This window comes from Micromonospora sp. BL1, from assembly GCF_003667485.1.
In the GTDB taxonomy this organism is placed as follows: Bacteria; Actinomycetota; Actinomycetes; order Mycobacteriales; family Micromonosporaceae; genus Micromonospora; species Micromonospora tulbaghiae.
This window is the reverse complement of the sequence record NZ_RCVK01000248.1, coordinates 1-41,258: the sequence shown is the minus strand read 5'-3', so window position 1 is coordinate 41,258 and position 41,258 is coordinate 1. Positions and strand designations below refer to the sequence as shown.

General features: G+C 73.6%; 39 protein-coding genes and 1 riboswitch. Of the genes, 24 read left to right on the top strand and 15 right to left on the bottom strand.

Features of this window, described 5'->3' with window-relative positions; translation table 11 throughout:
* Positions 1-194: 194 nt before the first annotated feature.
* Genes EAD96_RS17105 through EAD96_RS17090 form a run of 4 tightly spaced genes read left to right on the top strand, consistent with a single transcriptional unit; the run spans position 195 to position 4,297 of the window.
* Entirely contained in the window at positions 195-800 is a 606-nt protein-coding gene (locus tag EAD96_RS17105) for a class I SAM-dependent methyltransferase (protein WP_121685025.1), read from the top strand.
* A 41-nt stretch (positions 801-841) separates the two neighbouring features.
* On the top strand, positions 842-2,521 hold the full coding sequence (locus EAD96_RS17100; RefSeq protein ID WP_120573095.1) for an ABC-F family ATP-binding cassette domain-containing protein: 1,680 nt from the start codon (positions 842-844) through the stop codon (positions 2,519-2,521).
* Positions 2,518-3,333, top strand: coding sequence for a nucleotidyltransferase family protein (locus EAD96_RS17095; RefSeq protein ID WP_121685024.1), 816 nt, complete (start codon positions 2,518-2,520; stop codon positions 3,331-3,333). The genes EAD96_RS17100 and EAD96_RS17095 overlap by 4 nt, the downstream gene beginning before the upstream one ends.
* 1 nt (position 3,334) lies before the next feature.
* Positions 3,335-4,297 (top strand): aldo/keto reductase, encoded by a 963-nt coding sequence (locus EAD96_RS17090; RefSeq protein WP_199733204.1) that lies wholly within the window; start codon positions 3,335-3,337, stop codon positions 4,295-4,297.
* 412 nt (positions 4,298-4,709) lie between these two features.
* On the opposite strand, the gene EAD96_RS17085 is transcribed toward EAD96_RS17090, so the two are convergent.
* Positions 4,710-5,621: a DUF559 domain-containing protein gene (locus EAD96_RS17085; protein WP_121685022.1), complete on the bottom strand. Its 912-nt coding sequence runs from the start codon at positions 5,619-5,621 to the stop codon at positions 4,710-4,712.
* A 118-nt stretch (positions 5,622-5,739) separates the two neighbouring features.
* Positions 5,740-5,851: riboswitch (TPP riboswitch) on the top strand.
* Between EAD96_RS17085 and thiE the strand changes: the two genes are divergently transcribed.
* The 7 genes from thiE (at position 5,846) to thiC (ending at position 11,743) form a co-directional block, all read left to right on the top strand.
* A complete protein-coding gene (thiE, locus tag EAD96_RS17080) occupies positions 5,846-6,475 on the top strand; it encodes a thiamine phosphate synthase (RefSeq protein ID WP_121685021.1) in 630 nt (209 codons plus the stop codon). (Overlaps the previous riboswitch by 6 nt.)
* On the top strand, positions 6,472-7,557 hold the full coding sequence (gene thiO, locus EAD96_RS17075; protein WP_121685020.1) for a glycine oxidase ThiO: 1,086 nt from the start codon (positions 6,472-6,474) through the stop codon (positions 7,555-7,557). Before thiE ends, thiO begins: the two co-directional genes overlap by 4 nt.
* Complete coding sequence (gene thiS, locus EAD96_RS17070; RefSeq protein WP_013288601.1) at positions 7,548-7,748, top strand: sulfur carrier protein ThiS; 201 nt, start codon at positions 7,548-7,550, stop codon at positions 7,746-7,748. The genes thiO and thiS overlap by 10 nt, the downstream gene beginning before the upstream one ends.
* Before the next feature lie 5 nt (positions 7,749-7,753).
* On the top strand, positions 7,754-8,527 hold the full coding sequence (locus EAD96_RS17065) for a thiazole synthase (RefSeq protein ID WP_121685019.1): 774 nt from the start codon (positions 7,754-7,756) through the stop codon (positions 8,525-8,527).
* Between the two features lie 71 nt (positions 8,528-8,598).
* Positions 8,599-9,348 (top strand): thiamine phosphate synthase, encoded by a 750-nt coding sequence (locus tag EAD96_RS17060; protein ID WP_121685026.1) that lies wholly within the window; start codon positions 8,599-8,601, stop codon positions 9,346-9,348.
* Positions 9,345-10,133, top strand: coding sequence for a bifunctional hydroxymethylpyrimidine kinase/phosphomethylpyrimidine kinase (gene thiD, locus EAD96_RS17055; RefSeq protein ID WP_121685018.1), 789 nt, complete (start codon positions 9,345-9,347; stop codon positions 10,131-10,133). Before EAD96_RS17060 ends, thiD begins: the two co-directional genes overlap by 4 nt.
* A 17-nt stretch (positions 10,134-10,150) precedes the next feature.
* Positions 10,151-11,743 carry a phosphomethylpyrimidine synthase ThiC gene (gene thiC, locus EAD96_RS17050; protein ID WP_121685017.1) on the top strand — a complete coding sequence of 531 codons (1,593 nt, stop codon included), beginning with the start codon at positions 10,151-10,153 and terminating at the stop codon, positions 11,741-11,743.
* A gap of 46 nt (positions 11,744-11,789) precedes the next feature.
* Here the strand turns inward: thiC and EAD96_RS17045 are convergent, their stop codons facing one another.
* The 4 genes from EAD96_RS17045 to EAD96_RS17030 all read right to left on the bottom strand — a co-directional run bounded on the left by EAD96_RS17045 (position 11,790) and on the right by EAD96_RS17030 (position 16,583).
* On the bottom strand, positions 11,790-14,468 hold the full coding sequence (locus EAD96_RS17045) for a hypothetical protein (protein ID WP_121685016.1): 2,679 nt from the start codon (positions 14,466-14,468) through the stop codon (positions 11,790-11,792).
* A gap of 74 nt (positions 14,469-14,542) precedes the next feature.
* Positions 14,543-14,851, bottom strand: coding sequence for a cupin (locus EAD96_RS17040; RefSeq protein WP_013288595.1), 309 nt, complete (start codon positions 14,849-14,851; stop codon positions 14,543-14,545).
* Complete coding sequence (locus tag EAD96_RS17035; RefSeq protein ID WP_120573104.1) at positions 14,848-15,798, bottom strand: LLM class F420-dependent oxidoreductase; 951 nt, start codon at positions 15,796-15,798, stop codon at positions 14,848-14,850. The genes EAD96_RS17040 and EAD96_RS17035 overlap by 4 nt, the downstream gene beginning before the upstream one ends.
* A 2-nt stretch (positions 15,799-15,800) precedes the next feature.
* A complete protein-coding gene (locus EAD96_RS17030; protein ID WP_121685015.1) occupies positions 15,801-16,583 on the bottom strand; it encodes an ABC transporter ATP-binding protein in 783 nt (260 codons plus the stop codon).
* Between the two features lie 285 nt (positions 16,584-16,868).
* Between EAD96_RS17030 and EAD96_RS17025 the strand changes: the two genes are divergently transcribed.
* Together EAD96_RS17025 and EAD96_RS17020 are read left to right on the top strand one after the other, a co-directional pair.
* Positions 16,869-17,897 (top strand): ABC transporter substrate-binding protein, encoded by a 1,029-nt coding sequence (locus EAD96_RS17025; protein WP_120573106.1) that lies wholly within the window; start codon positions 16,869-16,871, stop codon positions 17,895-17,897.
* 164 nt (positions 17,898-18,061) lie between these two features.
* Positions 18,062-18,832 carry an ABC transporter permease gene (locus tag EAD96_RS17020; RefSeq protein WP_233585908.1) on the top strand — a complete coding sequence of 257 codons (771 nt, stop codon included), beginning with the start codon at positions 18,062-18,064 and terminating at the stop codon, positions 18,830-18,832.
* A gap of 167 nt (positions 18,833-18,999) precedes the next feature.
* Here EAD96_RS17020 and EAD96_RS17015 read toward each other — a convergent pair whose 3' ends face one another.
* Positions 19,000-20,181 carry an ABC transporter substrate-binding protein gene (locus tag EAD96_RS17015; protein WP_121685014.1) on the bottom strand — a complete coding sequence of 394 codons (1,182 nt, stop codon included), beginning with the start codon at positions 20,179-20,181 and terminating at the stop codon, positions 19,000-19,002.
* A gap of 447 nt (positions 20,182-20,628) precedes the next feature.
* On the opposite strand from EAD96_RS17015, the gene EAD96_RS17010 reads away from it, so the two are divergent.
* The 4 genes from EAD96_RS17010 (at position 20,629) to EAD96_RS16995 (ending at position 25,121) form a co-directional block, all read left to right on the top strand.
* Positions 20,629-23,694 (top strand): sensor histidine kinase, encoded by a 3,066-nt coding sequence (locus EAD96_RS17010; RefSeq protein WP_121685013.1) that lies wholly within the window; start codon positions 20,629-20,631, stop codon positions 23,692-23,694.
* The gene (locus tag EAD96_RS17005; protein WP_013288588.1) at positions 23,691-24,098 is read left to right on the top strand and encodes a roadblock/LC7 domain-containing protein; all 408 of its coding nucleotides are present in this window, start codon (positions 23,691-23,693) and stop codon (positions 24,096-24,098) included. Before EAD96_RS17010 ends, EAD96_RS17005 begins: the two co-directional genes overlap by 4 nt.
* A gap of 62 nt (positions 24,099-24,160) precedes the next feature.
* A complete protein-coding gene (locus tag EAD96_RS17000; RefSeq protein WP_013288587.1) occupies positions 24,161-24,523 on the top strand; it encodes a DUF742 domain-containing protein in 363 nt (120 codons plus the stop codon).
* A complete protein-coding gene (locus tag EAD96_RS16995; protein ID WP_013288586.1) occupies positions 24,504-25,121 on the top strand; it encodes an ATP/GTP-binding protein in 618 nt (205 codons plus the stop codon). Before EAD96_RS17000 ends, EAD96_RS16995 begins: the two co-directional genes overlap by 20 nt.
* Before the next feature lie 11 nt (positions 25,122-25,132).
* Here the strand turns inward: EAD96_RS16995 and EAD96_RS16990 are convergent, their stop codons facing one another.
* The 5 genes from EAD96_RS16990 to EAD96_RS16970 are packed head-to-tail and all read right to left on the bottom strand — an operon-like array spanning position 25,133 to position 32,673.
* Positions 25,133-26,221, bottom strand: coding sequence for a uroporphyrinogen-III synthase (locus tag EAD96_RS16990; RefSeq protein ID WP_120573110.1), 1,089 nt, complete (start codon positions 26,219-26,221; stop codon positions 25,133-25,135).
* Positions 26,221-26,568, bottom strand: a complete 348-nt coding sequence (gene nirD / locus EAD96_RS16985; protein WP_120573111.1) for a nitrite reductase small subunit NirD — start codon at positions 26,566-26,568, stop codon at positions 26,221-26,223. The genes EAD96_RS16990 and nirD overlap by 1 nt, the downstream gene beginning before the upstream one ends.
* The gene (gene nirB, locus EAD96_RS16980; protein WP_121685012.1) at positions 26,565-29,096 is read right to left on the bottom strand and encodes a nitrite reductase large subunit NirB; all 2,532 of its coding nucleotides are present in this window, start codon (positions 29,094-29,096) and stop codon (positions 26,565-26,567) included. Before nirB ends, nirD begins: the two co-directional genes overlap by 4 nt.
* The gene (locus tag EAD96_RS16975; protein WP_121685011.1) at positions 29,093-30,565 is read right to left on the bottom strand and encodes an FAD-dependent oxidoreductase; all 1,473 of its coding nucleotides are present in this window, start codon (positions 30,563-30,565) and stop codon (positions 29,093-29,095) included. Before EAD96_RS16975 ends, nirB begins: the two co-directional genes overlap by 4 nt.
* Positions 30,562-32,673: a molybdopterin oxidoreductase family protein gene (locus tag EAD96_RS16970; protein ID WP_121685010.1), complete on the bottom strand. Its 2,112-nt coding sequence runs from the start codon at positions 32,671-32,673 to the stop codon at positions 30,562-30,564. Before EAD96_RS16970 ends, EAD96_RS16975 begins: the two co-directional genes overlap by 4 nt.
* Before the next feature lie 147 nt (positions 32,674-32,820).
* Between EAD96_RS16970 and EAD96_RS16965 the strand changes: the two genes are divergently transcribed.
* Positions 32,821-33,531: a class I SAM-dependent methyltransferase gene (locus tag EAD96_RS16965; RefSeq protein WP_121685009.1), complete on the top strand. Its 711-nt coding sequence runs from the start codon at positions 32,821-32,823 to the stop codon at positions 33,529-33,531.
* Here the strand turns inward: EAD96_RS16965 and EAD96_RS16960 are convergent.
* Both EAD96_RS16960 and EAD96_RS16955 read right to left on the bottom strand, forming a co-directional pair.
* Positions 33,504-34,103, bottom strand: coding sequence for a PIN domain-containing protein (locus tag EAD96_RS16960; protein WP_121685008.1), 600 nt, complete (start codon positions 34,101-34,103; stop codon positions 33,504-33,506). The two genes, EAD96_RS16965 and EAD96_RS16960, sit on opposite strands and share 28 nt — an antisense overlap.
* 40 nt (positions 34,104-34,143) lie before the next feature.
* Complete coding sequence (locus EAD96_RS16955; protein ID WP_121685007.1) at positions 34,144-34,611, bottom strand: helix-turn-helix domain-containing protein; 468 nt, start codon at positions 34,609-34,611, stop codon at positions 34,144-34,146.
* A 175-nt stretch (positions 34,612-34,786) separates the two neighbouring features.
* Between EAD96_RS16955 and EAD96_RS16950 the strand changes: the two genes are divergently transcribed.
* The 6 genes from EAD96_RS16950 to glmM all read left to right on the top strand — a co-directional run bounded on the left by EAD96_RS16950 (position 34,787) and on the right by glmM (position 39,430).
* Entirely contained in the window at positions 34,787-35,044 is a 258-nt protein-coding gene (locus EAD96_RS16950) for a DUF6364 family protein (RefSeq protein ID WP_181726592.1), read from the top strand.
* Positions 35,034-35,327, top strand: a complete 294-nt coding sequence (locus EAD96_RS16945) for a type II toxin-antitoxin system PemK/MazF family toxin (protein WP_120573117.1) — start codon at positions 35,034-35,036, stop codon at positions 35,325-35,327. The genes EAD96_RS16950 and EAD96_RS16945 overlap by 11 nt, the downstream gene beginning before the upstream one ends.
* A 124-nt stretch (positions 35,328-35,451) precedes the next feature.
* Positions 35,452-36,819 (top strand): MFS transporter, encoded by a 1,368-nt coding sequence (locus EAD96_RS16940; RefSeq protein ID WP_121685006.1) that lies wholly within the window; start codon positions 35,452-35,454, stop codon positions 36,817-36,819.
* 209 nt (positions 36,820-37,028) lie between these two features.
* The gene (gene rplM / locus EAD96_RS16935; RefSeq protein ID WP_013288574.1) at positions 37,029-37,472 is read left to right on the top strand and encodes a 50S ribosomal protein L13; all 444 of its coding nucleotides are present in this window, start codon (positions 37,029-37,031) and stop codon (positions 37,470-37,472) included.
* Between the two features lie 20 nt (positions 37,473-37,492).
* Complete coding sequence (gene rpsI / locus EAD96_RS16930) at positions 37,493-37,957, top strand: 30S ribosomal protein S9 (RefSeq protein WP_018784602.1); 465 nt, start codon at positions 37,493-37,495, stop codon at positions 37,955-37,957.
* 117 nt (positions 37,958-38,074) lie between these two features.
* Positions 38,075-39,430: a phosphoglucosamine mutase gene (gene glmM / locus EAD96_RS16925; RefSeq protein WP_120573119.1), complete on the top strand. Its 1,356-nt coding sequence runs from the start codon at positions 38,075-38,077 to the stop codon at positions 39,428-39,430.
* A gap of 56 nt (positions 39,431-39,486) precedes the next feature.
* Here the strand turns inward: glmM and EAD96_RS16920 are convergent, their stop codons facing one another.
* Together EAD96_RS16920 and EAD96_RS16915 are read right to left on the bottom strand one after the other, a co-directional pair.
* Positions 39,487-40,671, bottom strand: a complete 1,185-nt coding sequence (locus EAD96_RS16920; RefSeq protein ID WP_121685005.1) for a pyridoxal phosphate-dependent aminotransferase — start codon at positions 40,669-40,671, stop codon at positions 39,487-39,489.
* A gap of 31 nt (positions 40,672-40,702) precedes the next feature.
* A partial coding sequence (locus EAD96_RS16915) for an MmpS family transport accessory protein (RefSeq protein ID WP_233585906.1) occupies positions 40,703-41,258 on the bottom strand: 556 nt, incomplete at its 5' end.

The following is a 41,258-nucleotide window of genomic DNA, read 5'->3' as shown; positions in this document are numbered from 1 at the left end:
GTTCGGGGCCGACCCGGGCTTCGGGTACTCCAGGAAGGCGTCCTCATCGGACTCGTACCGGTACACCATGTGGCATAGAGTAGGACTGATTGTCCCTTTCAGGGGTAATATCGGGAAAATCTGGCGGAGTGGCGTGCGACCCCGCCCGTGACACCGTCGCCGGAACCGCTCCGCCCCGGTGCGAGAATGCGGGCGTGACCGGCGACCACTACTTCACCGCTGAACCCTCGACCCCGGCCCGCCCGCGCGAGGTCGAGTTCACAGTCGCCGGGCGCGACTACACGCTCGCCTCGGCCGGCGGCGTCTTCTCCGCCGACCGGCTCGACCCGGGCACCGCCGTGCTGCTGCGCAAGGCCGACCTGCCGGCCGCCGACGTCACCGGCGCGCTGCTCGACATCGGCTGCGGCTTCGGCCCGATCACCTGCGTCCTGGCCACCACCGCGCCGAAGGCGACCGTCTGGGCGGTGGACGTCAACGAGCGCGCCCGCGCCCTCACCACCGCCAACGCGGCCCGGGTCGGCGCCGCCGACCGGGTACGCGCCGTCGCGCCCGACGAGCTGCCCGACGACGTCACCTTCACCCAGATCTGGTCCAACCCGCCGATCCACATCGGCAAGGCGGAGCTGCACGGCCTGCTGCTGCGCTGGCTGCCCCGGCTCGCCCCGGACGGCGTGGCCTGGCTCGTCGTCGCCCGGCACCTCGGCGGCGACTCGCTGCACCGCTGGCTCGTCGAGCAGGGCTGGTCCGTCGAGCGGCACGCCAGCCAGAAGGGCTACCGGGTGCTGCGGGTCACCCGGTAATCCGGTGTCGTCCACCGCCCCGGCTCGGGCAGGATGCCCGCGTGGGATACGTGGACGTGGCAGGAGCCGGGCACATCCTCCCGGACGGGCGTGAGCTGTTCAGCGACGTCTCGTTCCGGGTCGGTGAGGGTGCCAAGGTGGCGCTGGTCGGCCCGAACGGCGCCGGCAAGACCACGCTGCTGCGGATGGTCGCCGGTGACCTGCCGGTGAAGACCGGCGCGATCGCCCGCTCCGGCGGGCTCGGCGTCATGCGGCAGTTCATCGGCATGATCGGCGACGAGTCCACGCTCGCCGACCTGGCCCTGTCGCTCGCGCCGCCGGCGCTGCGCGACGCCGGCCGGCGGCTCGCCGAGACCGAGGCGGCCATGCGGGCGGCCGAGGTCCGCGGCAAGTACAGCTCCGCCGCCGCCAAGACCCAGCTCGCGTACGCCGAGGCGCTCGCCGCCTGGGGCGAGACCGGCGGGTACGACGCGGAGGTGCTCTTCGACACCGTCGCCACCATCGTGCTCGACCTGCCCTGGGACAGCGCCCGGGAACGGCCGGTCCGCACGCTCTCCGGCGGCCAGCAGAAGCGCTTCGCGCTGGAGCTGCTGCTGCGCGGCCCGGACGAGGTGCTGCTGCTCGACGAGCCGGACAACTTCCTCGACGTACCCGGCAAACGCTGGCTGGAGGCGCGGCTGCGCGAGTCGGGCAAGTCCGTGCTCTACGTCTCGCACGACCGGGAACTGCTGGCGCAGACCGCCGACCGGGTCGTCGCGGTGGAGGGCGGCAGCGCCTGGGTGCACCCGGGCGGATTCGCGAGCTGGCACGACGCCCGGGTGGCCCGGCACGCCCGCCTCGACGAGCTGCGCAAACGCTGGGACGAGGAACACCAGAAGCTGCGCGAGCTGATGCTGATGTACAAGCAGAAGGCCGCGTACAACGACGGGATGGCCTCCCGCTACCAGGCCGCGCAGACCCGGTTGCGCAAGTTCGAGGAGGCCGGGCCGCCGCCCGTACCCCCGAAGGACCAGGACATCCGGATGCGCCTGACCGGCGGGCGGACCGGCAAACGCGCGGTGATCGCCGAGCAGCTGGAGCTGGACGGCCTGACGTACCCGTTCGACCTGGAACTCTGGTACGGCGACCGGGTCGCGGTGCTGGGCGCGAACGGCACCGGCAAGTCGCACTTCCTGCGCCTGCTGGCCCGGGGCGGCACCGATCCGGAGCCGGGCAACACCCCCGTCGACGGCGCCGCCGCGCTCGCGCCCGTCGCGCACGGCGGCATGGTCCGGCTCGGCGCCCGGGTCCGGCCCGGGCACTTCTCGCAGACCCACGACCGGCCCGAGCTGACGGCCAGGACGCTCGTCGAGGTGCTGTGGCGCGGCGACGACCACCGCGCCGGCATGGACCGGCACGCGGCCATGGCGGCGCTGTCCCGGTACGAGCTGGCCGGTCAGGGCGACCAGCGGTTCGGCACGCTCTCCGGCGGGCAGCAGGCCCGGTTCCTGGTGCTGCTGCTGGAGCTGTCCGGGGCGACGCTGCTGCTGCTCGACGAGCCCACCGACAACCTCGACCTGGCCTCGGCCGAGGCGCTGGAGGCCGGACTGACCGCGTTCGAGGGGACGGTGGTCGCTGTCACCCACGACCGGTGGTTCACCCGTACCTTCGACCGGTTCGTGCTGTTCCGCGGCGACGGCGACGTGGTCGAGACGCCGGAGCCGGTCTGGGACGTGGGGTGATCGACCAGGACGTGGTCGACCGGCTGTGCGCGGTCGACGGGGTGGTCGCGGTGGCGCTCGGCGGCAGCCGCGCCCGCGGCGATCACCGGCCCGACTCCGACTGGGACCTGGGCCTCTACTACCGGGGTACGCCCGACCTGGCCGGGCTGCGCGCGGTGGCCGCCTCCATCGCCGACGGGCCGGTGGACCTCACCGCCCCGGGCGGCTGGGGACCGTGGGTCGACGGTGGCGGCTGGCTGCGCGTCGGCGGGGTCGCCGTGGACTGGATCTACCGGGACCTGGACCGGGTGCACCGGGTCTGGGCGGACTGCCGGGCCGGCCGCTACACGGTCGAGGCGCAGGCCGGGCACCCGCTCGGCTTCTACTCCCACGCGTACGCCGGGGAGGTGGCGCTCGGACGGGTGCTCGGCGACCCGACCGGCGAGTTGACCGCGCTGCGCGCCGAGACCGTCGACTACCCGCCCGCGCTCGGCGCCGCGCTGGTCGGCGGTGGCTGGGAGACCGGACTGTTGCTCGACGGCGCGGCCAAGGGCGCGGCCGCGGGCGACGCCGGCTACGTGGCGGGCTGCCTGTTCCGGGTGGTCGGGGTGCTGGTCCACGCGCTGCACGGCCGGGCCGGACGGTGGCTGGTGAACGAGAAGGGCATGATCGCCTCCGCCGGGCGCCTGCCGGGTGCGCCGCCGGACTTCGCCGAGCGGGCGCAGGCGCTGCTGGGCGCGGTGGGGCGTACCCCCGAGGAGTTGGCGGCGACCATCGGTGACGCCCGGGTGCTGGCCGCCGCTCTCCGGGTGACACCCGGGGAGCGGGCATAGGGTGGATCTCGTGAGTGAGATGACCTATCGCCGGCTGGGCGACTCCGGGCTCGTGGTGTCAGTGGTCGGTATCGGCTGCAACAACTTCGGCCGCAAACTCGACCTCGACGGCACCCGCGCGGTGGTGGACGCAGCGCTCGACGCCGGGATCAACTTCTTCGACACCGCCGACATCTACGGCGAGCCGCAGGGCGCCTCCGAGGAACTGCTCGGCCAGGCGCTCAAGGGCCGCCGCGACGACGTGGTGGTGGCCACCAAGTTCGGCATGGACATGAACGGCGCGAACGGGCCCGACCACGGCGCCCGGGGCGCCCGCCGCTACATCGCCCGCGCCGTCGAGGCGTCGCTGCGCCGGCTCGGCACCGACCACATCGACCTGTACCAGATGCACGAGCCCGACCCGGGCACCCCGATCGACGAGACGCTCGCCGCGCTGGACGACCTGGTGACCGCCGGCAAGGTGCGCTACCTGGGCAACTCCAACTTCGCCGGCTGGCAGATCGCCGACGCCGACTGGACCGCGTCGTCGCAGGGGCGTACCCGGTTCATCTCCGCGCAGAACCACTACTCGCTGGTGGAACGCGGGGTGGAGGACGAGGTGATCCCGGCCTGCGAGCGGTTCGGCCTCGGCATGCTGCCGTTCTTCCCGCTCGCCAACGGGCTGCTCACCGGCAAGTACAAGCGGGGCGAGGCACCCCCGGCGGGCAGCCGCCTGGCCGGTGGCGGCCGGTACGCCGAGCGGCTGGCCGCCGCGCGCTGGGACGTCATCGAGGCGATCGAGGCGTACGCGGCCGAGCGCGGGATCAGCATGCTCCAGGTGGCCATCGGTGGACTGGCGGCCCGTCCCGCGGTGACCTCGGTGATCGCCGGGGCGACCACTCCCGAGCAGGTGAAGGCCAACGCCGACGCCGGTACATGGCAGCCCAGCGACGAGGACCTGGACGCCCTGGACGCCATCCTCTGACGTCCCCGCCGGTGCCGACGCACCCTCCCGCGCGTCGGGCGTCCGCTCGCGCCTCGCAGGTGCGCCCGCTCGTCGGCGTGTGAGCGTCAGGGCTCGCCCCGCGCGGCGGGCGTGCGCCCACCGTGGCCCGCCCGCGCGGAGGCACCCATGGCGGTCCACTCAGAGGCAGCGCTCACGATGGGTGGAACGGTATGGGTGTCAAAAGGGCCTTGAGACACCTATGGCGTTCCACTCCTCGCCAGATTCAGCCGCGAGTGGAACGCCATAGGTGTCTGCGGCGGCCTCCTGACGCCCGTGGTGTCTCGGGCGACCCGGCCCGGCCCGGACCGACCGGCCAGGCACCGGGTGGCGGTGGCCGGGCCGGGGGTGCAGCGGGGCGAGCGGGCTGCGGGCGGCGGGCGGCGGGCACGGGTCAGTGGTGCGCCTCGGCGGCGCGACGTTCCGCCAGGGCCTGGCGTACCAGGGCCACTGTGGCGTCAGGACGGCGGAGCACGTCGTCGGCGGTGAACCGCAGCACGACCCACCCGGCGGCGCGGAGCGCGTTCAGGCGTGCCACGTCCCGCCGGAAGTGAGCCCGTTCGCGGTGGTGGTCGCCGTCGTACTCGACCGCGAGGCGCAGAGCGGGCCAGGCCAGGTCCACCCGGGCCACGAAGCGCCCGCCGGCGCGTACCTCGTGCTGGGCGGTGAGCGGGCCGAGGCCGGCGTCGAGCAGGAGCAGCCGCAGCCGCGTCTCCATCGGGGACTCGCTCAGCGGCTCGGCCAGCGCCAGCACCTCGCGCAGCAGTGGAGCGCCCGGCCAGCCCGGCCGGTCGGCGGCGTAGGCCCGCAGGACGGGCAGCTCCACGACCCGGCGGCGCAGCAGCGCGTCGACGGCGACCAGCGCCTCGGTGAGTGGGCCCTGCCGACCCAGGTCGAACGCGGTACGCAGCGGGGTGGTGACCGGCAGTCCGCCGGCGAGGGTGCGGTCCCGATCGGGCAGCGGTGACCGGACCACCCGCATCCGTGGGTGCGGTCGCAGTCGCGCGGCCGCCGGCAGCAGCACCGTCACCGGTGCGTCGCGGGTGAGCACGTCCGCACCGGACAACCAGGCGGCGCTGCGTCCCGCCAGCACGGCACCCGGCGGCAGGCGCAACGCTACCGCCTCGCACCACATCCGGTGGTCGTCGGCGCGGTGTCCGTCCCGGTGCACGTACACGTCCGGGAGCAGGCGGATCCACGTCGGCCCGCGCAGCATCGTCCAGGTGAGCAGCCCTTCGGAGACGGCACGGCCGCCCCGGAACGGCACTGTCGCCAGGCGGCGCGGGACACGGGCGGGAACGGACATCCCGGCAGCGTGTCGTGACGGGACGGTCACCCGCTGCCCCGATCCGGCGGACGGCTGGTTCCTGGGAAAAACCTCACCCGGGCTTCCGTCCGGGCGGGAGGCGTCGTACGGTAGGCCGCAAGTGACCCACGGGAGCCCGGTGCGGACCGGGCTGAGAGGGGGGCTGGGAGCCCCCGACCGTCGAACCTGATCCGGGTAATGCCGGCGCAGGGAGGAGCGTTGCCGTGCTGTCCCTGGGACGACTGCATCTCATCACCGACACCCGGCCGGGGCGTGACCCGCTCGCCGTGCTGCGTGCCGTGCTGCCCGTGGCGGGCGCCGACCTCGTCGTGCAGGTGCGAGTGGAGGACGACGCCACCGACCGGGAGGCGTACGAGCTGGCGTGCCGCGTGACCGAGGCGTGCCGGCCGTACGGGGCACGGTGCCTGGTCAACGACCGGCTGCACGTGGCGCTCGCGGTGGACGCCGCCGGTGGGCACGTCGGCGCGGACGACCTGCCGGTGGCCGCCGCGCGCCGGGTGCTCGGCCCGGACGCCGTGCTCGGCGCGACCGCCCGCGAACCGGTAAGCGCCGGCGCGGCGGTGGACGCGGGCGCGAGCTACCTGGGCGTGGGCCCGTGCCACGCCACCACCACCACCAAGCCCGGCCTGCCGGATCCGATCGGCCCCGAGGGGATACGCGCGGTCGCCGAGGCGGTGAGCGTGCCGGTGATCGCGATCGGCGGGGTGACCGCCGCGACCGTGCCGGCGCTGCGGGCCGCCGGGGCGTACGGGGTGGCGGTGGTCGGGGCGCTCAGCCTGGCCGCCGATCCCGCGCACGCCACCGCCGAGCTGCTGCGGGCGCTGACGCGATGAGCCCGGCCGACGTGGCGGTGGTGGGCGCCGGGCCGGTGGGACTCGCGATCGCGTGGCGGTGCGCGCAACGTGGACTGCGCGTGGTGGTGCACGACGACCGGCCGGGGTCGGGCGCGTCCTCGGTGGCCGCCGGGATGCTGTCGCCGGTCGCCGAGGCGTACTTCGGTGAGCACGAGCTGACCGCGCTGCTCGTCGAGTCGGCCGCCCGCTGGCCCGGCTTCGCCGCCGAACTGGCCGGGGCGAGCGGCGTCGACGTCGGCCACCGCACCGAGGGCACGCTCGTCGTCGGGCTCACCGCCGACGACCTGGCCGAGGCGGGGCGGCTGTGGTCGTACCAACGGGGGTTGGGACTGCCGATCACGCCGTTGCGTCCCTCGGAGCTGCGCGACCGCGAGCCGGCGTTGGCGCCGCGCGTGCGCGGCGGCGCTGTCGCGCCCGGTGACCACCAGGTCGACCCGCGGCGGCTGGTCGCCGCGTTGCGCACGGCCGCCGAGCGCGCCGGCGTGGAGCTGCGCCCGGCCCGCGTCGGCGCGTTGTCCGAGGTGGACGCGCGGGTCACTGTGGTCGCGGCGGGCTGCGGCGCGGCGGCGCTGACCGGCCTGCCGGTCCGGCCGGTGAAGGGCCAGGTGCTGCGGCTGCGCGCGCCCGGTGGCGGTCCGCCGGGCTTCCGGCACGTGATCCGGGGGTACGCGGACAGCGAGTCGGTCTACCTGGTGCCCCGGGACAGCGGCGAGGTCGTGGTCGGGGCGACGGTCGAGGAGCGCGCGGACACCGCTGTCACCGCCGGTGGCGTGCTGACACTGCTGCGCGCCGCCGCCGAGCTGGTGCCGGAACTGGTCGAGTACGAGCTGGTGGAGGCCGTCGCAGGGCTGCGCCCCGGTACGCCGGACAACGCGCCGATCATCGGGCCGCTGCCCGGGCAGGCGGACGTGCTCGCCGCGACCGGGCACCACCGGCACGGCATCGTGCTCACCCCGGTCACCGCCGACCTGGTCACCGAGCTGATCGTCAGCGGCGAGCCGGACCCCGCGCTCGCCCCCTTCACCCCGGACCGCTTCGGGAAGGAGCGCACGTGGAACTGATCGTCAACGGCACCGGCCGGACGCTGCCCGAGGGCGTCACAGTCGCCGAGGTGGTCCGCACCGTCACCGACCGGGAGCGCGGGCTCGCGGTCGCGGTGAACGGCGAGGTGGTGCCGCGCGGCGGCTGGTCGGCGAGCGTGCTGCGCGACGGCGACCGCGTCGAGGTGCTCAGCGCCACCCAGGGCGGGTGAGCGTCATGTCCACGTTGGAGATCGGCGGGGTCACGTTCGGCTCCCGGCTCGTCCTCGGCACCGGCGGCGCGGCCAACCTGCACGTGCTGGAGCAGGCGATCCGCGCCTCCGGCACCGAGCTGGTGACGCTGGCGCTGCGCCGGGTGGACACCACGCCCGGCGGGTCGGGCGGCCTGCTCGACCTGGTGGAGCGGTGCGGCGTACGGCTGCTGCCGAACACGGCCGGCTGCCGGACCGCCGTCGAGGCGGTGAAGACGGCGCACCTGGCCCGGGAGGCGTTCGACACCGACTGGGTGAAGCTGGAGGTGATCGGCGACGAGCGCACGCTCCTGCCCGACGGGGTGGAGCTGCTGCGCGCCGCCGAGGAGCTGGTGGCGGACGGGTTCACGGTGCTGCCGTACACCTCGGACGATCCGGTGCTGGCCCGGCGGCTGGCCGACGTGGGGTGTGCGGCGGTGATGCCGGCCGGGTCGCCGATCGGCTCCGGGCTGGGCATCGGCAACCCGCACCACATCCGGCTGATCCGGCAGGCCGTCGACGTGCCGGTGGTGCTCGACGCGGGCATCGGCACCGCCTCCGACGCCGCGCTCGCGATGGAGCTGGGCTGCGACGCGGTGCTGCTGGCGAGCGCCGTGACCAGGGCCGCCGACCCGGTGGCGATGGCCACCGCGATGCGGTACGCGGTCGAGGCGGGCCGCCTGGCGTACGGCGCGGGCCGCATCGCCCGCCGCTTCCACGCCCTGGCGTCCACCCCGGACGACGGCCGGCCCGACCTGTGACCGCTTCACGCGTCACCGTTCCCGGCGATCTTGGTACGCGCGCGCCCCTGGACAGGCGGCCGGGTACCAAGATCGACGCTGGCCCGACCGGGGTCGTCGTGCTGACCGATCGGCGGGTGGCTCGGGGGGCGCTCGTCGACGTGGTGGCGGGTGCCGTCGATGGGGGAGTGCGGTGGGTGGTGCTGCGGGAGAAGGACCTGCCCCGCGCCGACCGCCTCGCGCTCGCCGCCGACCTGCGCGCGATCCTCGCCGAGGCAGGCGGCACGCTCGTCGTCGCCGGACCCGATCCGCTCGACGGGGACGCGGTGCACCTGCCCGCCGCCGGCCCGTACCCGCCGCCCGCCGTCGGACTGGTCGGCCGTTCCTGCCACGACACCGCCGAGCTGGCCCGGCTCACCACCGAGCACTACGCGACGCTGTCCCCGGTCTACGAGACGAGGACGAAGCCCGGCTACGGCCCGGCGCTGCGGCCGGCCGGACTCGCCGCGCTGGTGACAGCCAGCCCGGTCCCGGTGCTCGCCCTCGGCGGCATCGAAACCCCGGCCCAGGTTCACGCATGCGTAGCGGCGGGCGCCACAGGAGTAGCAGTGCTCGGCGCGATCATGCGCGCGAACGACCCCACCGAAACCGCCACCACGCTGGGCAGAGCCTTCCAGGAGGCGGCCACCCGTATGGCGCGCACCCACCCCGCGCGATCCGACGAAGGCCCGCACGCGACAGGGCTGCGGCCGACCGTGCCCACGGAGGGATCAAGCCTGACCGCCCGGAGTGGGCACGGTCGGCCGCAGCCCTCCACCGCAACTACCGGAGAACACCAGTGACGCCGAAAACAGTCCTCAGCATCGCCGGCTCCGACTCCGGAGCGGGAGCGGGCATCCAGGCCGACCTCAAGACGTTCGCCGCGCTCGGGGCGTACGGCACGAGCGTGCTCACCGCCGTCACCGCGCAGAGCACCCGGGGCGTGGACGCCGTCCTGCCGCTGCCCCCGCAGACCGTGCGCGACCAGATGGACAGCGTGCTCGGCGACTTCGACGTGCGGGCCGTGAAGAGCGGCATGCTCGGCACCCCGGCCGTCGCCGACGCGGTCGCCGAGGCGGCCCGCGCCGGGCGGCTGCCGCACCTGGTCGTCGATCCGGTGCTGGTCGCCACGAGCGGGCACCGGCTCGGCGTGGTGGAGGCGGTCGAGCGGCTGCTGCCGTACGCGGAGGTAGCGACGCCGAACTGCGCGGAGGCCGCGGCCCTCACCGGAGGCCCGGTGGGCACCGTGGAGGAGATGGTCGCGGCGGCCGAGGCGCTGGCGGCGCGCGGCCCGGCGTTCGTGGTGGTGACCGGCGGCGACGTGGACGCCGACGGCGAGTCGGTCGACGTCCTCGCGGGCGGCGGGACCACGCGGCTGCTGCGCGCACCCCGGGTGGACACCCGGCACAACCACGGCACCGGCTGTTCGTTCTCGGCCGCCGTCGCGGTCCGGCTCGCCGCGGGCGACGCGGTGCCGGTCGCGGTGGCCGCCGCCAAGGAGTACGTCACCCGCGCGCTGACCGGCGCGCGGACCTGGGAGTTGGGCGCGGGACGCGGCCCGCTGGACCACTTCGGCTGGTCCGCATGAGCGACAGGGAGGCTGTCATGCAGGCACGTCGCAAGGTGTACGTGGAAGGGTCACGCCCGGACATCCGGGTGCCGTTCGCCGAGGTGCCGCTGACCGGGGACAACCCGCCGGTACGGCTCTACGACACCTCCGGTCCCGGCTCCGACCCGGAGGTGGGGCTGCCGGCGCTGCGCGGGCCGTGGATCGCCGAGCGCGGCGACGTCGCCCCGGTACGCGGCGCCGGCACGCCGCTGGCGGGTGTGGACGGGAAGCGGCCGACGCAGCTCGCGTACGCCCGGGCCGGGGTCGTCACGCCGGAGATGGAGTTCGTGGCGGTCCGGGAGTCGGTGTCGCCGGAGTTCGTCCGGGACGAGATCGCGGCCGGGCGGGCCGTGCTGCCGCTGAACGTCAACCACCCGGAGTGCGAGCCGGCCGTCATCGGCAAGGCGTTCCTGGTGAAGGTCAACGCCAACATCGGCACCTCGGCGGTCACCTCGTCGGTGGCCGAGGAGGTGGAGAAGCTGACCTGGGCGACCCGGTGGGGCGCGGACACCGTGATGGACCTGTCCACCGGCAAGCGCATCCACGAGACCCGCGAGGCGATCGTGCGGAACGCGCCGGTGCCGATCGGCACGGTGCCGATCTACCAGGCGCTGGAGAAGGTCGGCGGCGACCCGGTGAAGCTGAGCTGGGAGGTGTTCCGCGAGACCGTCATCGAGCAGGCGGAGCAGGGCGTCGACTACATGACCGTGCACGCCGGGGTGCTGCTGCCGTACGTGCCGCTGGCGGTGGACCGGGTGACGGGCATCGTGTCCCGGGGTGGCTCGATCATGGCGGCCTGGTGCCTGGCGCACCACGAGGAGAACTTCCTCTACACGAACTTCCGGGAGCTGTGTTCGCTGCTCGCGAAGTACGACGTGACCTTCTCCCTCGGCGACGGCCTGCGCCCCGGCTCCATCGCCGACGCCAACGACGAGGCGCAGTTCGCCGAGTTGCGCACGCTCGGTGAGCTGACGAAGGTCGCCTGGGAGTACGACGTGCAGGTGATGATCGAGGGTCCCGGGCACGTGCCGATGCACAAGATCAAGGAGAACGTGGACCTCCAGCAGGAGTGGTGCCACGAGGCGCCGTTCTACACGCTCGGTCCGCTGACCACCGACGTCGCGCCCGCGTACGACCACATCACCTCCGCGATCGGCGCGGCGATGATCGGCATGTTCGGCACCGCGATGCTCTGCTACGTCACCCCGAAGGAGCACCTTGGGCTGCCCGACCGCGACGACGTGAAGGCGGGGGTGATCGCGTACAAGATCGCGGCGCACGCGGCCGACCTGGCCAAGGGGCACCCCGGCGCGCAGGCGTGGGACGACGCGCTGTCGAAGGCCCGGTTCGAGTTCCGCTGGGAGGACCAGTTCAACCTGGCGCTCGACCCGGAGACCGCGCGGGCCTACCACGACGCGACGCTGCCCGCCGAGCCGGCGAAGACCGCGCACTTCTGCTCGATGTGCGGGCCGAAGTTCTGCTCCATGAAGATCACGCAGGAGCTGAAGGACTACGCGGCGCGGGGCATGCGCGGCAAGTCGGAGGAGTTCGTCGCCTCCGGATCGAAGGTCTACCTGCCGCTGGCGTGAGCGGGGCCGGGGCGGGCCGTGCGATCCGGTCCGCCCCGGTGCTCGTTCAGTCGCGGTGGTGCCGTCCGGTGCGCAGCGAGCGGGCGTCGTCGGCGTTGTCGTCCGAGGCGAGACCGGCGACCCAGTCCACGTACTCGTCGTCGGCAGCGGTGGTCGGCTCGGCCGTACGGTCGGCCGGCTCCGGGTCGCCCTTGGCCCCGCGGTTGCGGCGGAACAGACCACGCAGAGGCTTCGACTTGCCGGCGGGCGCGTCGGCGTCGTCCGGTTCGGCGTGCCGGCCGCGCCGGGAGTCCGTCTCGCTCGTCTCCGGCGCGGTGGCTTCCGGAAGCGCCGTGACGGCCTCGGCCGGTACGGCGGTCACCGCCTCGGGACGGGCGACCGGCCCTGCCTCCGGCCGGGCGACCGGTCCGGCGGGACGGGCGTTCGTGGCCAGCGCGTCCCATCCGGTGCTCGCGCCCGGCTCGGGCAGGCCCCGGTGGCGGGGACGCGGCGCCGGCTCGGCCGGGACGCTCGCCTCCGCGCCGTCGCGGGTCGGTGCGTCCGGTTCGGTGGTGGCGCGGTGCGGACGGGTAGCCGGGGTGATCGGCCAGGCCGGGCGTACCTCGCCGGGCGCGCCGGTGACGTCCTCGAACATCGGGAACCGGGGCCGGGACGACGGGGCCGGCGCCGGGTCGTCGAAGAAGAAACTGCGTCCGGTACGCCCGGACGATGCGCCATCCCCGGTGGGGGCGCCGGTGTGGGAAGCCGGGCCGCCCTGCGTGCCGGGGTCCGTATGGCCCGGTGCCGAGGTGGTGCCCGCGTCGTCCCGGACTGCGTTCGCGGCCGGTGGGATCGCGGCGGCGTCGGCCCGCCCGCTCGGCGTCGACGGAGCGGCGTCGGCCGGGCTGCTCGGCGTCGTCGGCGCGATGTCGGCCGGGGCGGACTCGGGGGAGGCCGGGACGCCGGCACGCGGTCCGGCCTTCGGGGTGCGGGGGCGACGGGAACGGGTGGAACGGCCGGTTCCGGCAGTGGACTCGGCCGGTGGCGCGGCGGGGGTGTCGCCGTCCGCGTCGGCCGGGACCGGTCCGGCGAGGGCGCCGCTGTCCGTACGCGGGCCGGGAACGTGGCTCTCGGTGGTGCCGCCGGTGGCCGGTGACGCGTCCTTCGAGGTGGCGTCCCCGGTGCGGGATGCTGCTGTGGTCTCGTCGGCGGGTGACGCCGGTCCGTCGGTCGTCCCGCCGGACCGGCCGGCGCGGGTACGGCGCGGCCGGGTCACCCGTGGCGCGGTCGCCGCCGCTTCCTGAGCCGGTTCCGGTGCGGCATCGCCAGGTGCGGAGTCGTAAACGTTGGCCGTCGCGGCTGCGGAGGTGCCCTCGCTGTCCGCCGGGGTGACCGCGGAGGTGTCAGAGGCGCGGTCGCCGGTGGCCGAGGTGGTGGCGGGTCCGGAACCGGCGACGGCCCGGTCGGCGGTGGCGGTGCGGTCCGTGGTGACCGCCTCGCCGGCACTGTCCGTGTGGGCAGTGCCCGCCCCCGGGACCGTGCCCGCACCTGGGACCGGGTCGGGGCGGCTCGCGGCGAGGACGTCGATGGCCGACGTCCGGCGCCCCGGGGGCAGCAGGCCCGGCATGGGCTGGCCGTGGCCCGTGTCGACGACGGCCGGACGGTCGCCCACCGGCTGTCCCGTGACGGCCGGCTGATCGGCGGCGGGAAGATCGGTACCGGCCGGTGCCGACACCGTGGCCGAGCCGCCGGCCTCCGGCCAGTTCCAGTGCGCCGGCGCGGCGGCGCCGCTGGTCACCGGAGGCGCGGGCGGGGCGGCCGGGACGCCCGGAGTGGACGAGTGCGGCAGCGGCGCGAGGATGTCGGTGGCCTCGACGGCGTCGGGATCACCTGTGGTGACCGGCCGGGGCAGCACAGTGGTGGCGGTCGAGCCGAGCGCGCCGGCGATCACGGCGATCAGCGCGCCGTAGTAGGGCGCGACCTGGTAGCGGTCGGTCGCCGAGCCGGGACCGGCGGTCAGGTAGGCGAACGCGACGAGCACCGGGCCGGCCGCCCCGGCAGCGCCGCCGACGAGCGGCGGCCATTCGGCCCGGCGGGCGAGTACGCCGACCGCCCCGCCGGCCAGCAGCGCGAGCACCGGCAGCAGCAGCATGGACAGGCGTTGCGCCGCCTCCGGGTCGAGCCAGGAGGGTTCGAGGACGCCGAGCCGTACCGTGGCCAGCGGGCGGCTGGAGACGATCGTGGGCGCGACGGAGAGCAGCGCCATCAGCCAGACGATCCCGGCGGTGATCGCCACGCCCCAGCCGAACGGCGGCTTGAGCAGGACGGCGATCGCGGCGCCCGCCCCGACCACCGCGCCGAGGGCGGCGCAGATGCCGGCGGCCCACACCGGGTCGACGGATCCGCCCAGCTCGGCCGCGCGGGCCGGTTGCATGCACAGCGGGGCGACCACCATCGCGCCGAGCGCGCTCACGCCGGCGATGGAGAGCAGTTCGGTGGTGCCGCCCTGTTCGTCGTCGCGGCGGGCGAAGCGCTCGGTGAGGACGGCTCCGGCGACCGTGGCGACCGCGGCGAACCAGCCCACCCAGACGAGCTGGGCGGGCCACCGGTTGACCGAGACGTCCACGAACGCGCCGTCGAGGCGTACGACTCCGAAGCCGTACGCGATGCCCAACTGGCCGGCCCCGGCCAGTACGCTCACGCCGAGCGCCGTGAGCAGCAGCCTGCCCCACGTCCGAAAGGCCATGTCGGGCACGTTACGGCCCGGTGCCCCCGATCGCCACCTTGCCGCCGCGCGGCGCGGCGAACCTGCCGGTGCGGCTACTTCAGCTCGACCAGGCGCGCGAGGTAGGTGGTGTCGCCGACGTTGGTGAGCATGTGCACCGCGCCCGGGTCGCGGTAGACCACGCCGCCGGTCGGCTCGTCGGCGTCGATGGTGGTGCCGTCGATCGTCTGCACCACGTTCTTGGCGCCCTGGATCGCCACCACCAGGTACGGGTGGTCGTGGCGGTGCAGCGGCTGCCGCTCACCCGGCTCCAGCCGGATGTGCCAGACGCGTACGCGGTCGTTCTCGTACACGATCTCCTGGCCCACCGGGCCGAGTTCGAGGTCGGCGGAGAGTTCGGTCATCGTGGTCCGTCCAGTCGGGGGAGCACCTCGGCGGCGATGAGCTCCACGTGGTCGAGGTCGTCGAAGTCGATCAGGCGCAGGTGCACCCGGGTGGCCCCGATCGCGGCGAACTCGCCGATCCGCTCGACGAGCTGGGCGGGGGAGCCGACCACCGGGTCCTCCGGCGGCAGCGCGCTCGTGACGTGCAGCGGCGCGGCCCGGCGCTGCGCCTCGGCGTCGGTGCGTCCGATCGCCACCACGATGCCGGCGGAGAGCGTCAGCGGCGCGCGGCCGGAGGCGTCCCGTCCGGCGCGGTCGCACGCCTCCCGCACCCGCTCGTACGCGGCGGCGGTCTCGGCCACGCTCTTGAACGGCATGTTGAACTCGTCGGCGTAGCGGGCGGCCAGGTCGGGCGTGCGCTTCGGTCCCCGTCCGCCGACGATCACCGGCGGGCCGGGCTGCTGCACCGGCTTGGGCAGCGCGGGCGCGTCGACCAGGCGGTAGTGCTCACCGGTGAAGCTGTACGTCTCGTCGGGCGGGGTGCGCCACAGCCCGGTGACGATCTCCAGTTGCTCGGCGAGCCGGTCGAAGCGCTCGCTGACCGGCGGGAACGGGATGCCGTACGCGGTGTGCTCGCGCTCGTACCATCCGGCGCCGATGCCCAGCTCGACCCGGCCGCCGCTCATCCGGTCGACTTGGGCGACCATGACCGCCAGCGGCCCGGGGAGCCGGAACGTGGCGGACGTGACCAGCGTGCCGAGCCGGATCCGGGAGGTCTCCCGGGCCAGCGCGGCGAGCGTCAGCCAGGCGTCGGTGGGGCCGGGCAGCGCCGGCTCGTCCCCCATGGCCCGGTAGTGATCGGCCCGGAAGAAGCCCTCGAAGCCGGTCTCCTCGACCAGCCGGGCGAACCGGAGCTGGTCGTCGTAGTCCGCACCGCGGTGCGGCTCGGTGAACACCGAGACCCGCATGGTCAGTGGCCTCCCACGGGTACGCCCGGCGTGTCCCGTTCCATCAGCAGCTCGTGCAGCTCGGCGCTGATCCGCGCGACGTCGGCGAGGTGTTCGTGGCGGCCGAGCGTGCGGGGCCGGGGGACGTTCACCTCGACCACCTGACGGATCCGGCCGGGACGCGGGCTGAGCACGACGACCCGGTCGGCGAGCAGCACCGCCTCGTCGATCGAGTGGGTGACGAAGACGATCGTCGCCTTCGTCTCCATGTGCACCCGCTGGAGTTCGCCGGAGAGTTCCTCGCGGGTGAGCGCGTCGAGCGCGGAGAACGGCTCGTCCATGAGCATCACCCGGGGCGAGCCGATCAGCGACCGGCACAGCGAGACACGCTGCTGCATGCCGCCGGACAGCTCGTGCGGGAGGCGCTTCTCGAAGCCGCCCAGCCCGGCCATCTCCAGCAGCTTGCGGGCCCGGTCGCGGTGCTCGGCGCGGCGCCAGCCGAAGATCTCCACCGGCAGCAGCACGTTGTCCAGCACCGAGCGCCAGGGCAGCAGCGCCGGCCGCTGGAACAGCATCGCCACGTCGCGGCGGGGCTTCGTGATCGGCGTACCGCCCACGGTGATCTCACCGCCGGTGACCGGCAGCAGCCCGGCGATCATGCGCAGCAGCGTGGACTTGCCGCAGCCGGACCGGCCGAGGACGGCGACGAACTCGCCTTCGGCGACGTCGAGGTCGATGCCACGCAACGCCTCCACCCGCCCCGAACGGCCGTCGAAGGTGCGGGACACCCCGGACAGTCGGATCATCTCCGCCGGCTCCCTTCCACGTCGTCCCCAAATGCGAGCCGGGCTAGCGTAGCGGACGGTGCTTATAGCACTGTCCGGGGTGGACGTCAGTCCGCTTTCCGTCACGCAACTTCGTTTCCGTTCCGCAACCGGGACGGCGGCGGCAGGTCATCTGCCTTCTCGTACGCTGTTGCGCGCGAAGAGTCCCCTCACGACGGTCCAGTCGGCCGAACCCACATGCCGACCCCGTCGGACCCACGACCCGACCGGCGAAGAAGTCCTGGTCGGAAAGGACATGGTGCACTGATGAGAAGGCTGACCCGTACGGTCGCCGCCGCGGCTCTGGCCACCGCCCTCGCCCTGGTGGGCGGCTGCAGCAGCGACTCGGAGAAGTCCGAGAGCGGCGGCGGCAACGGCGCGGCGCTGGAGAAGGTGACGTACCTCACCTCGTTCGGCAACTTCGGGCGTGACTCCTACGCCTGGGTGGCGAAGGACAAGGGCTTCTTCAAGGAGGCCGGTTTCGACGTCGACATCAAGCCCGGTCAGGGCACCGGCTCCGTGATCCAGACCATCACCGGTGGCCAGGCCGACTTCGGCCCGATCGACCTGACCGGTGGCATCCTCCAGCTCGGCAACGGCCAGGCGAAGGACTTCGTGGCGGTGGCCGCGATCCAGCAGCGCACCATGGCCGCGATCGTCACGGTCGAGGGCAAGAACATCGCCACCCCGAAGGACCTCGAGGGCAAGAAGCTCGCCGACACCCCGACGTCCGTCGTGCGCAACCTCTTCCCGACGTACGCGCGGCTCGCCGGCATCGACGGCAGCAAGGTGACCTGGGTCAACGGTGAGGCGCAGGGCCTCATCGGCATGCTCGGCTCGGGCTCGGTGGACGGCATCGGCCAGTTCGTCGTCGGCCAGCCGACGGTGGAGACGGTGACCAAGAAGAAGCCGGTCATCCTGCCGTACAGCAACGTGATGCAGGACCTCTACGGCAACGCGCTGATCACGTCCTCGAAGATCGCCAAGGAGAAGCCGGAGATGGTGAAGAAGTTCACCGCCGCGCTGCTCAAGGGCCTGGAGTACTCGCTGGCCAACCCGGACGAGGCCGCCGAGATCCTGAAGAAGAACGTGCCGGCCGCCGTCCCGGCCGCGGCCTCCGCCGAGCTTCAGCTGATGGCCGCGTACGTCCGGTCGAGCAACTCCGGCACCGCGATCGGCACGCTGGACAGCGGCCGGGTGGCCAAGAGCATCGCGCTGCTCCAGGGCGCCGGTGCGCTCAAGCAGAACCTGACCCCGGACCAGATCATCGACTTCAACCTCGCGCCGAAGGCCTGACCGGTCCGCTCGGGCCAAACGGGGGTGCGACCCGCCGGACACCCCGGTGGGGCGCACCCCCTTCGCGTGCCGGTCACACCGACCGGTGCAGAGAGGAGGACACGTTGACACAGTCGACCGAGGCCCGGCCGGAGGCGCCGCCGCGCCCGGCGGTCCGGCGCGGGATCGCCGTACGCCCGGCGGCGGTCGGGTTGCCGGCGCTGGGCCTGGTGATCGCGGTGGCGGCCTGGTGGCTGGTCACCTCGGGCCTGAACCTGGTGCACCCGGCCGCGCTGCCCCCGCCGCAGGCGGTGGGGAAGTCCCTCACGAGCACCACCGAGGTGCTGCTGCCCGCGCTGGGCATCACCACCTGGATGACCCTGTTCGGCTTCCTGCTCTCGTCGGTGGCCGGGGTGCTGATCGGGATGGCGCTGGCCGCCTCCCGGCGGGTGGAGCGGATGTTCGCGCCGCTGCTGGTGGCGGTGAACGCGGTCCCGAAGATCGCGTTCGGGCCGTTGCTGGTGGTGGCGGTGGGCTGGGGGCAGAAACCCATCCTGACCATGGTGTTCCTGCTCTGCTTCTTCCCGATCGTGCTCTCCACCGCGACCGGGCTGACCACCACCCCGGCGGATCTGGCGGAGCTGGGCCGGTCGCTCAACGCCTCGTGGTGGCAGTCGTTCCGCAAGGTGCGCTTCCCGGCGGCGCTGCCGCAGATCTTCGTCGGGCTCAAGGTGGCCATGCCGCTGGCCGCGATCGGCGCGGTGATCGGGGAGTTCTACTCCGACCGCCCGGGCCTGGGTTACCAGATCCTGCAGTACAACGGCGTCGGCGACACCGCGACCGCCTGGGCGGCGATCGTGCTGGTGGCGCTCATGAGCATCGTGCTCTACGCCGTCCTGAGCCTGGTCGAGCGCCTGGCCCTGCCCTGGGTGCGGGCCACCACCTCAGCCCGCTAGCCACTGACCCGAAGACCCGGCGTCGACCGGACACCCGGAAGGAAACCTCAACCCGCGGGTGCCGGCCGCCCACGACAGGTGTGGCCCCACCGCAACCGGCGCAGGGATCAAGCTTGACCGCCCGGAGCCGGTTGCGGTGGGGCCACACCCCCACCGCAACCAAGCAATCAGCCAGCGAGACGCCAACGACCACCACGAGCCACCAGCGTCGTCAACGCCTGCGGCATCAACCCGGAGTGGTTGTCCGGCGTCATCCGGATCGGGCCGGACAGCCCGTCGAGCTGCGAGGTCTCCAGCACGTCGCGCAGCGCCTCCCGGTCGACCCTGCCCGGCTCGCCGCCCGCCCGCTGCTCGGCGTCGGCGATCAACTGGACCGCGTCCGCCGCGAACGAGGAGAAGCCGTTGTAGCCGCCGAACCGGGCGGTGTAGTCCTGGAACCACTGCCGCCGCGCGGCCTTGGCCGGGGTGGTGGCGATGACGTCGTCGATCACCATGGTCTGGGTGAAGATCAGCGTCGCCTCGTCCGTGGAGCGGGCCGACGGGCCGAGGAAGAGGTCCCCGGCGGCCGTGGCGTCGAAGAACAGCGACCCGCGGAACTTGCTCTGCCGGGCGGTGGTGGCGGCGAGCATCGCCTGCTCCGGCGTGGTCCACAGGACCAGTGCCTGCGGCTTGCCGGCGATCAGCTCGTTGATCTGCGTGCCGACCTCGGTGTCGGTGACCCGCACCGACTCGTTGCCGACCAGCTTGACCGGGGTCTTGCTCAGTTCGCGGCGCAGGGCGGCGAGCCCTTCCTGGCCGTAACCCTCGGCGCTGTGCAGCAACGCCACCTTGCGGATGTTGCGCCGGTCCAGTTCGCCGGCGAGGGCGGCGGCGCTGTCGGTGGCGTTCGGGGCGAGCTTGAAGACATATCGACGCTCGGCCACGGGCTCGGTGATGGCGCTCGACGAACCCAGTGCGATCGTCGGAATGCGCTTCTCACCGATCGTGCGGGCCGCGCCGACGGCGCATTCGTTGCAACCGCCCATGATGACGGCGCTCACGCGTGAGTCACCGCTGAAATCATTGATGTTCCGCAAGGATTCCGCGGCGTCCGAGCGGTTGTCCTTGACCCGCAGATCGATCTTCCGGCCGCCCAGTGCGCCGGAGGCGTTCAACTGCTCGACCTTCAGTTGCAGAGCCCGTTGGTAGACCTTGCCGACGGGCGCCGAGGCGCCGGAGAGTTCCAGGTCGGCGGCGATCACGATCGGGCTGGTGTCCTGCGGTTCCCCGCCGATCCCGCAGCCGGTGAGCGTGGTGGCCAGCACGGCCGATGCGAGCGCCGCGATGCTCGCGGAGCGGATGGGGCTCAACTCAGTCCTCCAGGTGCGGCGCGGGCCGACGCCCGATCACCGCCGCTCGTCCGTCCTCAGTGGAGGAACGGGATTGGTTTGCCGTACGGTGTGCGCGAAGCCTGCAAAACCTTGCCAATGCCGAGGCCTGTGGTCAAGCCGGGCTGACGAGCGCTGTTTCGGGACAGCCATCCCACATGCTGGGGACACGGAACATTAACTGACAATTACTGCACAGAAGCGTGTGACCACTCTGGAGTGACATCCCCTGATCAGGGGGTTGGAGAAAAGAAGGTATTAGGTGATCGGATCCCGGGATGCGTCGGCCGCGACCGTTTCCTGCCTCACTGCGGCTTCCCAAACAGGATCTCGTCTGATGAAATCGCGGCCGTGCCGCGCGTGGCGGTGGCCGCTGCACCAGGCACGGGTCAGCGGGTCGCGCGTGGAAGAAACGACGGAGGCGATGTCGTGAGCACCGGACCTACGACCCTGCCCGGGAGCCCCAACGCCGAACAGCCCAACCGGCGCCGGCGCCTGCCCAGGCTGCGCGACGCGCGGATCCGCTCCAAGCTCGCCCTCATCCTGGTCGTTCCGGTCGCGGCTGTCATCGCGCTGGCAACTATCCGACTCATCTCGGTCGGTCAGGGCGCGTACGAGGCGGACCGGGTCCGGTCGCTGAGCGCGGTGTCGGTCGACGTCTCGGCGCTGACCCAGGACCTGCACAAGGAGCGGATGGCGGCGGCGGTCTTCCTGGCCGACCCGAACCAGAAGCCGGACGCGTACAACCTGCGGGTGCGCCAGACCGACGAGCGCATCGCGGCGTACCAGGAGGAGCGGAGCAAGCTCGGCGAGGTGCCGGGCGCGATCAGCAACCAGCTCAAGGTGATCGACGCCCACCTGTCCACGTTGAACGGCACCCGCCAGGAGGTGCTGGACCGGCTGCAGATGCCGGTGGCCGAGGCGACCCTGCGCTACGGCATCGTGCTGGACGACCTGGTCGCGTACGGCGACGCGCTGGCGCAGCAGCCGGGCGCGGAGAGCCTGGCCGACGCCCGCCGCGCGGTGGCCGCGTTCGCCCACGCGAAGTCCGAGGTGGCCGAGGAGCAGGCGGTGGCCTTCACCGCCCTGGAGGGCGGCCAGATCGACGAGGAGCAGTTCTCGTCCTTCGTGGCCACGCTCACCGGTCAGCAGGAGGCGCTGCTCACCTTCTCCCGGACCGCGACGCCGAGCCAGCGGGCGCTGGTGGACCGCACCGTCTCCGGTGACGCCGTCCAGCTCGCCGACCGGGTCGCCAACGACATCTCCCGGTCGATCGAGCGTCCCTCGCTGGTCACCCGCGACGAGGCGTCCGCCGCCATCGGCGCGGTCGACGACCTGATGCGGTGGGCCGAGATCCAGCTCCTGGACGAGATGCTGGCCGACGCCGACGAGGTACGCGCCGACGTGATCCGGCAGGCGATCGTGGAGAGCCTGCTCGTGCTGCTCACGCTCGCGGTCGCGGTGACGCTCGCCGTGGTGCTCGCCCGCTCGCTCAACGACTCGCTGCGTCGGCTGCGCGAGGGCGCGCTCGCGGTGGCGAACCACGACCTGCCGGACGCGGTGAGCCGGCTGCAGAACGTCAACGCCATCGGTGACGGCGGCGTGGACGAGATCGTCCAGCAGGTGCGGGACCCGATCAAGCTGAGCAACCGCGACGAGGTCGGTCAGGTGGCGGTGGCCTTCAACGTGGTCCACCGGGAGGCGGTCCGGGTCGCGGCCGAGCAGGCCGCGCTGCGGACGAGCGTCTCGGCGATGTTCCTCAACCTGGCCCGCCGCTCGCAGAGCCTGGTCGACCGCATGATCGGTGAGCTGGACGCGATCGAGCGGTCCGAGGAGGACCCGAAGCGGCTGGCGCAGCTGTTCGAGCTGGACCACCTGGCCACCCGGATGCGCCGCAACGACGAGAACCTGCTGGTGCTCGCCGGCGCCGACTCGGCCGTGCCGCGCCGCGACGACGCGCTCCTGGTCGACGTGCTGCGCGCCGCGCAGTCCGAGGTCGAGCTCTACAACCGGATCGAGTTCGGCACCGTCGACACCGACATCTCGGTCGCCGCGCACGCCGTCAACGACGTCGTCCGGCTGGTCGCCGAGCTGCTCGACAACGCCACCCGGTTCTCGCCGCCGAACACCACGGTGGTGGCCGACGGCCGCCGGATCCGCGACTACGTGCTGATCCAGATCGAGGACCGCGGTCTGGGTCTCAGCGACGACCAGCTCGACTCGCTCAACCGGCGCCTGGCCGCGCCGCCGACGGTCGACGTGGCCGCGTTCCGGCTGATGGGTCTGGCCGTGGTGAGCCGGCTCGCCTCCCGCTACGGGATCCGCGTCGAGCTGCGCCGCAACGTCGAGGGCGGCACCGTCGCCCAGGTCACGCTGCCGAACTCGACTGTGGTGCTGCCGGCCAACCGGGGCCAGGCCCCGCTGACCCGGCCGCGTCAGCCGCTCGCCGTCGAGCAGTCCCCGCTCAGCCAGGTCGGCGCCGGCGACGCGCTGGCCGGCGCCGGGCGGGGCGCGGCCACCGCGACGCTCGCCGACGGGTGGCGCGGGGCGACCACCGCCCCGCCGTCCCGGTGGCAGACGCCCGGCGAGACGCGCGACACCACTCCAGCCGTACAGCTGGGTGGGGCGACCGGCGCGCTGCCCACCGTGGCGGCGCCCGCCCCGGTGGCCGCGGCGCCCGCCACCGCCGCGCCGGCTCCGGTCTCCGGAGCGGGCTGGTCGGCCGGTGGGCCGACGGTGGCGTACCCCGCTCTGGACCCGCTGCCCAAGCGGACGCCGGGTGTCGAGGCGGCGCAACCCGCGACCCAGGCCGCACCTCCGGCCTACCAGCCGCTCGCCGCGGCGTCGGCGGTGGAGAGCACCCCGGCGACGCCGGTGGTGGCCCGGCCCGAGCAGCGGGCCGAGGCGCCGATATTCCGCGAGATGGAGGCGGTCTGGTTCCGTTCGCACGGAGAGGACGAGACCACCATCTTCACCCGTCCCACGTTCGACGAGCCGCCCGCGCCGGCGCAGCCGGCCGTGGCGCCCCCCGCGGCGTCGGCTCGTCCGAAGCTGCCCACCCGTACCCCCGGGGCCCAGGCGTCGGGGCTGACCACGTCGACCACGCCGCCCGCGTACAGCCCGCCGGAGGTTCCGTCCACGCCGCCGGCGGCCGCGACGCCGCCCCCGGTGCCGCCCGCCGCCGAGCCCGCACCCGCGCCCACGGCACCGATCGACCCGGAGGCCTGGCGTACGGCGGCCGACGAGGGCTGGTCGCGGGCCAGCCGTGCCGCGGAGCCCACCACCGGCGGCACCACCCGCTCCGGCCTGCCCAAGCGGGTGCCGCAGGCCCAGCTCGTGCCCGGCGGGATAGAGCCGAAGAGCGGCCGGGACCGCAGCCGGCGCACGCCGGACGAGGTACGCGGTCTGCTCTCCGCCTACCACCGTGGCGTCCAGCGGGGCCGTACGGCCGGCGCCGACCTGAACAGCACCTCGACCAAGGAGACGAACCGATGAACAGGCCGGCGGCCATGCAGGACATGGGGTGGCTTCTCACCAACTTCGCCGACAGCGTTGCGGGCATCGCGCACGTGGTGGCGGTGTCCGCGGACGGGCTGCTGCTCGCCTCCTCCCGGGACCTGCCCGGCGACCGGGCCGACCAGCTCGCCGCGATCACCTCCGGCGTGGTGAGCCTGACCGAGGGCGCGGCGCGGATGTTCAGCGCCGGCGGGGTGTTGCAGACCGTCATCGAGATGGACAGCGGCTACCTGTTCCTGATGTCCATCAGCGACGGTTCGTCGATGGCCGTGCTCGCGGCGCGCAGCTGCGACGTCGGCCAGGTGGGTTACGAGATGGCGCTGCTGGTCGAGCGGGTCGGCCAGGCACTGGTCCCGCTGCCGAGAGACGCGGTCCGGTCCTGATCGGGCCGGGGAGCTGACGACCGGAGCCGGTGCGGCTCCGAACGAGGGGAGGTGATCGCGAGATGGACCCGCGACGTGATCCACGTGGCGCGCTGGTGCGGCCGTACGCGGTCACCCGGGGCCGCACCGAGCCGTTGCAGAACATCGCGCTCGAAGCGGTGCTGTCGAGCACGCCTACGCAGTCTGCCGAGGCGCGCTTCGCCGGGCACGACAAGTACCGCATCTCCTCGGTCTGTGAGGGCCGGGCGCAGTCGCTTGCGGAAATCGCCGCTTACACCCGGATGCCGCTGGGCGTCACCCGGGTGCTGGTCGCCGACATGGTGGCCGAGGGCCTGCTGACGCTACACACTGCCGCTCCCGCGACGGGTTTCGCGGCGCGGATGAACCTGCTTGGAAGGGTGCTAAGTGGACTTCGCGAACTATGACCCCGACGGGGTGAACCGCGGCCGGGAGATCATCTCCGCGAAGATCGTGATCGCGGGTGGCTTCGGCGTGGGCAAGACGACACTTGTCGGGGCGATCTCCGAGATCCAGCCGCTGACCACCGAGGCGCTGATGACCGCGGCGGGCGTGGGCATCGACGACGCGTCGAAGGTGCCGGGCAAGGAGACCACCACGGTCGCCATGGACTTCGGCCGTATCACCATGGCCGAGGACCTGATCCTCTACCTGTTCGGCACGCCGGGCCAGACCCGCTTCTGGTTCATGTGGGACGAGATCATCCGGGGCGCGGTGGGCGCCGCGGTGCTGGTGGACACCCGCCGCATCACCGACGCGTTCGCGCCGCTGGACTACTTCGAGAACCGCAAGCTGCCGTACGTCGTGGCGTTGAACCGCTTCGGCGACGCGCCGCACTACGAGCTGGAGGAGGTCCGGGAGGCGCTCGCCATCTCCCCGGACGTGCCGATGGTCCTGTGCGACGCCCGTCAGCGGGACTCGGTCAAGCAGGTGCTGGTCACTGTGGTCGAGCACGCGATGCTCCGCCTCCAGGCCGAGCACGGCTACCCGGCCTCGGTCGGCTGACCGCCTGCGGGTCAGTCGACCCGCAGGCGGTACCCCCGCTTGACCACCGTCTGCACCACGCGGGGCGCCTTCAGCCCGGCCCGCAGGCGGGCGACAGCCATCTCCACCGCGTGCTCGTCGGCGCCGCGCGGCAGCGTACGCAGCAGCGCGGTGCGGGAGAGCACCTTCCCGGGGGACGCGGCCAGCGCCCGCAGCACGGCCATCGGCGCCGGCGCGAGCTGACGCAGTTCCCCGTCCACCACCGCGGCGTGCCCGCGCAGCGTCAGCACGTGCCCGGCCGCCTTCACCGAGACCGTGCGCCGGGGCAGTTCCTCGACGATGGTGCGGACCAGCGCGCCCAGCCGGGCCCGGCTCGGCGCGCTCACCGGCACCCCGCGCCGGACCAGCGGCTCGGCGGTGACGGTGCCCACGCACCCGGCCAGCACGTCGCCGCGCAGCGCCTCCAGCACCGTCTCGGTACGGTCACCGGCCGCCCGCAGCAGAGCCTCGGCCGCCGGTGCCGAGGTGAACGTGACCGCGTCGACGAGACGCCCGGCGACCAGGTCGATGAGCCGGTGCAGCGGCGCCGGGTCGGCCGGCGGCGCCCACCGGTACACCGGCACCTCGATCACCGTGGCGCCGGCCGCCACCAGCGCGTCGGCGCACTCGGGCTGCCGCTCGCCGTGCAGCTGCATCGCCACCACCTGGCCGGCCACCCCGCGCCGGACCAGGTGCTCGACCACCTCGTCGCAGCTCTCCGACTCCGGGGACCAGTGCTCGCGCAGCCCGGCGGCCCGGATCGCACCGGTCGCCTTCGGACCGCGGGACACCACGTACGTGTGGGCGAGCGTGGTGCGCAGCGGCTCGGCCAGCCCCCAGCCCTCGGCCGCCTCCAGCCAGCCGCGCATGCCGATGCCGGTGTTGGCCATCAGCACGTCCGGCGGGTGTTCCAGGCAGGCCCGGGTGGCCTCACGCAGGTCGGTGTCGTCGGCCAGCGGGACGATCCGCAGCGCCGGGGCGAGCACCACCCGCGCCCCGCGCCGCTGGAGCAGCGCGGCCAGTTCGTCGCGCCGCCGGTCGGCGGTGACGCCGATGGTGAAGCCGGCCAGCTCGTCCCGCATCATTCCTCCTGCCGTAACCGCACCTCGACCAGGCCGTCCCGGCAGCGCACCGGGTGCCGGCGCAGCGTCACGCCCGGTAGGTCCAGGCACCGCCCGGTGGTGAGGTCGTAGACCTGCTTGTGCAGCGGCGAGGCGAGCGTGGGCACCCCGCCCCGGCTGCCGACCAGACCCCGGGACATGACGTACGCGCCGCCGACCGGGTCGAGGTTGTCCACCGCGTACAGGCCGTGCGCGGTGCGGAAGACCGCGACCTGCACGCCGTCGACGAGGGCGGCCACGCCCCGGTCGGGGTCGAGCCGGTCCAGCGGGCAGACCGGGGTCCAGTCCAGCGTGACGACGGGGCTCATCGGCGTACCTCCGGCAGGCCCAGCACGACGGGCTGGCGGCGGTGTCCGCCGTCCGGGGGCGCGCCCCGGGCCGGCACCGGCTGGCCCCGTTCCTGGGTGAACGTGATGGACGGGTCGGGCACGTCGGGCGCGTTGACGAAGGAGGTGAAGCGGCGCAGCCGGTCCGGGTCCTCCAGCACGTCGCGCCACTCGTCGGAGTAGCTCGCGACGTGCCGGGCCATCGCCGCGTCGAGGTCGGCGCAGAGCCCGAGCGAGTCGTCCACGAGCACCGACCGGAGGTGGTCCAGGCCGCCGTCCATGGCCTCGACCCAGGCGGCGGTGCGCTGCAACCGGTCGGCGGTGCGGATGTAGTACATGAGGAACCGGTCGATCAGCGTGACCAGCTCGGTGGTGCTCAGGTCGGTGGCGAACAGGTCGGCGTGCCGGGGCCGGAAGCCGCCGTTGCCGCCGACGTACAGGTTCCAGCCGCTTTCGGTGGCGATGATCCCGAAGTCCTTGCTCCGGGCCTCGGCGCACTCCCGGGCGCAGCCGGAGACCGCCGACTTGAGCTTGTGCGGTGCCCGCAGGCCCCGGTACCGCAGCTCCAGCGCGACCGCCAGCCCCACCGAGTCCTGTACGCCGTAGCGGCACCAGGTGTCGCCCACGCAGGACTTCACCGTGCGCAGCGCCTTGCCGTACGCGTGGCCGGACTCGAAGCCCGCGTCGACGAGCCGGCGCCAGATCTGCGGCAACTGGTCGACCCGCGCGCCGAACAGGTCGATCCGCTGCCCGCCGGTGATCTTCGTGTACAGCCGGAAGTCGCGCGCCACCTCGCCGATCGCGATCAGCTTCTCCGGGGTGATCTCCCCGCCGGGAATCCGCGGCACCACCGAGTAGCTGCCGTCGCGTTGCAGGTTCGCCAGGAAGTGGTCGTTGGTGTCCTGGAGCGACGCCTGCTCGCCGTCGAGCACGTGCCCGGTGCCCAGCGAGGCCAGGATCGAGGCCACCACCGGCTTGCAGATGTCGCATCCGCTCCCGCGCCCGTGCTCGGCGACGAGCCGGGAGAACGTGCGGATGCCCCGCACCCGGATCAGGTCGAACAGCTCCTGCCGGCTGTGGTCGAAGTGCTCGCACAACGCCGTCGACTGGCGTACCCCGGCGGCGTCCAGCAGCTGCTTGAGCATCGGCACGCAGGAGCCGCAGCTCGTACCGGCCCGGGTGCACGCCTTCAGCGCCGGCACGTCGGCCGCGCCGCCGGCGATGGCCGCGTCCAGGTCGGCCCGGGTCACCGCGTTGCAGGAGCAGACCTGCGCGCCGGCGGGCAACGCGCCCGCACCGGCGCCCGCGCCGCCGGCCGGCGCCAGCAGGGCCAGCGGGGGAGCGGGCAGCGGCCCGCCGACACTGGCCCGCAACGCCGGGTACGCGCTCGCGTCGCCGACCAGCACGCCGCCGAGCAGCGTCCGCGCGTCGTCGGAGAGGACCAGCTTCGCGTACGAGCGGGTGGCCGGGTCGGTGTACGTCACGTCGAGGCAGCCCGGGGTGACGCCGTGCGCGTCACCGAACGAGGCCACGTCCACACCGAGCAGCTTGAGTTTCGTCGCGGTGTCCGCGCCGGGGAACGTGGCCGCGCCGCCGAGCAGCCGGTCCGCCACCACCTCGGCGGTGGCGTACCCGGGCGCGACCAGTCCGTGGCAGACGCCGTCCACCGCCGCGCACTCGCCGACCGCCCAGATCCGCTCGTCGGCGGTCCGGCAGGCCGCGTCCACCAGCACGCCGCCGCGCGGGCCCAGCGGCAGCCCGGCCGCGCGGGCCAGCTCGTCGCGCGGTCTGATCCCGGCGGCCACCACCACCAGCTCCGCGTCGAGCGTGCGCCCGTCGGCCAGGTCGAGCGCGGCCACAGTGCCGTCCGGCCCGGGCCGCAGCGCCGTGGTGGCCACCCCGAGGTACGGCGTGACGCCCAGCTCCTCGACGTACCGCCGGAGCATCGCGCCGCCCGCCTCGTCCACCTGCACCGGCATCAGCCGGGGCGCGAACTCGACCACGCTGGTGGCGAGCCCGAGCAGCCGCAGCGCGTTCGCCGCCTCCAGCCCGAGCAGACCGCCACCGATCACCGCGCCGGCACGGCGGCCCCGGGCGTGCTCCCGGATCGCGGCCAGGTCGTCCAGCGTCCGGTAGACGAAGACGCCGGGCAGGTCGGTGCCGTCGACCGGCGGCACGAACGCGTACGAGCCGGTGGCGAGCACCAGCGCGTCGTACGGGTACTCGCCGGCCGCCGTGGTCACCACCCGCCGGGCCCGGTCGACGCCGGTGGCCGGTTCGCCCAGGCGCAGGTCCACTCCGGCGTCGGGGGTGTGCACCGTCAGCTCGTCGGCGTCCACCCCGTCGAAGACGGCCGAGAGCCGCACCCGGTCGTACGCCGGACGCCGTTCCTCGGCGAGGACCGTGACCCGCCACCGCCCGTCGGTGTCCCGGGCCCGCAGCGCCTCGACGAAGCGCTGCCCCACCATGCCGTTGCCGACGACGACCAGCCTGCTGATCCGCTCGGTCATGACGCCACCTCCACCGTCTCGCGTACCTCGTCGGTTGTGGACGGATCCGCCTCGGCGAGCCAGCCGGCGATGCCCGCCACCGCGTCCCGGCAGCTGCCGCAGCCGGTGGCGGCCCGGGTCGCCGCGGACAACGCCGCCGCCGTCCGGGCGCCCGCCCGCCAGCACGCCACCAGCGCGCCCTTGCTCACGTCGTTGCACCGGCACACGGTCGCGGCGTCCGGCATCAGCGCCGGTGACGCGGCCGGCCCGGCCGGCGTCTCGCCGAACGCCCGGCCGAGCAGCAGCGAACGCCGGTCCGCCGGCACCGGCGCGCCCCTGTCGAACAGCTGCACCACGGTGCCGACCGCCGGGTTGTCGCCGAGCAGGATCGCGCCGGTCAGCCGCTCGTCCCGGATGCGCAGCCGGGCGTAGGTGCCACGGGCCGGGTCGGCGAAGGTCAGCTCCTCGACCGGCCCGCCCGGGTCGCCCGTGCCGGCCACGTCGCCCATCGCGGCCAGGTCGATGCCGGCCGCCTTGAGTCGGGTCACCGCCGGTCGGGGCCGGTAGCGGGCCAGCGGGTCCGCACCGGTCAGCACGTCGGCCACCACCCGGGCCTGTGCCCAGGCGGGCGCGACCAGCCCGGTCAGCGTGCCGTCGTGCTGCGCGCAGTCGCCGATCGCGGAGATCCGCCGATCGCTCGTCCGCATCCGGTCGTCCACCACCACGCCCCGCTCGACGGCGAGCCCGGCCGCCGCGGCGAGCGCGGTGTCGGGGCGTACCCCGCAGCAGAGCACCAGCAGGTCGGCGGCGAGCGTCTCGTCGTCGCCCAGGTGCAGGCGGACGCCGTCGGCGCCGGCGGTCACGGCGGTCGCCGGCACCCCGAGCCGGGACCGGACGCCCAGGCCGGCGAGCGTGCCCGCGAGGACCGCGCCGGCCGGCGGGTCGAGCTGCCGTTCCATCAGGTGGCCGACCGGGTGGACCACAGTCACGTCGAGACCCCGGGCGGCCAGCCCGCGGGCCGCCTCCAGACCCAGCAGCCCGCCGCCGAGCACGATCACGCGCCGCGCGCCCTCGGCGGCGGCGAGGATCCGGCGGCAGTCGCCGAGTGTGCGGAACGGGACGACCCGCTCGGGCAGCGGGGCGAGTCCCGGCAGCGGCGGCACCACGGCCCGGCTGCCCGTGGCGAGCACCAGGTGGTCGTACCCGTGCCGCTCGCCGTCGTCGGTGACCACCTCGCGGGTGGCCCGGTCCACGGCGGTGACCGCCGCGCCGGTGCGGACCCCGACCTCCGGGCCGATTGCTTCGACCAGTTCCACGTCCGGCTCGCCGATGCGTCCGGCGAGCAGCGTGGAGAGCATGATCCGGTTGTACGCGCGGTGCGGCTCCGCCCCGAGCACTGTGATCCGCCGGTCCCCACCGCGCGCGTGCAGCTCGGCGGCGAGGCGGGCGCCGGCCATGCCGTAGCCGACGACGACGATGTGCTCGCTCATGCCGCCTCCACCCGGACCGCGCAGATCTTGAACTCGGGCATCCCGGAGACCGGGTCGAGGGCGTCGTTGGTGACCGAGTTGGCGCGTTGCGCGCCGGGCCAGTGGAACGGCGCGAAGACGGTGTCCGGCCGGATCGCGGTGCTGAGCCGGGCCGGTGCGCGCAGCTCACCCCGGCGGGAGACCACCCGTACCGGCGCCCCGTCGGTCACGCCGATCCGTGCCGCGAGGTCGGGATGCAGCTCGACGAAGCCGCCCGGCGCGGCGCGGCGCAACGCGGCCACCCGCCGGGTCTGCGCGCCGGACTGGTACTGCGCGAGCACCCGGCCGGTGGTGAAGTGCAGCGGGTAGTCGGCGCACACCGGCTCGGCGGCCGGCCGGTGGGTCACGGCGTGGAACCGGGCCCGGCCGTCCGGGGTGGGGAAGCGGTCGGCGAACAGCCGGGGGGTGTCCGGGCCGTCCCGGTCCGGACAGGGCCAGAACACGCCGGTGTCGGCGTCGATCCGGTCCCAGGTGATCCCGGCGTAGTCGGCCGGCCCGCCGGCCGAGGCCCGGCCCAGCTCCGCGAACACCTCGCGCGGATCGGCCGGCAACGGCGTCCCGCCGCCGCTCAGCCGTTCCGCGAGCGCGGCGAGGATCTCCAGCTCGGTACGGACGCCGGCGGGTGGTTCGCGCAGCGCCCGGCGGCGCAACACCCGGCCCTCCAGATTGGTCATCGTCCCGTCCTCCTCGGCCCACTGGGCGACCGGCAGCACGACGTCGGCCAGCTCGGCCGTCTCGGAGCGGACGAAGTCCGCCACCACGAGCAGGTCCAGGGCACGCAGCCGGGACTCGACCCGCGCCGCGCGGGGCGCGGACACGACCGGGTTGGAACCGAACACCAGCAGCGCCCGCGCGCCCGACGGCGTGCCGAGCGCGTCGAGGAGCTGGTACGCCGGAACGCCCGGCCCGGGCAGCGCGTCCGGGTCGACGCCCCACACCCCGGCGACGTGCTCCCGGGCCGCCGGGTCGTCGATACGCCGGTAGCCGGGGAGCTGGTCGGCCTTCTGCCCGTGCTCCCGGCCGCCCTGCCCGTTGCCCTGCCCGGTCAGGCAGCCGTAGCCGGAGCCGGGACGGCCGGGCAGGCCCAGGGCGAGCGCCAGATTGATGAAGGCGGTGACCGTGTCGACCCCCTTGGCGTGCTGCTCGGCGCCCCGCGCGGTGAGGACGACCGCGCGGTCCACTGTGGCCAGCGCGCGGGCGGTCGCGTACAGGTCGGCCACCGGCACGCCGGAGAGTCGTTCCACCTCCGCCGGCCAGTAGCCGGCCACCGTCCGCCGGACCTCGTCGAAGCCGGTGGTCCGCTCCGCGACGTACGCCCGGTCCAGCCAGCCCTCGGTGAGCGCGATGTGCAGCAGCGCGTTCGCCACCGCGAGGTCGGTGCCGGGCAGGGGTTGCAGGTGCAGGTCGGCCTGGCGGGCGGTGGCGGTGGCGCGCGGGTCGACCACGATCAGCCGACCGCCGCGTTCCCGCAGGTCGGTGACGTGCCGCATCAGCGGTGGCATGGTCTCGGCCGGGTTCGCGCCGACCAGCAGCAGCGTGTCCGCGCGGCCGAGGTCGGCGAGCGGGAACGGCAGTCCGCGGTCGATCCCGAACGCCCGGTTCCCGGCCGCGGCGGCCGACGACATGCACCAGCGCCCGTTGTAGTCGATGTGCCGGGTCCGCAGCGTCACCCGGGCGAAGCGGCCGAGCGCGTACGCCTTCTCGTTGGTGAGTCCGCCGCCGCCGAAGACGGCCACCGCGTCCGGCCCGTGGCGGTGCTGCACGTCCCGGACCCCGGCGGCGACGCGGTCGAGCGCCTCGTCCCAGGTCGCCGGCCGCAGCTCGCCGCCGGGCCGGTCGCGCAGCAGCGGCCCGGTGAGCCGCTCCGGGTGGTCGAGCAGGTCGGCAGCGGTCCAGCCCTTCTGGCACAGCCCGCCCCGGTTGGTGGGGAAGTCGCGTGCGGCGACCTCGACGCCGTCACCGGTGGCGCGCAGCACCATGCCGCACTGCAACGCGCAGTACGGGCAGTGCGTGGCGGCCTCGACGGGGCGTGACCCCGTTCGCGTCGCCGTGCGTGCACCGTCTGTCATGTCGGAAAAGCGTGCCGTCGGGCGGTTTCCGGTCCGGGTCTGCTCTGTTTCGGTCCTGTCACGACCGCTTCACACCGCACGTGGGTGACGTCGTCCTCCGCGGGGTTTACAATGTGGGAAACTTGTCTCAAATAACGGGAGGCTCCGATGAGCGTGGCGGACGCGTTCGACGCGGTGGCCGGGAGCTACGACCAGGCCCGGCGCCGCCTGGTGCCCTGCTTCGACGCCTTCTACGGCACCGCTGTCGAGGTGGCCGCGCCGCCGCTGCGCGCCGCGCTCGCCGCCGGCCGTACCCCCGAGGTGCTGGACCTGGGCGCGGGCACCGGCCTGCTGTCCCTGCTGCTGGCCGCGGCCGTCCCCGGGGTCCGCCTGACGCTCGTGGACGGCGCCCCCGGCATGCTCGCGGTGGCCGCCGGGAACCTCGACGCCCGGGGCGTGCCGCACCGCACGGTCCACGCCGACCTGGCCGACCCGCTGCCCGCCGGCCGGTACGACGCGGTGGTGTCCGCGCTGGCCATCCACCACCTCGACGACTCCGGCAAGCGGGCGCTGTACCGGCGGGCCGCTGACGCGCTGGTCCCCGGCGGGGTTTTCGTCAACGCCGAGCAGGTGGCCGGACCGACCTCGGCGCTGGACCGCCGCTACGACGAGGTGTGGACGGCGCGGATCACCGAGCTGGGCTCCGACGCCGAGGAGATCGCCGGCGCGCGGGAGCGGATGCGGCACGACCGGCCGGCCCCGGTGGCCGATCAGTGCCGGTGGCTGGCCGAGGCGGGACTGGTGGACGTGGACTGCTTCTTCAAGGAATGGCGCTTCGCGGTCTTCGGCGGTCAGCGGCCGGGGGGATCGGCGAGATGATTCTCGAGCCGCTCGGCGAAACGGGGTGCGCCGGCCTTCCGTAAGTGGGCGATCAACTCGACCGCGTCCTTGTCCTCTGAAACGAGGCTGCGCCGGTAGTAGTCGATCTGCCGCGCCAATGCCCGCAGAACCAGGGGCATCGAACGGTCGGCCGCCCAGCCGAGGAACTCGTCGCCGGTGAGGACCGACAGGGATTCCCGTACGCATTCCGGGGGAAAGGCGCGCCGGTCGTCGGTCACCAGGATGTCGGCGCGGCCATGGACGGCGGCGGCCAGGACATGCCGGTCGTCCGGGTCCGGCGGGCACGGCACGTCGTTCGGCGAATAGCCGGTGACGAGGCCGTACGGAAATGCCTGGACGAAACGACGCCGCTGCCCACCGATCGCCTGCTCGGAATGCTCGGGCCGCTTGCGGCGCAGGCGGTACATCCATTCCGCCAGGACGTCCTCGCTGTACCGCAGATCGAAGACGGCGCAGTCGCCTTCGAGCGCGAGAAGGCTGATCCAGTCGCGAAGGGTCCTGGAATAGAGAACGTTCGCGTCCAGGAACACCAGGGCGGCGCTGGGGATCACAGTGGACACCCTACCCAGCGCCCCTTGGCCGGTCCGGGAACTACACGTCGTCGGTGAAGCCCAGCGCGTCGGACTCCCACATCAGGGCCTCGTACGACTTCCGTCGCTCTTCCATCTGTCGTTGCCGGAAAGCGAGGACGTCGCGGAGAAAGAGGCGCCGGTGGCTCCCGACCCGGTGGGACGCGATCGACCCGTTCTCCACCAGACGGACGAGTGTGGGGCGGGACATGCCGAGCAGTTTCGCCGCCTCGGTCGTCGTCAGTTCGCGGGAGATGGCGCTGATCGCGACGCCGTCGCCGCGGGCGAGCATCGCCGAGATCTGATGGAGGACGTCGAACATCTGGGCGGGAACCTCGACCTCTTCGCCGTCCGCAGAGACGAGGCGGGCCACGCCCCCGCCTGCGGCAAGGGGGTGCCGCACGAGGAACTCCTCCATGGCGGCTGCCTTCCGGCGCTCCGCTCCCTCGGTGGGCATGACCGAGGCGGCCATGCCGGTGCTGAGGCTCATGACGGCTCCCTGTGGCAGACGTGGCTCGCGTCCCAACCGTTCGGACTGACACCATCGTCGCTTCCAAGTGCAACATCCGCAACTGGCTTCGGTTGTTTCACCTGATGATGTCCTAATCCCCGATCGATGGGGACGAGGATGACTACTGGTCATACCGATGGGTAGTCTTCGCGGCATGACCGCCAAGGTGACGCTGTCGTTCTCCGACGAGACGATCGAGGAGGCACGCCGGTTCGCCAAGCGGGAAGGGCTCTCCCTCTCCGCCTGGATGGACCAGGCCGCCCGGGAGAAGGCGCTGCGCGAGGTCTTCACCGCGCACGCCGACGCGGTCGGCCGGGCCGGCCTGGACCTGGAATCCGCCGCCCTGGCCGACGCCCAGGAGGCCGCGCTCGTCGACGACGCCCTGTTCGGCGGGCGTCCGCGTGCTGCGTAGGGGCGAGGTCTGGCGCATCTCCGGCGCCCGGGAACGGTTCGGCCTGGTGATCAGCTCCGACGTCTACAACGCCACGGCGGTGCCGATCGTGATCGTGGCCGAGGTGGTCGAGGAGTCGCTGCTGCGCGACTCGCCGCTCGCCGTGCGGATGGGCCCGTACGTGGTGATGCCCGACCGGATCTCCTCACCGATGAAGAAGTGGTTCACCGAGTGCGTGGACGTGGCCGACACCGAGACCATGCAGCGGGTCGGCCGGGCGCTGCGGATCCTCCAGGAGCTGTGACCGTCTCACCGGCGCCGTCCGGCGGACGTGCGATCTCCGTTGCCGGGCCGACGCGCGCGGGGCACGCCGGGGAAACCACGGGCTGAGAGCGTCCCCCTCGTCATCGACGAGGAGGAGTCCGTCAGTGAGCACGCTCGTTTCCGCACCGACCACGCCGCCGGCCACCACCGCCGGCCGGCTCACCGAATGGCGGCCGGAGGATCCGGCGTTCTGGGCGGCCGGCGGCGCCCGGGTGGCCCGGCGCAACCTGTACGTCTCGATCTTCGCCGAGCACGTCGGCTTCTCCGTGTGGAGCCTCTGGTCCGTCACGGTGCTGTTCCTCGGCCCCGAGTACGGCATCGACCCGGCCGGGAAGTTCCTGCTCACCGCCGTGCCGGCCGCGCTGGGTGCGGTGCTGCGGCTGCCGTACACGCTGGCCGTGGCCCGCTTCGGCGGCCGGAACTGGACCATCGTGAGCGCGCTGCTGCTGCTCGTACCGGCGGTGCCGATGGCCGTGCTGATCGAGCCCGGGGTGTCGTACGCCACGCTGATGGTGCTCGCCTGCCTGTCCGGCGTCGGCGGCGGCAACTTCGCCTCGTCGATGGCGAACATCAACCTGTTCTTTCCGGAGCGGCTCAAGGGCCGGGCGTTGGGGCTCAACGCCGGCGGCGGCAACCTGGGCGTACCGGCCGTGCAACTGGTCGGGCTGGCGGTGCTGGCGACGGCCGGCGCCGCGTACCCCCGGCTCGTGCCGGCGGTCTACCTGCCGCTGATCGTGCTGGCCGCGCTGGCCGCGGCCCGCTGGCTGGACAACGTGCCGGGGGCGCGCAACGAGCCGGGCGCGCTGCGCGCGGCGGCCCGCGACCCGCACACCTGGGTGATGTCGGTGCTCTACGTGGGCACGTTCGGCTCGTTCATCGGCTTCGGGTTCGCCTTCGGCCAGGTGCTCCAGCTCCAGTTCCACGACCGGTTCCCGACGCCCGTCGACGCGGCCTGGCTGACCTTCCTCGGCCCGCTGATCGGGTCGCTGATCCGGCCGGTGGGCGGTCAGCTCGCCGACCGGCTGGGCGGGGCCCGGGTGACGTTCTGGAACTTCGTGGCGATGGCGGCCGGCGCCGGGCTGGTGCTGTACGCCGCCCGGGAGCGGTCGTTCCCGCTCTACCTGGCCGGGTTCCTGGCGCTGTTCGTCTTCTCCGGCATCGGCAACGGCTCGACGTACAAGATGATCCCGGCGATCTTCCGGGCCCGGGCCGTCACGGAGACTGAGCTGACCGGCGACCCGGAGGCGGCGCAGCGGCGGGCCCGGCGCCTGTCCGGCGCGGTGATCGGCATCGCCGGCGCGGTCGGCGCGTCCGGTGGAGTGCTGGTGAACGTGGCGTTCCGGCAGTCGTTCCTGACCTCCGGCACTGCCGACGCCGCCTACCTGGCCTTCATCGGGTGGTACGCGCTCTGCTTCCTGGTGACGTGGGTGGTCTACCTGCGTCCTGGACCGCGTACGCTGGTCGGCGTGTGACCTGTGCCATGACGAACCCGCAGGCCACGCACGGCGCGACCCCGTTTTGACCTGCCGCCGGGCGGCCGGGTATCGTTGCCTGCTGTTGTACGACATTCTTAGGCGTGCCGCATCAGGTACGCTTGGTCGTTCGTGCGCGCTGGTCCGGCTGGGAACTCCTGGTCACCTCGGCGCGCGACCCCAGACCGACGACGAGACAAGGTAGACCTGTGCGTACGTACAGCCCGAAGCCGGGTGAGATCGAGCGTCAGTGGCACGTCATCGACGCCTCTGATGTCGTGCTGGGCCGCCTGGCGACCCACGCCGCCACGCTCCTGCGTGGCAAGCACAAGCCGACTTTCGCGCCGCACGTCGACACGGGCGACTTCGTCGTCATCGTGAACGCGGGCAAGGTCGCGCTGACCGGCAACAAGCGCCAGACCAAGGTCGCTTACCGCCACTCCGGTTACCCGGGTGGTCTGAAGCGGGTCGGCTACGACGAGCTGCTGACCAAGCGGCCCGAGCGGGCCATCGAGCTGGCCGTGAAGGGCATGCTCCCGCACAACAAGCTGGGCCGTCAGCTTCTCAAGAAGCTGAAGGTCTACGCCGGTGCCGAGCACCCGCACACCGCGCAGCAGCCGGTGCCGTTCGAGATCAAGCAGATCGCGCAGTGAGCGCGGGCGAAGGAAGCAGCATGACCGACATCACCGCCACCGAGGTCGCCCCCGAGGCCACCGAGGCGCCGGCGCCCGTCGCGCGCGCGCCCCGTGGTGACCGCCCGATCCAGACCGTGGGTCGGCGCAAGGAAGCCATCGTCCGGGTCCGGATCGTGCCGGGCACCGGCAAGATCACCTGCAACGGCCGCGACCTCGAGGCCTACTTCCCGAGCAAGGTGCACCAGCAGCTCATCAAGGACCCGCTGGTCACCGCCGAGAAGCCCGAGGCGTTCGACGTGATCGCCAACCTGCGTGGCGGCGGCACCACCGGCCAGGCCGGCGCGCTGCGGCTCGCCATCGCCCGGGCGCTGATCGTCAGCGAGCCCGACGACCGCCCGGCCCTGAAGAAGGCCGGCTTCCTGACCCGTGACGCCCGGGTCAAGGAGAGCAAGAAGTACGGCCTCAAGAAGGCCCGTAAGGCTCCCCAGTACTCGAAGCGCTGATCACCACAAGCGTCTTGTACTTCTGACGGACGGCCGGTTCGCCTCCCCTTCCGGGAGGCGGGCCGGCCGTTCCGCGTTTCTCTCCTCTCATCGGCAGTTCCACGGAGGTTGGCGGGTATGGGCCGGTTGTTCGGCACGGACGGCGTACGCGGGCGGGCGAACGCGGATCTCACCCCGGAGTTGGCGCTGGCGGTCGCGGTGGCCGCGGCCCACACGCTGGCCGAGACCGACAAGAGTCATCCGCCGCTCGCGGTGGTCGGCCGGGACACCCGGGCCAGCGGCGAGATGCTGGAGGCGGCGGTGGTCGCCGGGCTCACCAGCGCCGGCGCCAACGTGGTCCGGGTGGGCGTGCTGCCCACCCCGGCGGTGGCGTTCCTCACTGCCGAGATCAAGGCCGACCTGGGCGTGATGCTCTCCGCCTCGCACAACCCGATGCCGGACAACGGCATCAAGCTGTTCGCCGCCGGCGGGCACAAGCTGCCCGACGAGATCGAGATGCGGATCGAGGAGGCGGTGAAGGCCAACGCCACAACCGCCTGGAAGCGCCCGATCGGCGCCGGCGTGGGCCGGGTCAACGACCTGCTCGACGGCGCCGACCACTACGTGCAGCACCTGGTCGGCACCGTGCCGCACCGCCTCGACGGCATCAAGGTCGTGGTCGACTGCGCCAACGGCGCGGCGGCCGACGTCGCACCGGTCGCCTACCGGGAGGCCGGCGCCGAGGTGATCGCCATCCACGCCGAGCCGGACGGGCTCAACATCAACGACGAGTGCGGCTCCAACCACATCGACGCGCTGCGCGCCGCCGTGGTCGAGCACGGCGCCCACCTCGGCATCGCCCACGACGGCGACGCCGACCGCTGCGTCGCGGTCACCGCCGACGGCGACGAGGTCGACGGCGACCAGGTCATGGCGATCCTCGCGCTGGCCATGCGGGACGCCGGCGAGCTGACCCAGGACACCCTGGTCGCCACCGTGATGAGCAACCTCGGTCTCCGGCTGGCCATGTCCGAGCACGGCATCCGGCTGGTCGAGACCAAGGTCGGCGACCGGTACGTACTGGAGGAGCTGCGCGCCTCCGGCCTGGCGCTCGGCGGCGAGCAGAGCGGGCACATCGTGCTGCCCGCGTACGCCACCACCGGCGACGGCGTGCTGACCGGCCTGCACCTGATGGCGCGGATGGCCGCCACCGGTACCTCGCTGGCCGAGCTGGCCGCCGTGGTCACCAAGCTGCCCCAGGTGCTGATCAACGTGCCGGTCGGCGACCGTACCGTCGGCGCCGCCGCACCCGCCGTCCGGGCCGAGGTCGAGCGCGCGGAGGCGGAGCTGGGCGAGACCGGCCGGGTGCTGCTGCGCCCCTCCGGCACCGAGCCGCTGGTCCGGGTCATGGTCGAGGCGGCCACCGAGGACACCGCGCGCGATGTCGCCGAGCGCATCGCCGAGCAGGTACGCACCGCCAGCCCGGTCGCCTGACGCCACACCGGGTCGCCTGAGCCACGCCGCCCGCCGGGATCTCATCGGCGGGCGGTTCAGTTCGCGCGCAGGCGGCGCAGCCGGGTCACCGCCTCGGCCAGCACCTCCGGCCGCTTGCAGAACGCGAACCGGACCAGCCGGCGGCCGGCCTCCACGTCGTCGTAGAACACCTGAGTGGGCACCGCCACCACACCGCAGCGCTCGGGCAGCGCCCGGCAGAACTCCACCCCGTCCCGGCCACCGAGCGGCGTGACGTCGGCGGTGACGAAGTAGGTGCCCTCCGGCGCGAGCACGCCGAACCCGGCGTCGGCCAGCCCGGCGGCGAGCTGGTCCCGCCGCCGTTGCATGTCGTCCCGGAACCCGGTGAAGTACGCGTCCGGCAGCGCGAGCGCCACCGCCACCGCCGGTTGCAGCGGTCCGGCGTTGACGAACGTCAGGAACTGCTTCACCCGCAGCGCGGCGGCCACCAGTGGGGCCGGCCCGCTCACCCAGCCGACCTTCCAGCCGGTGCAGGAGAACGTCTTCCCGGCCGACGAGATGCGCAGCGTCCGCTCCCGCATGCCCGGCAGCGTGGCCAGCGGTACGTGCGGCGCGGCGGCGTCGGTGAACACCAGGTGCTCGTAGACCTCGTCGGTGACCGCGTACACGTCGTGCTCCCGGCACAGTTCGGCCACCGCTGCCAGCTCGTCGGCGGTGAAGACCTTGCCGGTCGGGTTGTGCGGCGAGTTCAGCAGCACCATCCGGGTACGCGGCCCGAACGCGGCGCGCAGCTCGTCCGGGTCGAACGCGTACCGGCCGTCGGCGCCGGGACGCAGCGTCACCGGGCGGCGGACCGCACCGGCCAGCGCGATCGAGGCGGCGTACGAGTCGTAGTACGGCTCGAAGCAGATCACCTCGTCACCCGGCTCGCACAGTGCGAGGATGCTCGCCGCGACCGCCTCGGTGGCGCCGGCCGTCACCACGATCTCGCCGTCCGGGTCGTACTCCAGACCCCAGAACCGGCGCTGGTGCTCGGCGACGGCGGCGCGCAGCGCGGGGATCCCCGGGCCGGGCGGGTACTGGTTGTGGCCGGTACGCAGCGCCTCGGCCGCGGCGGCGAGCATCTCCGGCGGGCCGTCGGTGTCCGGGAAGCCCTGCCCGAGGTTGACCGCGCCGGTGCGCACGGCCAGCGCGGACATCTCGGCGAAGACGGTGGTGCCGAACGGCCGCATCCGGGCCACCAGGGGATCGGTCGTCGTCACGGCGGCCAGCCTACGGCCCGCCGCCGACTGCTCACCAGCCGAAGCAGGTCGCGCCGTACTCGCCCGAGTCCGTGGAGACGACCTTGCCGTTGACTGTGATCCGGCAGGTCACCTCGCCGGACTCGACCGGGCTCGCGATGATCTGCACCCGCTCGCGGTCGTTCGCGGTGAGGCTCAGCCGCCAGGGCGTGTCCACGGCGCCGGGCTGGTGGAAGTTCGCGTCCGCGTCGTAGAACTGCACCTCCGCCTCGCCGTCGGTGGCTGTGACCTCGTACAGGACGGTGAACCTGCCGGGTCCGCCGGAAGGGGTGGTGACCGGTCGGGCCGGGGGACCGGTGGGCTCGTCGGCCCATCCGTCGGGCTCGCCGTACAGCGGCCCGTCGTACCGGTCGCCGGAGGCCGTCCCGTCGGTCATGGAGCGGCCGAGGAAGGACAGCCCGACGCAGCCGCAGACGATCAGTGCGAGGACGGTGACGATGCCGATCACCAGGCCGATCGCCCAGCCACCGCCGCTGCGGCGCGGCGGCATGCCCGGATACGCGTACGGCGGCGGGTAGGGCCCGGGCGGGTAGGCGCCGGGTTGGTAG

Coding starts and splice junctions, on each gene's coding strand:
- EAD96_RS17065 (WP_121685019.1), top strand. CDS start 7,754: ATGTCCACGTTGGAGATCGGCGGGGTCACGTTCGGCTCCCGGCTCGTC.
- thiO (WP_121685020.1), top strand. CDS start 6,472: ATGAGCCCGGCCGACGTGGCGGTGGTGGGCGCCGGGCCGGTGGGACTC.
- EAD96_RS16955 (WP_121685007.1), bottom strand. CDS start 34,611: ATGAGCCTCAGCACCGGCATGGCCGCCTCGGTCATGCCCACCGAGGGA.
- nirD (WP_120573111.1), bottom strand. CDS start 26,568: ATGAGCCCCGTCGTCACGCTGGACTGGACCCCGGTCTGCCCGCTGGAC.
- EAD96_RS17030 (WP_121685015.1), bottom strand. CDS start 16,583: ATGATCCGACTGTCCGGGGTGTCCCGCACCTTCGACGGCCGTTCGGGG.
- rpsI (WP_018784602.1), top strand. CDS start 37,493: ATGACCGACATCACCGCCACCGAGGTCGCCCCCGAGGCCACCGAGGCG.
- EAD96_RS16975 (WP_121685011.1), bottom strand. CDS start 30,565: ATGAGCGAGCACATCGTCGTCGTCGGCTACGGCATGGCCGGCGCCCGC.
- EAD96_RS17005 (WP_013288588.1), top strand. CDS start 23,691: ATGAACAGGCCGGCGGCCATGCAGGACATGGGGTGGCTTCTCACCAAC.
- EAD96_RS17045 (WP_121685016.1), bottom strand. CDS start 14,468: ATGGCCTTTCGGACGTGGGGCAGGCTGCTGCTCACGGCGCTCGGCGTG.
- EAD96_RS16970 (WP_121685010.1), bottom strand. CDS start 32,673: ATGACAGACGGTGCACGCACGGCGACGCGAACGGGGTCACGCCCCGTC.
- EAD96_RS17025 (WP_120573106.1), top strand. CDS start 16,869: ATGAGAAGGCTGACCCGTACGGTCGCCGCCGCGGCTCTGGCCACCGCC.
- EAD96_RS17035 (WP_120573104.1), bottom strand. CDS start 15,798: ATGCGGGTCTCGGTGTTCACCGAGCCGCACCGCGGTGCGGACTACGAC.
- thiC (WP_121685017.1), top strand. CDS start 10,151: ATGCAGGCACGTCGCAAGGTGTACGTGGAAGGGTCACGCCCGGACATC.
- EAD96_RS16950 (WP_181726592.1), top strand. CDS start 34,787: ATGACCGCCAAGGTGACGCTGTCGTTCTCCGACGAGACGATCGAGGAG.
- EAD96_RS17040 (WP_013288595.1), bottom strand. CDS start 14,851: ATGACCGAACTCTCCGCCGACCTCGAACTCGGCCCGGTGGGCCAGGAG.
- EAD96_RS16965 (WP_121685009.1), top strand. CDS start 32,821: ATGAGCGTGGCGGACGCGTTCGACGCGGTGGCCGGGAGCTACGACCAG.
- EAD96_RS17000 (WP_013288587.1), top strand. CDS start 24,161: ATGGACCCGCGACGTGATCCACGTGGCGCGCTGGTGCGGCCGTACGCG.
- nirB (WP_121685012.1), bottom strand. CDS start 29,096: ATGACCGAGCGGATCAGCAGGCTGGTCGTCGTCGGCAACGGCATGGTG.
- EAD96_RS17085 (WP_121685022.1), bottom strand. CDS start 5,621: ATGTCCGTTCCCGCCCGTGTCCCGCGCCGCCTGGCGACAGTGCCGTTC.
- EAD96_RS16990 (WP_120573110.1), bottom strand. CDS start 26,221: ATGCGGGACGAGCTGGCCGGCTTCACCATCGGCGTCACCGCCGACCGG.
- glmM (WP_120573119.1), top strand. CDS start 38,075: ATGGGCCGGTTGTTCGGCACGGACGGCGTACGCGGGCGGGCGAACGCG.